At 70.9% G+C, this 57,671-nt stretch carries 44 protein-coding genes and 2 tRNA genes; 35 read left to right on the plus strand and 11 right to left on the minus strand.

Going from position 1 to position 57,671, the window contains the following annotated elements:
• The first annotated feature begins 205 nt into the window (after positions 1-205).
• Complete coding sequence (locus ACWGDB_RS09765; RefSeq protein ID WP_453821957.1) at positions 206-1,432, plus strand: glycosyltransferase family 2 protein; 1,227 nt, start codon at positions 206-208, stop codon at positions 1,430-1,432.
• On the opposite strand, the gene ACWGDB_RS09770 is transcribed toward ACWGDB_RS09765, so the two are convergent.
• Positions 1,401-3,446: a hypothetical protein gene (locus ACWGDB_RS09770; protein WP_453821958.1), complete on the minus strand. Its 2,046-nt coding sequence runs from the start codon at positions 3,444-3,446 to the stop codon at positions 1,401-1,403. The genes ACWGDB_RS09765 and ACWGDB_RS09770 overlap by 32 nt on opposite strands.
• A gap of 172 nt (positions 3,447-3,618) precedes the next feature.
• Positions 3,619-5,040: a polysaccharide pyruvyl transferase family protein gene (locus ACWGDB_RS09775; RefSeq protein ID WP_453821959.1), complete on the minus strand. Its 1,422-nt coding sequence runs from the start codon at positions 5,038-5,040 to the stop codon at positions 3,619-3,621.
• 200 nt (positions 5,041-5,240) lie between these two features.
• On the opposite strand from ACWGDB_RS09775, the gene proB reads away from it, so the two are divergent.
• From proB to ACWGDB_RS09800, 5 genes are all read left to right on the plus strand, one after another.
• On the plus strand, positions 5,241-6,347 hold the full coding sequence (proB, locus tag ACWGDB_RS09780) for a glutamate 5-kinase (protein WP_453822170.1): 1,107 nt from the start codon (positions 5,241-5,243) through the stop codon (positions 6,345-6,347).
• Positions 6,348-6,738: 391 nt separating this feature from the next.
• Entirely contained in the window at positions 6,739-7,194 is a 456-nt protein-coding gene (locus ACWGDB_RS09785) for a hypothetical protein (protein WP_453822171.1), read from the plus strand.
• A 113-nt stretch (positions 7,195-7,307) separates the two neighbouring features.
• The gene (locus ACWGDB_RS09790; protein ID WP_453821960.1) at positions 7,308-8,594 is read left to right on the plus strand and encodes a glutamate-5-semialdehyde dehydrogenase; all 1,287 of its coding nucleotides are present in this window, start codon (positions 7,308-7,310) and stop codon (positions 8,592-8,594) included.
• 148 nt (positions 8,595-8,742) lie between these two features.
• On the plus strand, positions 8,743-9,318 hold the full coding sequence (locus ACWGDB_RS09795) for an SCO2584 family spore wall biosynthesis protein (RefSeq protein ID WP_453821961.1): 576 nt from the start codon (positions 8,743-8,745) through the stop codon (positions 9,316-9,318).
• 134 nt (positions 9,319-9,452) lie between these two features.
• Positions 9,453-10,535: an SCO2583 family membrane protein gene (locus ACWGDB_RS09800; protein WP_453821962.1), complete on the plus strand. Its 1,083-nt coding sequence runs from the start codon at positions 9,453-9,455 to the stop codon at positions 10,533-10,535.
• A gap of 395 nt (positions 10,536-10,930) precedes the next feature.
• On the opposite strand, the gene ACWGDB_RS09805 is transcribed toward ACWGDB_RS09800, so the two are convergent.
• The gene (locus tag ACWGDB_RS09805) at positions 10,931-12,043 is read right to left on the minus strand and encodes a M48 family metallopeptidase (RefSeq protein WP_453821963.1); all 1,113 of its coding nucleotides are present in this window, start codon (positions 12,041-12,043) and stop codon (positions 10,931-10,933) included.
• A gap of 124 nt (positions 12,044-12,167) precedes the next feature.
• Here ACWGDB_RS09805 and ACWGDB_RS09810 point away from each other — a divergent pair, with 124 nt between their 5' ends.
• From ACWGDB_RS09810 to ACWGDB_RS09845, 8 genes are all read left to right on the plus strand, one after another.
• Positions 12,168-12,329 (plus strand): hypothetical protein, encoded by a 162-nt coding sequence (locus ACWGDB_RS09810; RefSeq protein ID WP_328427687.1) that lies wholly within the window; start codon positions 12,168-12,170, stop codon positions 12,327-12,329.
• A gap of 131 nt (positions 12,330-12,460) precedes the next feature.
• Positions 12,461-12,625, plus strand: a complete 165-nt coding sequence (locus ACWGDB_RS09815) for a hypothetical protein (protein ID WP_453821964.1) — start codon at positions 12,461-12,463, stop codon at positions 12,623-12,625.
• Between the two features lie 79 nt (positions 12,626-12,704).
• A complete protein-coding gene (gene nadD / locus ACWGDB_RS09820) occupies positions 12,705-13,343 on the plus strand; it encodes a nicotinate-nucleotide adenylyltransferase (protein WP_383611116.1) in 639 nt (212 codons plus the stop codon).
• Between the two features lie 25 nt (positions 13,344-13,368).
• Positions 13,369-15,084 carry an LCP family protein gene (locus tag ACWGDB_RS09825; RefSeq protein WP_453821965.1) on the plus strand — a complete coding sequence of 572 codons (1,716 nt, stop codon included), beginning with the start codon at positions 13,369-13,371 and terminating at the stop codon, positions 15,082-15,084.
• A 107-nt stretch (positions 15,085-15,191) separates the two neighbouring features.
• Entirely contained in the window at positions 15,192-15,638 is a 447-nt protein-coding gene (gene rsfS / locus ACWGDB_RS09830; protein ID WP_453821966.1) for a ribosome silencing factor, read from the plus strand.
• Positions 15,635-16,306 (plus strand): histidine phosphatase family protein, encoded by a 672-nt coding sequence (locus tag ACWGDB_RS09835; protein ID WP_383611107.1) that lies wholly within the window; start codon positions 15,635-15,637, stop codon positions 16,304-16,306. Before rsfS ends, ACWGDB_RS09835 begins: the two co-directional genes overlap by 4 nt.
• Positions 16,307-16,451: 145 nt before the next feature.
• A tRNA-Ala gene (locus ACWGDB_RS09840) sits at positions 16,452-16,524 on the plus strand.
• A gap of 439 nt (positions 16,525-16,963) precedes the next feature.
• Complete coding sequence (locus ACWGDB_RS09845) at positions 16,964-17,197, plus strand: hypothetical protein (RefSeq protein ID WP_003976229.1); 234 nt, start codon at positions 16,964-16,966, stop codon at positions 17,195-17,197.
• Here ACWGDB_RS09845 and ACWGDB_RS09850 read toward each other — a convergent pair.
• Complete coding sequence (locus ACWGDB_RS09850) at positions 17,176-18,417, minus strand: glycosyltransferase 87 family protein (RefSeq protein ID WP_453821967.1); 1,242 nt, start codon at positions 18,415-18,417, stop codon at positions 17,176-17,178. The two genes, ACWGDB_RS09845 and ACWGDB_RS09850, sit on opposite strands and share 22 nt — an antisense overlap.
• 124 nt (positions 18,418-18,541) lie before the next feature.
• Here ACWGDB_RS09850 and ACWGDB_RS09855 point away from each other — a divergent pair.
• Positions 18,542-18,614 (plus strand) — tRNA-Ala (locus tag ACWGDB_RS09855).
• Between the two features lie 113 nt (positions 18,615-18,727).
• Here ACWGDB_RS09855 and ACWGDB_RS09860 read toward each other — a convergent pair.
• Both ACWGDB_RS09860 and ACWGDB_RS09865 read right to left on the minus strand, forming a co-directional pair.
• Positions 18,728-20,338, minus strand: a complete 1,611-nt coding sequence (locus ACWGDB_RS09860) for an NADH-ubiquinone oxidoreductase-F iron-sulfur binding region domain-containing protein (protein WP_453821968.1) — start codon at positions 20,336-20,338, stop codon at positions 18,728-18,730.
• Positions 20,335-21,612, minus strand: coding sequence for a cytochrome b/b6 domain-containing protein (locus ACWGDB_RS09865; RefSeq protein WP_453821969.1), 1,278 nt, complete (start codon positions 21,610-21,612; stop codon positions 20,335-20,337). Before ACWGDB_RS09865 ends, ACWGDB_RS09860 begins: the two co-directional genes overlap by 4 nt.
• Before the next feature lie 587 nt (positions 21,613-22,199).
• Between ACWGDB_RS09865 and leuS the strand changes: the two genes are divergently transcribed.
• The 9 genes from leuS to ACWGDB_RS09910 all read left to right on the plus strand — a co-directional run bounded on the left by leuS (position 22,200) and on the right by ACWGDB_RS09910 (position 34,503).
• Positions 22,200-25,082, plus strand: a complete 2,883-nt coding sequence (gene leuS / locus ACWGDB_RS09870; RefSeq protein ID WP_453821970.1) for a leucine--tRNA ligase — start codon at positions 22,200-22,202, stop codon at positions 25,080-25,082.
• Between the two features lie 186 nt (positions 25,083-25,268).
• Positions 25,269-26,057 (plus strand): hypothetical protein, encoded by a 789-nt coding sequence (locus tag ACWGDB_RS09875; RefSeq protein WP_453821971.1) that lies wholly within the window; start codon positions 25,269-25,271, stop codon positions 26,055-26,057.
• A gap of 92 nt (positions 26,058-26,149) precedes the next feature.
• Positions 26,150-26,995 carry a DegV family protein gene (locus ACWGDB_RS09880; RefSeq protein ID WP_427841064.1) on the plus strand — a complete coding sequence of 282 codons (846 nt, stop codon included), beginning with the start codon at positions 26,150-26,152 and terminating at the stop codon, positions 26,993-26,995.
• Positions 26,996-27,639: 644 nt separating this feature from the next.
• On the plus strand, positions 27,640-28,527 hold the full coding sequence (locus ACWGDB_RS09885) for a helix-hairpin-helix domain-containing protein (RefSeq protein WP_453821972.1): 888 nt from the start codon (positions 27,640-27,642) through the stop codon (positions 28,525-28,527).
• Positions 28,528-28,682: 155 nt separating this feature from the next.
• Positions 28,683-31,370, plus strand: a complete 2,688-nt coding sequence (locus ACWGDB_RS09890) for a ComEC/Rec2 family competence protein (RefSeq protein WP_453822172.1) — start codon at positions 28,683-28,685, stop codon at positions 31,368-31,370.
• 4 nt (positions 31,371-31,374) lie between these two features.
• Positions 31,375-32,214, plus strand: coding sequence for an arylamine N-acetyltransferase family protein (locus ACWGDB_RS09895; RefSeq protein ID WP_453821973.1), 840 nt, complete (start codon positions 31,375-31,377; stop codon positions 32,212-32,214).
• A gap of 81 nt (positions 32,215-32,295) precedes the next feature.
• Complete coding sequence (locus tag ACWGDB_RS09900) at positions 32,296-32,541, plus strand: hypothetical protein (RefSeq protein WP_453821974.1); 246 nt, start codon at positions 32,296-32,298, stop codon at positions 32,539-32,541.
• Between the two features lie 508 nt (positions 32,542-33,049).
• On the plus strand, positions 33,050-34,039 hold the full coding sequence (holA, locus tag ACWGDB_RS09905; RefSeq protein ID WP_453821975.1) for a DNA polymerase III subunit delta: 990 nt from the start codon (positions 33,050-33,052) through the stop codon (positions 34,037-34,039).
• Between the two features lie 68 nt (positions 34,040-34,107).
• Positions 34,108-34,503: a nuclear transport factor 2 family protein gene (locus tag ACWGDB_RS09910; protein ID WP_453821976.1), complete on the plus strand. Its 396-nt coding sequence runs from the start codon at positions 34,108-34,110 to the stop codon at positions 34,501-34,503.
• A 195-nt stretch (positions 34,504-34,698) separates the two neighbouring features.
• On the opposite strand, the gene rpsT is transcribed toward ACWGDB_RS09910, so the two are convergent.
• Complete coding sequence (rpsT, locus tag ACWGDB_RS09915; RefSeq protein ID WP_383611074.1) at positions 34,699-34,965, minus strand: 30S ribosomal protein S20; 267 nt, start codon at positions 34,963-34,965, stop codon at positions 34,699-34,701.
• A gap of 220 nt (positions 34,966-35,185) precedes the next feature.
• Between rpsT and lepA the strand changes: the two genes are divergently transcribed.
• Both lepA and ACWGDB_RS09925 read left to right on the plus strand, forming a co-directional pair.
• Positions 35,186-37,054 (plus strand): translation elongation factor 4, encoded by a 1,869-nt coding sequence (gene lepA / locus ACWGDB_RS09920; RefSeq protein WP_453821977.1) that lies wholly within the window; start codon positions 35,186-35,188, stop codon positions 37,052-37,054.
• Positions 37,055-37,295: 241 nt separating this feature from the next.
• Positions 37,296-39,167 (plus strand): AMP-dependent synthetase/ligase, encoded by a 1,872-nt coding sequence (locus ACWGDB_RS09925; protein WP_453821978.1) that lies wholly within the window; start codon positions 37,296-37,298, stop codon positions 39,165-39,167.
• 83 nt (positions 39,168-39,250) lie between these two features.
• On the opposite strand, the gene ACWGDB_RS09930 is transcribed toward ACWGDB_RS09925, so the two are convergent.
• A complete protein-coding gene (locus tag ACWGDB_RS09930; protein WP_453821979.1) occupies positions 39,251-39,817 on the minus strand; it encodes a response regulator in 567 nt (188 codons plus the stop codon).
• 12 nt (positions 39,818-39,829) lie between these two features.
• Positions 39,830-43,972, minus strand: a complete 4,143-nt coding sequence (locus tag ACWGDB_RS09935) for a HAMP domain-containing protein (RefSeq protein WP_453821980.1) — start codon at positions 43,970-43,972, stop codon at positions 39,830-39,832.
• Between the two features lie 102 nt (positions 43,973-44,074).
• Here ACWGDB_RS09935 and ACWGDB_RS09940 point away from each other — a divergent pair, with 102 nt between their 5' ends.
• Positions 44,075-46,018 carry a SpoIIE family protein phosphatase gene (locus ACWGDB_RS09940; protein WP_453821981.1) on the plus strand — a complete coding sequence of 648 codons (1,944 nt, stop codon included), beginning with the start codon at positions 44,075-44,077 and terminating at the stop codon, positions 46,016-46,018.
• Positions 46,019-46,069: 51 nt separating this feature from the next.
• On the plus strand, positions 46,070-47,302 hold the full coding sequence (gene hemW / locus ACWGDB_RS09945) for a radical SAM family heme chaperone HemW (RefSeq protein ID WP_453821982.1): 1,233 nt from the start codon (positions 46,070-46,072) through the stop codon (positions 47,300-47,302).
• Positions 47,303-47,350: 48 nt separating this feature from the next.
• On the opposite strand, the gene ACWGDB_RS09950 is transcribed toward hemW, so the two are convergent.
• Both ACWGDB_RS09950 and ACWGDB_RS09955 read right to left on the minus strand, forming a co-directional pair.
• Positions 47,351-48,166: a DUF3097 domain-containing protein gene (locus ACWGDB_RS09950; protein WP_453821983.1), complete on the minus strand. Its 816-nt coding sequence runs from the start codon at positions 48,164-48,166 to the stop codon at positions 47,351-47,353.
• Positions 48,167-48,208: 42 nt separating this feature from the next.
• Positions 48,209-48,946, minus strand: coding sequence for an MBL fold metallo-hydrolase (locus tag ACWGDB_RS09955; protein ID WP_453821984.1), 738 nt, complete (start codon positions 48,944-48,946; stop codon positions 48,209-48,211).
• Positions 48,947-49,108: 162 nt separating this feature from the next.
• On the opposite strand from ACWGDB_RS09955, the gene hrcA reads away from it, so the two are divergent.
• The 7 genes from hrcA (at position 49,109) to ACWGDB_RS09990 (ending at position 57,634) form a co-directional block, all read left to right on the plus strand.
• On the plus strand, positions 49,109-50,125 hold the full coding sequence (hrcA, locus tag ACWGDB_RS09960) for a heat-inducible transcriptional repressor HrcA (protein WP_453821985.1): 1,017 nt from the start codon (positions 49,109-49,111) through the stop codon (positions 50,123-50,125).
• Positions 50,126-51,262, plus strand: coding sequence for a molecular chaperone DnaJ (gene dnaJ, locus ACWGDB_RS09965; RefSeq protein ID WP_383611045.1), 1,137 nt, complete (start codon positions 50,126-50,128; stop codon positions 51,260-51,262).
• Between the two features lie 168 nt (positions 51,263-51,430).
• A complete protein-coding gene (locus ACWGDB_RS09970; RefSeq protein WP_453821986.1) occupies positions 51,431-52,516 on the plus strand; it encodes a nitronate monooxygenase in 1,086 nt (361 codons plus the stop codon).
• Positions 52,513-53,268, plus strand: a complete 756-nt coding sequence (locus tag ACWGDB_RS09975; protein WP_453821987.1) for a 16S rRNA (uracil(1498)-N(3))-methyltransferase — start codon at positions 52,513-52,515, stop codon at positions 53,266-53,268. The genes ACWGDB_RS09970 and ACWGDB_RS09975 overlap by 4 nt, the downstream gene beginning before the upstream one ends.
• 18 nt (positions 53,269-53,286) lie before the next feature.
• Positions 53,287-53,679, plus strand: coding sequence for a VOC family protein (locus ACWGDB_RS09980; RefSeq protein ID WP_453821988.1), 393 nt, complete (start codon positions 53,287-53,289; stop codon positions 53,677-53,679).
• A 91-nt stretch (positions 53,680-53,770) separates the two neighbouring features.
• Positions 53,771-54,328, plus strand: a complete 558-nt coding sequence (locus ACWGDB_RS09985; protein WP_453821989.1) for a hypothetical protein — start codon at positions 53,771-53,773, stop codon at positions 54,326-54,328.
• Between the two features lie 75 nt (positions 54,329-54,403).
• A complete protein-coding gene (locus tag ACWGDB_RS09990) occupies positions 54,404-57,634 on the plus strand; it encodes a S41 family peptidase (protein WP_453821990.1) in 3,231 nt (1,076 codons plus the stop codon).
• Positions 57,635-57,671 lie beyond the last annotated feature (37 nt).

Raw genomic sequence — 57,671 nt, forward strand, 5'->3', positions numbered from 1 at the left:
GCCCCCGAGGAGCGATCCTCGGGGGCCGCTTCGTCGTTTCTGAAGGATCCCTTCCACTTCCCGAATCACGTGAGCCCATGTCAGTTCGCGATGTGATCTGGACCACCAAATCACCGGCCTGAGGCAACCGCTTGCAATAGCCAGCCGTCTACCAAGTAGCGAATGAGGCGATACGGGGGAAATATCCCGTTGACAAGGGGGAAACGTGACCGCCACGCAGCCTGATGTGACTGTGATCATCGGGGCGTACGAAGCGATGCCGTACCTGGTCGAGTGCCTGGCTTCGGTCGAGGCGCAGACCATCGGCCCGGGACGCATCGAGGTCATTGCCGTCGACGACGGTTCGACGGACGGCACGGGGGAGTGCCTGGAGGAGTTCGCCGCCCGCGCGGCGATGCCGGTCACCGTGATCCGGCAGGAGAACTCGGGCGGCCCCAGCGGCCCGCGCAATGTCGGTCTGGGGAAGGCCGCCGGGCGTTTCGTCTTCTTCCTGGACGCCGACGACCGGCTGGGCCCCGAGGCCCTGGAGCGCATGGTCGCGATGGCCGACAGGAACGGCACGGACGTGGTGCTCGGCCGCATCGAGGGGGTCAACCGCACCGCGCCCAAGTCGATGTGGGGCAAGGCGCTGGACCGTACCGACGTCTTCTCCTCGAACATCAAGTTCACGCTGAGCGCGCAGAAGCTGTTCCGCCGCGACCTGCTGACCCGGCACAACATGCGCTTCGACGAGTCCCTGTGGACCGGCGAGGACGCGCTGTTCACGATGGAGGCCTACCTGCGGGCGGACGGCGTCTCCGTGGTCGCCGACCACACCTGCTACTACCTGGTGGGCCGCGACGACGGCAAGCACGTGACCAAGAGCGGCGGCTACACCCTGCGCTTCGACTCCGCGCGCGCCCTGATGAACCTGATCGCCGAGCACGTCCCGGCGGGCCCGCGGCGCGACCAGCTCATGCTCCGCCCCTTCCTCATCACCTTGCTGCCGCAGTTCGGACCCCAGTACGCCAAGGACAGCGAGAAGGTCCGCAACCACAAGCTCGAACTCGCGGGGCCCCTCATGGACGCCTACTGGACCCCCGGCATCGCCGGCCGGCTCAAGGTCCACGAGCGGCTGCGGCTGCACCTGGTCGCCGAGCGGCGCCCCGAACTCCTGCTGGACGTCGTGGAGTTCGTCAAGGCCAAGAAGCAGGCGGCGGCCCTCCTGGAGAAGAAGGGCCGCCGGGTCTACCTCGCCTACCCGCACTTCCGGGACGCCGCGGCCGGGATACCGGAGTCCGTGTACCTCGCCGAACCGCGCGAGGCCCGTGCCTTCCCCGGGTACCGGGAGGGCGGCGTGGACTCGTTCCTGCGGCGGGCGGTGCGCAAGGCGCGCCGGACGCTGAGGTCCTCCGGCGGGGCTACGCCGGGTGGGCGGGCCGCTGCGGCGTGAAGGACCGTCGCTGATCGGGGATCTCGGGGGTCTCCGCCGCCAGCCGCTCCGCCATCCGGGCGCGGTGCTCCCCGGCCTGTGAACACAGCGACTGCACGGCCTCGTTGAAGCGCACCTGTGACGACGGCTCGTCCGGCCCCAGCAGGTGCCGCTTCAACTCCGCCCGCGCCTCGCCCAGTTGATCCTTCTCGGGGTGCCGTACCGCGTCCAGCAGCTCCGGCACCCCGGCCGCGTCCGGCGTCAGCACCGTCCCCGCGCGCACGGTCGGGAAGGCCTTGCGGAACACGTCCTCCGCGAGGCCGCTGGTGTTCGCGACGGCGTACGGCTTCCCGCTCGCCAGGAAGTCGCTGATCACGCTGGACACATCGCTGATGAGCAGGTCCGCCTCGTTGAAGCAGGCGTACAGCGTCGGCCGGGCGGCCGTGACGACCTGGTGCTCCCACTCCGGCAGGGAGGCCCAGTACGCCTCCTCCCAGGCCGCTGTCGCCCGCGTCACCGCCTCCGCCCGCCCCGGTTCCGGCGCCGACTGCAGCAGCATCCGCTCGAGCTGATCGGCGGACGCCCGCACGTCGGTCGTGGTGAGCCGGTCCAAATCCTCGGTACGAAGGGCGAGTTCACCGGTGTCAAGCGGGCGCTCGCCGGTCCGTTCCCGGTTCGCCGCCGTGATCAGCTCGCGGATGCGCAGATCGGCAGCCCCCGCCCGCGGATCCACCGACCCCGTCAGCGGATGCGGCTTGTACAGCAGCCGTACGCCCGCGTCCGAGAGCAGCGCCCGTACGAGGTTCTCGCCGGCCTCGATCACCGAGGTGTTGCCGGGGTTGCCGTCCCAGCCCTCCCAGGTCGGGGCGTACAGCACCGTCGTGAACGCCCCGCCGGGCGGGCCCGCGTACGGCCGGACGTCGTCCAGCTGCGGGCGGCCGGTCTCCACGACGTCCTTGTCCTCGACGCCGACCTCGGCGTACGCGTACCGCTCGCGCGCCGCCGGACCGGCCACCCACACCTCGTCGTAGGCCTTCGCGTACGGGTTGCAGGACGACAGCTTGTCGCTCTCCCCGTGGTTGACGAAGGTGTGCTTGAGGGTGGGGATGCGCAGGACCTGGGAGGTCTTGCCGGAGTTCGAGGGGTGGATGAGGACCTGGAGCGAGGACTCCTCCAGGCGCATCAACGTGGAGACCTTCGGCAGGCAGAGGACCGGCACGTCGGTCGGCGCGATCTTCGGCACCATGAACCGCTCGCGCAGCACGATCAGCGGCCGTCCGTCCAGCTTCGCGAGCGGCTCCAGCCACATGTTCGCCTGGTACGCCGAGGACGCGCCTCCGGAGAAGTAGAGCCCGACCGTCGGCCGGTACTCCGTCAGCCAGGCGTCGAGCCACTCCAGCGTCTCCCGCTCACCCGCCGGGCGACGGCTCGGCAGCAGCCGTACGAGAAGGTCGTACAGGCCCACCAGGGCCAGACCCAGGGAGAGTGCGATGCCCACGGCCGCGCAGCGGGGGTCGTCGGTGGCCGCCGTGGCCAGCAGGCCGGCCGTGGCCGGGAGGCCGAAGACCAGCAGGCGGGGCCCCGGGCGGCGCAGCAGGATGGGCGGGGCGGGGGACAGGCGCAGGGCGGCGGCGTCGATGTTGCGGGTGACCACCGGCAGTGTGCGGGTGCGGCGGACCAGCACCGACACCGCCTGGATCGCGCAGTGCAGGACGTAGAAGGCGAGCAGACCCGCGACCAGCGGGGTGTACACCGGCTCCTGGTGCTGTTCGCCCAGCCGCAGCAGGCCCACCACGAGCAGCAGGTCCCGCAGCACGTGCCGCACGGTGATGTCCGCGTGCGACTTGGCGAACACCGACAGCATGCCGCGCTGCCAGCGCAGCAGCACGCCCTCGACGGCCAGGGACAGGGCCGTCGCGGCGAGCAGCAGCGGGACGTCGGGGCGCAGCGCCCCCACGGCCTGCGCGCAGAAGGCGGCGGCCAGGAGAGCGGTGACGAGCGCTCTCACCGGGATGCGGGACAGGGGTGCGGGCAACTGCGGTCACTCCAAGATCGGCGCGGGACGCGGGCGTCGGGTTACGGGTCGTGGTACGCCCGGGTTAACGCGCGGCGGCCTGCGGACGACACGCATGTGTCCTGGGGGCCTGGAGTGACCGGGGCTGCCGGGTGCCCCGGCCCTCGCCGTGGCGGCCGGGGACCCCGGCGCCCTACCGTCCCGATTGCAGTGCCCTGCGGATCGGGCCGCCGACCACGCGGCGGGCCCGGCGGTAGACGGACGGCGTCGCCACCGCCGCGCCGCCCTTGGCGGAGCGGGCCAGGTCGCGCCGCAACCGGTCGTTGTCCGTGGCGAGTTCGGTGATACGGCTCTGCAGCCAGCCGAACCTGCTGGTGAGCGAGGTCAGGTCGGCGTCGTTCCAGGGGCGGATGCCCGCCGGGAAGGACAGCGCCTTCATCCGTTCGTCGAAGGCGGCGCCGCCGTCGCCGTGCGTGAACGTGTTCTCCAGGCCGTTTCTGTCCAGGAACGCCGTGAACCGCTCGAACCGCTCCTGGTGGCCGCTCATCAGGGCGCCGAAGTCCGCCTCCTCGTACAGCGCCGCGGGGTCCACGTCCTCGGTCAGCTTGTCGATCCGGCGGTGCGGGATGTCGAAGTAGCGGCACAGTTCGAGCGTGCGCGAGTCGCCGCACAGCACGGTCGCCGGCGTGCCCGCCAGCAGCGCGGCGATGTTGCCGTGGATGCGGGAGCCGAAGGAGAAGTCGAACGGGCGCAGGTCGTCGATCCAGGTGACCGGGTCGACGTAGACGCGGACCTTGTCCTCCCGGTACATCGGGTGGTCGGGGTGCGTCGGCATCGCGGTCACCGTGCCGTTCGGGTCGGACAGGTCCCGCCAGTGCAGCTGCCGAGCGTCACTGAGGTTCTGGCCGATGAAGCGCAGGTACGGGTAGCGGGCGTGGGCGCGGGTGATGACCCGGTCCAGGCCCTGCGACTTCACCGCGCTGTGCGAGCCGTTGACCGCGATCCGGGAGCCGGCGCCGAGGACGGGCTCCCGCTTGGTGACGGTGAGCTCCTTGCCGTACAGGAACAGCGACGGGCAGCCGATGACCTCGACGTCCCGGAACCCCAGGTCCTTGAGGTACTTCTCGGTGAACTCGCCGCGCACGCCGATCGAGGCGCTGCGGTCGAGCACGGCGGAGACGAACTCGCGCACCGCGGGCTCGATGCCCTTCAGGCGTGCGGCGTTGTAGCCGAGCCCGGCCTGCGCGCCGACCCCCACCACGACCACCGGAATCCGCAGCTTGGTGATCAGGCGCGTCAGCCGCTTCAGCTGCCCCTCGAACGAAGGCCGGAAGGCGTTCGCGAGCGGGACGACGAAGGCGTCGTACTCCTCGTTGATCCGGCCCGCCGCCGAGACATCGGTGCGGATGCCGTTGGAGACGACCTCGGTGTGCGGGGTCTCAAGGATCTTGTGGGTGGCGTCGCTGAAGATCAGGTTGCCGGCATTGGTGGCAATGACGTCCCGATGGAGCGCCTCCTCGACGGAGACGACGTCGTAGGGGCTCTTGCCCGAACGCAGGAGAAGCCGCTTCGCGCGGGGAACGTGGAGAGCATCGTGTGGCACAGCGTTCAACATAAGTTTGCGCCGCCTTTTACTTCTATAGGCAACCAGCGCAACCTTTTTGCCGTATGCAAAGTGTGAGCAGGCCGTTACCACCCGGCTGTCCGTGGGCTGGAATCGCCGCGCGCCGCACGATCCTCTTCGCGTAGATTGCCGGTCAGGGAACCGGACGTACGCGAGGGGAAAGAACACAGGTGGCAGGGGCAAGGCAGGGTGTGCGCGAGGCCCGCAGGGTCGTCGTCAAGGTGGGGTCCTCGTCGCTGACCACCGCGTCCGGCGGCCTGGACGCCGACCGCGTCGACGCGCTCGTCGACGTCCTCGCGAAGAGCCGCAGCGGCGGGGAGCGGGAGGTCGTCCTCGTCTCCTCCGGTGCCATCGCCGCCGGTCTCGCCCCGCTGGGCCTGCGTCGCCGCCCCAAGGACCTGGCCCGCCAGCAGGCCGCCGCCAGCGTCGGCCAGGGCCTTCTCGTCGCCCGCTACACCGCCTCCTTCGCCCGCCACGGCGTCCGCGTCGGCCAGGTCCTGCTGACCAGCGACGACATGAGCCGCCGCGCGCACCACCGCAACGCCTCCCGCACCCTCGACAAGCTCCTCGCGATGGGCGCGTTCCCGATCGTCAACGAGAACGACACCGTTGCCACGGACGAGATCCGCTTCGGCGACAACGACCGGCTCGCGGCGCTCGTGGCCCATCTGGTGCGGGCCGACCTGCTGGTGCTGCTGTCCGACGTGGACGGCGTGTACGACGGCGACCCCAGCAAGCCGGGCACCTCGCGGATAGCGGAGGTGCACGGTCCGGAGGATCTGGCGCAGGTGGAGATCGGCCACGCGGGCCGGGCCGGGGTCGGCACGGGTGGCATGGTCACCAAGGTCGAGGCCGCCCGGATCGCGGCCGCCGCGGGCATTCCGGTCGTCCTCACCAGCGCGGTCCACGCCGCCGAGGCGCTGCACGGCGGCGACACCGGCACCTACTTCCACGCCACCGGCAAGCGCTCCGCCGACCGCCTGCTGTGGCTCCAGCACGCCTCCACCCCGCAGGGCTCGCTGACCCTGGACGACGGCGCGGTACGGGCGGTCGTCGAACGCCGGATGTCCCTGCTGCCCGCCGGGATCGCCGCCGTCGAGGGCGAGTTCAGCGCGGGCGACCCGGTCGAGCTGCGTGACAGCGCGGGCCACGCGGTCGCACGCGGGCTCGTCAACTTCGACGCCAAGGAGATGCCGCAACTGCTCGGGCGCTCGACGCGGGAGCTGGCACGGGAGCTGGGGGCGGAGTACGAGCGGGAGGTCGTGCATCGGGACGACCTGGTGATCCTGGAGCCGTAAAGCGGGTGATCCCGGAGTTCTGAACGCCCTCCGTTGCTCAGGGGCGCCGAAAACAGGGGGGAACGTCCCGCTGTCGACGTCGCCCTGAGGTGGACGTTCCGCGCTGTGTCGCCCCGGGGACCAACCCCCGGACCCCCGGCCGAAAACAGGGGGAACGCCCCGTGGCGCACGTCGCCCTGAGGTGGACGTTCCGCGCTGTGTCGCCCCGGGGGCCAACCCCCGGACCCCCGGCCGAAAACAGGGGGAACGCCCCGTGGCCCACGTCGCCCTGAGGTGGACGTTCCGCAAAACCGCCCCGCGAGCCCTTGCGGCCTGCTCAACTTTGTCTACGGGACACATTCCGCACGACCACCGAGTCGGTCACTGCGTAAAGGAGGCCGTCGTGAGACGAGTGCGCCCTGGAACGGCGTCCCGCAGTGCCGGTGGGGCCTCGTCCCGTGCGGCCGGTGAGGAGCGCGCCTTGACGAGCGTCGCGGCCGGCGACCGCTATGAGGAGCCCAAGGACCTGCCCCGCCTGTGGCACGTCACCCTCAGCGTCTCCGGTCAGGAGGCCCCGCTGAAGGAGGTCCGCCGCGCCCTCGAACAGCTCGCCCACGACCACCCCTTTCTGCTGACCAGCCGGTACGCGGGCGACCACGCCGAGATCCGCTACTGGGAAGAGGCCCGCGACCTGCACGACGCCGCCGCGGTCGCCCTGCGCCTGTGGGGCGAGCACCGGCAGAGCGCGGGACTGCCGCCCTGGGAGATCGTCGGCCTGGAGGTGATCGACCGCGAGACCTACCACCTGCGGCTCGCGGAAGGCTTCGGACCACCGTCGGCGACTCCGGTGGGTGTCCACCCGTTCTAGGTCGTGGCAGCGGGGGAGGCCGGGCAAAAGAGGGCGAGGGCCCGCGTTTCGGTTCCGTCTCGCGGTTCGGAACATACGATGGACCGCCCTCGCGGGCGCACTACCCTTCTTTCATGACCACGCTTTCGCCGTACGACTCGATGTCCCCGGTCAACAGGGCCGCCTACCGCGCCAAGGCCGCCGCCGCCGACCTCGCTCCGCTGCCGCGGGCCGAGAAGGACGACGCGCTGCTCGCCATCGCGGACGCCCTGGAGGTCCGTACGAGCGAAATCGTCGAGGCCAACGCCAAGGACATCGCCAAGGCCCGCGAGGCCGGCACCAGCGAGGCGATCATCGACCGGCTGACGCTGACGCCGGAGCGCGTGCGGGCCATCGCCTCCGACGTGCGGGACGTCGTCGCGCTGCCCGACCCGGTCGGTGAGGTCGTGCGCGGCTCGACCCTCCCCAACGGCATCGACCTGCGCCAGGTCCGCGTCCCGCTGGGCGTCGTCGGGATCATCTACGAGGCCCGCCCGAACGTCACCGTCGACGCCGCCGCCCTCTGCCTGAAGTCGGGCAACGCCGTGCTGCTGCGCGGCTCGGCCTCGGCATACGAGTCGAACAGCGCGCTCGTCCGGGTGATCCGCGACGCCGTGGGCGGGGCCGGGCTGCCCGCCGACGCCGTGCAGCTGGTGCCCGGGGAGAGCCGCGAGAGCGTGCGCGAGCTGATGCGGGCCCGCGGGCTCGTCGACGTGCTGATCCCGCGTGGCGGCGCCTCGCTGATCCAGACAGTGGTCACCGAGTCCATCGTCCCGGTGATCGAGACCGGCACGGGTAACTGCCACGTCTACGTCGACGCCCACGCCGACCTCGACATGGCGATCGAGATCCTGATCAACTCCAAGGCCCAGCGGGTCAGCGTCTGCAACTCCGCCGAGACCCTCCTGGTGCACCAGGACATCGCCCCCGAGTTCCTGCCGCGTGCCCTGGACGCCCTCGCGGAGGCCGGGGTGACCGTGCACGCCGACGAGAGGGTCATGGCGTACGGCAAGGACTCCAAGGCGACCGTCGTCGAGGCGACCGCCGAGGACTGGGAGACCGAGTACCTGTCGTACGACATCGCCGCAGCGGTCGTCGACTCGCTGGACAAGGCCGTCGAGCACATCCGCCTGTGGACCTCCGGCCACACCGAGGCCATCGTCACCACCTCGCAGCAGGCCGCCCGTCGCTTCACCCAACTGGTCGATTCCACGACGGTCGCGGTGAACGCGTCCACCCGCTTCACGGACGGCGGCCAGTTCGGCTTCGGGGCCGAGATCGGCATCTCCACGCAGAAGCTGCACGCCCGCGGGCCGATGGGGCTGCCCGAGCTGACCAGCACGAAGTACATCGTCACGGGCGACGGGCACGTACGGCGCTGACCCGTACGGCGTAGGGGCGCGCGGCCAGGGCATATGCGTCAGACACGCGCCCCCGGACAGCCTCCGTGCCGCACGACAGGTGTCTCACCAGGCAGATGAATTTCCATACCGTCTGCCCAAATTGACCCCCCAGGTCTACTCTGGAGCCGTGCCGGAGGACGTGGGGGGCACGCCGTTCCCTGACGGCTGGGAGCCCGACGACGACCACGACCGCGGGGTGTCGGACGAAGAGTTCGCCTCCGTGGTCTTCGACGAGGCCTTCGTACGGGCGGCCGCGGTGCACGAGCCGACCGCCGTCGAGCGCCTCCTGGCCGCCGCCCAGGCGAGAGCGGAGGCCTCCGAGGCGGAGGCCCGCCGCGCACCCGGCCGGGGCGAGCGGTACGACGACGGGTACGGTCCCGACGACCGCCCCTCTTTCGGCCATGATCCCGAGCTGGACGATCTGGACGACACGGACATCCTGGAAGGCCGCTACGGCGCCCCCGGTACGTACGGCAAACAGGTCCGCTGGCACCGTCCCGTGGCCTGGATGCTCGCCCTCGTGATGGGCATCGGCATGGTCGCGCTGGCCTTCACGGCGGTTTACCGCGGCGCGTCCTCCAGCGGCCGGGAGCAGGTTCCGGCGCCCGCGTCGACCGGACTGGAGCAGGGCAGCGGAGCGGCTCCCTCCGCTTCCGCCGACCACTCCCAACCGGCCATCTCGGCGACCCCGCGCACACCCTGATCGGACCCGGTCGAGGGAACCGATCGATGGCCTGAACGCCACTGAGAGCTGTCTGACGATCCTGGTGAGAACCTGTCAGAACTTGTCGTGCGGCAGGGCGTTTACCTGAGCTCCCCGCGACCTACCCTGAAGATATGGGAGGGCCGGCAGACCCACCCGAGGGGGCACCCGAGGGCAGCCCCGGAGGTGGCGAGGACGAGTACCGATCCGTCGTCTTCGACGAGTCGTTTGTCCGTGCTGCCCGCCTCCAGGAGTTCTCCGCGCAGGAGCGCATCACCGACCACGCCCCCGCCGTGCGCCGCCGTGCACCACTGCGGCGCGGCCTGTCCCGGCAGGCGCTGGTCCTGGTCCTGTTGATCGCCGTGGCCTTCGGTACGGCGATCTACATGGGTGTACGGCACCCCTACCAGACCCCGGCGAACTCCGGGCCGCCCGCCGAGCCGCTGCGCATGACCGTCATCCCGCTCGCTCCGGAGGGCAAGGTGCCCGGGGCGAGCGACACGGAGAACCTGTACGCGCGCAGTCCCGCCGCCCAGTTCCGGCTCGGTGCGGAGGGCATACCGCTGCCGGCCGCCCGCCGCACCGCGCACTTCTCGGACAGCCAGGTGACGAATGCGCTGAGCATCGCCAAGGACTACATCGTGCGCTCCTCGCTGTACCCCGAGGTGCTCACCGGTGAGCAGGTCCGTCCGGTGCGGGTGCTGCTCGATCCCGACCAGCTGGACCAGTTCGACCAGAGCTTCCGCCGGCCTGCCGCGGACGGGCGGCATGCGCCGACCGGGTGGCTGGTGCGCTTCGACCCCTCCCAGGCCGAGCTGGCGGATCGCAAGATCCGGGTGCAGGGGACGCTGCAAGCGGCGGAGACTGACTCGTCCACGCTCGAGGTCACGGCCGATCACACGTTTGTGTACGCGCTGCGGGCGGTGCGGGCGGGGGCCGGGGAGAAGGCGGCCGAGTCCTCGCTGTTCACCGTGCGGCGGGAGCTGCACTTCCGGTTCGACCGGGAGGACCTGCGGCTGCATCAGGCCCAGCTGGTCGTGTCCTATGTGCAGGCGGGGCCGCTGTCGTGCGCCGAGGACTCCACGAACCGGCTGCATCCGCTGCTGGCCGGGCAGACGGCGAAGGAGGGGGGCCCTGCGGGGACCGACCCCTACGCCACGGGTGGGGCGACGGCGCTGTGCGGGTCGCTGGCTACGGGGTCCCAGCCGAAGGTTTGAACGCGGGGGGTTTTCTCGCCCCCGCCGCCCCTACCCTTCCCGTCCTCCAAGGGCTCCGCCCCTTCGACCCCGGTCCCTGGGGGCTGCCGCCCCCAGACCCCCGCCGTCGGCCTGAACGGCCTCGTCCTCAAACGCCGGACGGACTGAAATACCGGGACCGGCGCCGAAAGGGACCGCCGGGTGCGGGGGTAGTCGCCAGCGGGTGCGGGCTGGGACGGTCGCCCTTGTCCTCAGGCGCCGGACGGGCGGGAATGCCCGGGCCTGTGCCGAGAAGCACCAGCGTCGCTCGTGTACCGCCTCCAGCCGGTGGGTGGGGGCTGGGGACGGCGGCGCCTGCCTCTGACGCCGAACTGGATGGAATGCCAGGACCGGCGTCGAGAGGCGTACGCAGGCCGTCAGCTGGTGGGCGTGCCGTCCCCGCCGGTGTCGTCGCGCCTCGGCTCGTCGTTCGGGGGTGCGCTTGTGAAGCCGCCGAAGCCTCGGCGTACGCGGCCGCCAAGGTCGCCGGCGCCACCCGCTATGTCCGTGACCAGCTTCATCAGGGGGTCCTTGGAGGACTTCACGTGGGTGGCGTAGTGGGAGGCGGATTCGCGGAAGGAGTCGGTGACCGAGGCGTCCTTGTCCTCGTCGCGGCGCGGGTAGTGGCCGTCCATGATGCGCTGGTAGTCGCGGGACTCGGCCCACTTCTTCAGCTCGGCCGCGCGGACCGTGGTGAAGGGGTGGGAGCGGGGCAGGACGTTCAGGATCTTGAGGACCGAGTCGCGCAGGTCGCCGCCCGCCTCGTACTCCTCGGCCTGCTTCAGGAACGCGTCGACGTTCATCTCGTGCAGATGGTGGCCGCCCGCCAGCTTCATCAGGCCGCGCATGGAGGACTGGAGGTCCTGGCCGACCAGCAGGCCGGCGCGGTCGGCGGAGAGCTCCGACTTGCGGAACCACTCGCGCAGCGCCGTCACGATGGCCATGATCGCGATGTTGCCCAGTGGGATCCAGGCGACCCGGACCGCCAGGCTGGTGAGGAACAGGAGGATCGTGCGGTAGACCGAGTGGCCGGAGAGGGCATGGCCCACCTCGTGGCCGACGACCGCCCGCATCTCCTCTTCGTCGAGCAGCTCGATCAGCCCCGTCGTGACCACGATGATCGGCTCGTCCAGGCCGATGCACATCGCGTTCGGCACCGGGTCCTGGTTCACGTACATCGGCGGGACCTTCTCCAGGTCCAGGATGTAACAGGCGTCCCGCAGCATGTCGTTGAGGTGCGCGAACTGCTGGTCCGACACCCGCACCGAGTCGGACAGGAAGAGCAGCCGCAGACTGCGCTCGGGGAGCAGGCCGCTCAGGGCCTTGAAGACCGTGTCGAAGCCGCTGAGCTTGCGCAGGGCCACCAGGGCCGAGCGGTCCGCCGGGTGTTCGTACGCACGCGAGGAGATCCCCGGGAAACGCCTGCGCTGCCTGCTCGGTACGTTCTCGTGCCCGGTGTGCTCGTGGCCTTCGGACATGTCTTCCCCCATGTGCGTCTGGATGGCTCTGTGCGGCTCTTTGCGGAGCCTTGTTCCGCCCTTTGCGCCCCCGAAGCAGAGCCCAGCCTAGGCGGAGTTACCGTGGACGGGCACTACAGCGAAGGAGTTCCGCGTCATGGAGCACAATCCTCCGGCCACCTGGCTCACCGAGGCCGCGAGCGCGGCCGAGCAGCAGGGGGCGGGAAATCTGCTCCGGGTCGTACTGATCGTGATGGTCGTGGGCTGTGTGCTGACCGCGTGGTTCCTGTTGCGGGGCTACAGGCGGAATGACGACTGAGCCGCCGGGAAGGTTCCCCGCGGACCGTCGAAGGCGCCCCAACGGTGGAGTCGGCGTGATAGCCGTCATGGCGCCCGCTTACGATGGGCCGACATCTTTATCCCGCCCACACGCGATAGGTCACGCCGAAGATGAGCTTCCACAGCGCCGCTGCCCAGTTGGTCACCCTCGCCGCCGAGGGCGAGGAGCACAGTGGCAACCACAACAGCATCAGCCCGTGGCTCACCGGGGGTGGCGCCTTCGTCATCCTGATGCTCCTGCTGTGGATCACCACCCGCTTCAACCGCGACCGCTGAGTCCCGGCCAGGTCCTTCCCGGTCCGGCCGGCAGCTGCCCGGCCGGAGCCCTCAGGCGGGGCCGGTAGGGTCTGCACGCATGGGAGAGCAGGACATGCCTACCGGCCCCGGAAACGGCCCGTCGAACCGCGCCAAGCGCCGCCTCGGCGTCATGGGTGGAACGTTTGACCCGATCCACCACGGCCACCTCGTCGCGGCCAGTGAGGTCGCCGCGCAGTTCCATCTCGACGAGGTCGTGTTCGTGCCCACCGGCCAGCCGTGGCAGAAGAGTCACCGGCACGTCTCCCCGGCCGAGGACCGCTATCTGATGACGGTCATCGCCACGGCCGAGAACCCGCAGTTCTCCGTCAGCCGCATCGACATCGACCGCGGCGGCCCGACGTACACCGTGGACACCCTGCGCGACCTGCGTGCGCTCAACCCCGACACGGACCTGTTCTTCATCACCGGCGCCGACGCCCTCGACCGGATTCTGACGTGGCGGGACTCGGAGGAGCTGTTCTCCCTCTCGCACTTCATCGGGGTCACCCGGCCCGGCCATCACCTCAACGATCCGGGGCTCCCGGAAGGCGGTGTCTCGTTGGTCGAGGTTCCCGCGCTGGCCATCTCGTCCACCGATTGCCGCGCGAGAGTCGCAAAGGGAGACCCCATCTGGTATCTGGTGCCGGACGGAGTTGTGCGCTACATCGACAAGCGCGAGCTGTACCGCGGCGAGTGAGGCAGTGAGCCGAGAGGGGCTACCGGTGAACGACCGATACGACGCGGGGAGCGCGGGATACGAGGCCGACCAGTACGAACTGGTCGGCTACGACGAGTACGGGCAGCCGGTGTACCGACAGCTCCCGCCGCAGCAACAGCAGCCGCAGCAGTACGACCCTTACGCACAGCAGGGATACGGCTACGACCCGTACGCGACCGGCCGGCAGCAGCAGCCGGGGGCGCCGCCGTACGACCCCTACGGGTCCGGCGACACCGGTCAGCAGCCGCCCACGGCCGGGTACGACCCGTACGGCACCGGCACGCACCAGCAGCAGCACCACGGCGGCGCGCAGTCGGCGCCGTACGACCCGTACGGCCGTACCGCGACCAGCGGTCAGCAGCAGCGGGTCGCCGAGCAGACCGCCTACATCCCGCAGCAGGCCGGGCCGGTCGAGGAACCGGTGGCCCAGGGCCGCGGTGACGCGGACTACCGCACCGAACAGTTCGCTTTCGTCGAGGAGCCCGACCAGGACTCCGAGGACGTCATCGACTGGCTGAAGTTCACCGAGAACCGCACCGAGCGCCGCGAGGAGGCCCGGCGACGGGCACGCGCGCGTGTCATCGCCCTCGTGGTCGTGCTCGCCATCGCCGCGGCCGGCGGCGTCGGCTACCTCTGGTACGCCGGGAAGCTGCCCGGCCTCACGGCGTCGGACGACAAGGCGGACACCGCGACGCCCGTGGGCGCCCAGAAGCGTGACGTGATCGTCGTCCATCTGCACAACACCAAGAGCGGCGGCACCTCCACGGCGCTCCTCGTCGACAACGCCACCACCCAGCAGGGCACCACCGTCCTGATGCCCAACTCGCTCGCCCTGACCGGCGACGACGGCAGCACGACCACCCTGGCCAAGTCGGTCGACGACGACGGCTCCTCCGGGACGCGCGACGCCATCGACACCGTCCTCGGCACCGAGATCCAGGGCACCTGGCGGCTGGACACCCCGTATCTGCAGAACCTCGTCGACCTGGTCGGCAACATCGAGGTCGACACCAACGCAGACGTGCCCGACCCGGACGCCAAGTCCAAGGGCGCCGCACCCCTCGTCCGCAAGGGCAAGGGGCAGACCCTCAGCGGCAAGACGGCCGTCGCCTACGCCACCTACCAGGGCTCCGGCGAGGCACAGAACGCCCAGCTGGAGCGGTTCGGGCAGGTCATGCAGGCCGTGCTGCGCAAGCTGACCTCGGACACGCAGGGCGCGACCACCACCGTGCAGACGCTCGGGATGATCATCGAGCCGCCGCTGACCGACAAGGACCTGGGCGCCTTCCTCGCCAAGCTCGCCGACCTCGCCAAGGGCGGCGACTACAAGACGGCCATGCTGCCCGTCCAGACCAACGGCACGCTGAGCGCACAGGCGAGCGCGAGCGTCGTCAAGGACGTCCTCGGCGGCACCGCCAAGAGCCCCAGCAAGGACGCCGCGGCCCGCGTGTCCGTCCGCAACGCCAGCGGCGTCAAGGACAACACCGACGCGGCCCGCGTGGTGCTGCTGAACGGCGGCTTCACCTTCCTGGAGGGCGGCACCGAATCCACCGCGGCCACCTCCGAGGTCGTCTACGCCGACGCCGCCGACAAGGACGACGCCACCGAGGTCGCCAAGACCCTGGGGCTGTCCTCCGGAGCGGTCGGCAAGGGCGAGGTGTCCGGGAACGCGGACGTCTCCGTGGTCCTCGGTCAGGACTACAAGCCGTCGTCCTCGTAGCGGGCACGACACCCGGGGCACCCCACGTGAGCCGATAATCACGTGGGGTGCTGTCGGCGGTCCGTGAGACCCTTGATGTCAAGTGTCCGCCGATCGAAAGCCTTGTAGTGACCGCTACCGACCGTTCCCTCGAGCTCGTCAACACCGCCGCCCAGGCAGCCGCCGACAAGCTCGCGCACGACATCATCGCCTACGACGTCAGCGACGTCCTGTCGATCACGGACGCCTTCCTGCTGGCCTCCGCGCCCAACGACCGCCAGGTCAAGTCGATCGTCGACGAGATCGAGGAGCGGCTCCAGAAGGAGCTCGGCGTCAAGCCGGTGCGCCGTGAGGGCGACCGCGAGGCCCGCTGGGTGCTGCTCGACTACGTCGACATCGTCGTCCACGTCCAGCACAGCGAGGAGCGCGTCTTCTACGCCCTGGAGCGGCTGTGGAAGGACTGCCCCGAGCTGGAGCTGCCCGCGGACGCCAAGGCCACCCGCGGCAAGGCCGCGGAGCACGCGAAGCACCAGGCCGCCGAGGAGGCGGCCGAGCTGGGTGGTGAGTGGCGATGAGTGCCACCGGTGAGGTGGCCGCGGGCAGGCCCGGCAAGGGCCGCCGCGTCATCCTGTGGCGGCACGGCCAGACCTCCTGGAACGTGGAGCGCCGCTTCCAGGGCTCCACGGACGTCCCCCTCACCGAGGCCGGCATCTCCCAGGCCCGCCGCGCCGCCCGGCTGCTCGCGGGCCTCAAGCCCGACGCGATCATCGCCTCCGACCTCCAGCGCGCCGCGCACACGGCCGCCGAGCTGGCCACGCTCACCGGCCTGGAGGTGATGCACGACGAGGCCCTGCGGGAGACCTACGCGGGCGTCTGGCAGGGGCTGACGCACGACGAGATCATCGCCCGGTACGGCGAGGAGTACGCGGCGTGGAAGCGCGGTGAGCCGGTGCGACGCGGCGGCGGCGAGCTGGAGACCGAGGTCGCCGACCGCGCCGCGCCCGTGGTGCTCCGGCACGCCGAGAAGCTCCCGGAGGACGGCACGCTCGTCGTGGTCAGCCACGGCGGCACGATCCGTACGACCATCGGCCGCCTCCTCGGCCTGGAGCCCAGGCACTGGGAGAGCCTCGGCGGCCTCACCAACTGCTGCTGGTCCGTCCTGGGCGAGGGCGCCCGCGGCTGGCGTCTGCTGGAGCACAACGCCGGCACCCTGCCGGAGCCGGTGCTCGGCGACGACGACTGACGCCGAGGACGACTGACGCCGGTGGTCCCGGCCGCGACGGCCCGGGACCCGGATTTCACTTTCCGGCAGGTCGCAGGCTAAAGTTCTTCTTGTTCGCCCCGCCGAGCGGGGCGAAAGACCACTGCGGTTCGTCCGCGTGGCGCAAGGGGCTATAGCTCAGTTGGTAGAGCGCCTGCATGGCATGCAGGAGGTCAGGAGTTCAATTCTCCTTAGCTCCACAGTGAGACAACAAGATCCCGCCGATCGCTTCGATCGGCGGGATCTTCTGGTATCCGAACTGTTCGGGTCCGGCTTGAGTCACTTGGGCCTCGCAGGCGTATACCTCTCAAGAGGCGCTTTGGGGTGCGTGTTCGCACGCTTCGTCGGGCCACGGGGGCTGCCGTGTCCGGACTGGTACTGAGGCGTCGCTGACCGTATTGGTCCGGCCGTGGCAGAATCAAACGGCCGGAAGGGGGCGCGGCCCGACGGGAGGGAGTTGCGATGCCTGCGAGCATCTTCGGAGAGGCCGGTGGCTTCTCCGGAGCAGCGTTGGCACGGGATACGATCACCCGCCTCAGCTGCCCTTCCTGCGGCTCCGTCCACGTCGCCCAGCTCCTTGGGGACAACGGCGGAATTTCCTACGTGTGCACGGCCTGCGGCCACAGCTGGAGCTGATCGATGGGTGCACACAGGCGAAAGTGCGACTGGTGCGGCAGCGGAACGCCGATCGTCCGTGACATGGAACCGGTGAACCCCGACTACCAGTACTGGTGCGAGGAATGCGCGCGGGCGCTGATCATAAAAGGCGACCCGATCGAGACCTACCGTGAACTCGAGGGCGAACCGATCTACGGCCGACTCCTCGAAGAGCACTGCACACTCAAGCGCTTCTATTCCTTCGTCACGGCTTGACCGGCCGTCACGGCCTGACCGCGGCCGGGGCCCCTGAGCGTCCTGAGGGCGACCCCGGTGATCGCGAGGAAGAGGCACCCGAACGTCCCGTATAGGGCAGACATCATCAACTCGATGCCGTTTTGGCGCAGTTCGTGCCGCCCTGGGCCGTGTGGTACCCACCACAGCGCGTACGACGAAAAGACCAGCAGCGTGCCGAGGGCGGCGAGCCGGTACACGTGCGTGCCCAGGAGCAGCACCACCGGCACGCACCACACCCAGTGGTGCGACCAGGACACCGGGCTGACGAGCAGCGCCGTCACCCCGCAGACGGTCACCGCCCAGGCCCGCTCACCGCGCAACTCCGCCGCCACCGCCACGCCGAGCCCTGTCGTGCCCACCACGGCCGCCGTGAGCACCCAGGCGGCCCCGGGGTCCGGAGTGTGCAGCAGACGCGCGAGAACGCCGCGCAGGGCCTGATTCGCGGTGTCCTCGGCGTGCCCCACGCGGCCGGCCGCGAAGACGACGCGGGTCCAGAAGCGCCAGGAGTCGTACGGCAGTACAGCCGCGGCCGGCAGGGTCGCCCCGGCGAACGAGGCGGCCGCCGCACGCGCGTGCCGCAGCCATGGGCCGCCGCAGCCGTGCCGGCGCCGGGACGCGACACCGGTGGCGAGCAGGAACACCGCGAACAGAGCCGGTGTCAGCTTCACGGCCGCCGCGAGCCCGATCCCGACGCCGCTCCAGCGGTCCTCCGGACGGCGTGACAGATCCCACAGGACCAGGACGGCGAGCAGCAGGTTGATCTGCCCGTACCGCAGCGTCGTCCACACCGGCTCGCACCACACGGCCACCGCCGCGACCCACCAGACGCTCTCCACGCGCGCGTGCCCGGCCAGCCGCAGGGACAGCCGTACGAACACCACGAGCAGTGCGAGGTTGCCGGCCGTGGCCAGGGTGCGCAGCGTCGCCGTGTCGAGGAGCGTCAGCGGAGTGAACAGCAGGGCCGCGAACGGCGGGTAGGTGGCGGGCAGTCGGGCGGCCGTCGCCCGCAGCGCGTACAGGTCGCCTCCCGCGCGTACGGTCGCCCCCTGGGCCCGGTACACCATCAGGTCGACCATCGAGACGTGAGCGGCCCGCTGGGCCACCCAGAACGCGGCGAAGGAGACCAGGCAGGCGCCCACGGCGACCGGCGCTCGGCGGCGGAATGCCCAGGGCGCGATCGCGGTCACGAAGTGCGACATTAGTGGACGTACTGGGCTGGGTCGGAAACGATTTGGTGCTGCGCGAGGTCGACCGGTAATGTTGGCGTCGCCGCCGGGGAAACAGGCGCCGCAGTCAAGATGCGGCTCTGCCGGGTGGCCGCAAGGGGCTATAGCTCAGTTGGTAGAGCGCCTGCATGGCATGCAGGAGGTCAGGAGTTCAATTCTCCTTAGCTCCACAGCAGATCCCGCCGGATCGGTCCGATCCGGCGGGATCTTTTTGTGTGCTCCGGGCTGCGCGAACGAGGGGCCGTCCGGTGTGGACGGCCCCTCTACGCGTGCGTGCCCTGCGTCAGCGGCCCAGCGCCCGCCTGCCACGGCCCTGGGAGAGGACCGGCAGGTTGCGGGACGACTCCTGCGCGCGGGTGTCCTCCTCCAGGCGCAGGGCGAGGGCCGGGCAACGGCGCACCGCGCGCAGGGCCTTGGCCTCGGCGTAGCGAGGCACCTTCGCCTGGGCGACGGTGGGGAAGCCGTCGGCGCCTAGTTGGAAGACCTCAGGGAGGATGTCCGCGCACAGGCCGTGGCCGCGGCACAGCGTCCAGTCGACGTAGATGTTCTGGCGGCTGGGGCCGTTCTCCTCGGACGCGGCGCCGCCCGGGATGCCCGACGGAGCCAGCCCGCCCTCGAAGAGCGGCAGAACGCCCTCCACGGGCCGTCCGCAGCCGTTGCCGAGGACATGCGCCGCGAGGTCGTCGGTGAACGCCTTGATGGTCGACTCCAGGAACATCGCGGAGCCGTCGGGGTGCGAGCACGCGCCGCGCCGCTTCACGTTCTTGGCGACCTGCTTGAGCGCCTCCAGGGCGGCCGGACCACCGCCGTTGAGGATGTCCTCCAGGCCGCGCGCGGCGGCCGGCAGGCCGAGGTAGCAGGGGCCGCACTGGCCCGCGCTCTCCTCGGCGAGCCATTGCGCCACGCGCAGCGACTCGCCCAGCGGGCAGGTCTCCTGAGTGATCGGAAGGATAGCGCCGGCACCGAGCGAGCCGCCCACCGCGTCCAGGGAGTTGCGCGAGACGATCGTCTCGTTGACCGTCGCCGCGTCGATCCACTTGCCGTGGTAGCCGCCGGTCAGCACGCCCTGCGGGACCGGCGGGGCGCCGGCGAGCTGGAGGACGTAGCGCAGCGGCACGCCCGTGGGGACCTCGATGACCATCGGGCGGGCGACCGCGCCGGAGACCGTGAGCATGACGGTGCCCGGCTCGTCGTACAGACCGGTGTTGCCGTAGCGCTCCGGGCCGATGCGGGCGGCGATGGCCAGTTGCGCGAACGTCTCGGCGTTGGACAGCAGGGTGGGGGCGCCGCCCACACCGTTCTGCGAGGCGCTGACTTTGCGGCCGGCCGGGATCGCCGGGCCGCCGTCGATGGAGCGGATCACGGAGGCGGCTGCGCCGGTGACCATGCGCACGGGGTTGCGCTGGACGAACGCGCGTAGCGCGGACCGACGGCTGTTGCTGAGTCCGCGTTCGGCGAGGGCCGCCTCCATGGAGCGCTGGGTGGACTCCCGGGTGACCGCGATCACGAGCGTGCGGGCGCCCAGGGCCTCGGCGCACAGCAGCGCCCCGTCCAGGATGAGATGGGGGGCACGGTTGATCATCACCGTGTCCTTGCGGCAGGCCGGTTCGTCCTCACTGCCGTTGACCACGACAACCGGCCGTACCCCGCGCTTGATCGCGGACTCGGCGACCGCGCGCAGCTTCTTGTGGAAGGGGAAGCCCGCGCCGCCGCGGCCCTTCAGGTTGATGTTCTCGGCGAGCTTCGCGAGTTGCTCGCCGCCCATCGGTTCGAGCGGCCCGTGCACCTTCAGGTGCATGGGCAGATCAAGTCTTTCGACAAGGTCGAAGCCCGACGTGAGCTGCGGAAGACCGACTACGCGGACTTCTGGTACGTCGGGCAGGGCCTCGTTCACTTAAAGCCTCCGGAAGGCGTGTTCCAAGGTTCGCCCGAACCCGGTGCCTCGAAGTCGTAGGGGGTACCGGGGAAAGGTTCAGTGGCGGGACCGCTGTTGTTGTACGTGTCGTTCTGGTTGTACGTACCGAAGACGGCGTTTGTCTCAGCGGTGTCGTACACATCACTCGAACCGTAGCCCGAAGCCCCCGAGTCGTAGCCCGGGGTGCCCGAATTGCCGTAGACGGGGATGTTGTATCCGGTGTCGTTGAGCGGGTCGTAGGCCGACGGGGGCGCCTCGCCGACCGGCGGCGGGGACGGGATCGGCCAGCTGCCCGAGGTACTGCCGCCGCTGTCGACGCGCGGGATCGCTTCCGTCGGCTGCAAGTCCAGGGGCAGGTCCGTGCGTGCGGTCTGGTCGGGTGCATAGGGCTGCTGTTGCCCGCGGGAACGGGGTGAGACGGCGCGATAGGCGGCGGCGAAGCCCGTACCGGGCGCCTGCGCCGGGGGAGCCTGGTACAGGGGGTCGGAGGAGGGCGTCGCCCGGGGCTGGGATCCCGTCGTCGGGTCGGCCCGCCTCGACCGCCTCCCCCGCCCGTCGTAGCCGGGCAGTGCGGAATCCGACGACCGAGCCCTGCTCGCGTCCAGTTCCTCGCGGCCCGCGGGCTCGCCGTTGCCGATGAGCTGGGCGATCCGGTCGGCGACCTTGCGCTTGAACGGGCGTGGTGCCGCACGCAGGGCGAGGGCGGCCGCCACGGCGACGACGCAGAGCTCGTAGCAGACCATGAAGAACGGCGCCGCCGGGCGCCCGGCGAACAGGCCGTGGATCAGGGCGGCGCACCAGGCCGGGTAGGCCAGCATGTGCATCATGCGCCAGCGGGCGGCGACCGGCGCCGGCGACGCGAAGCGGTTGCGCAGCGCGCCGGTGACGCCGACGAAGATCATGAGCATGGCGGCCAGGGTGCCGAGGCCGATGAGGAAGGCGCTGCCCGGGATCTCGCTGCCGCCGGCGAACAGCAGGCCGAAGGGGATGAACACGGCGATCGGGCTGGCGTGCTCCAGCGCCAGTTTGACCCCGATGTGCACCAGGAGGAACGCGATCGACGCCACAGCGGTCACTCGGTGGATGGCCTGCGCGACGAGCCGCTGCCGGATGTTGAGGATCATCCGGTCCTGGGCGACGAGCCCCCAGATGACCGAGCAGGTGAGGCAGACGAGGGACAGCACGCCGGCGCCGAAGTTGAGGAACTCCAAGAAGGCGTCGTCCGCCACGCTGTCGTTCGGATCAGTCGTCACGGCATACCTCCCGAAATCGCGATGAGGGGTATGGGCGACCGAGTGTCAGCGACCGGCGCCCCCCGGGCCGGGATATCCGTCCTGGGGGGCGGGCTGCTGTGGGGACGAGGGTTCATGGGGGCAACTCCGAACGGTTCGGGAAGGCGGTCCCGTTGCCGCACTCTAAGTGGCTCCATACCGGGGGGTACGGCGTTTGAGTTATTGCGTTGTTATCTACGGGCTGTGCGGGGCGTGTGTTGTCCCTTAGCGACTGTTACGCCAGGTAACAGTTGAGCGTTGTTCAACTTTTCGAGGTCTTCACAACTCTCAGGTACGGAAATCGGGGCGCCAATGTTCATGCGCGCCCCCTATAAGAAGCCCCTCGCGCCCCCCCACCGGAAGTCCGTCGCGACCCGCTCGGGCGCTGCGGTACCCTGACGCCATGCGTGCCGTACGCCTTCTGCTTAGCGGGCCGCGCTGATCAGTCCCGACCACCGGGCGAATCGGATGGTCGGAATCGGCGCGGCGTCCCCTCCTGTGCGAGGGGATTTTTCGTTTCCGGAGAACCGCAGCCGCTTGCAGAGACGATCGATGGAGCTTTGAGGATCATGAGCGAGACGAACCCCGCTGCCACCGCCGAGGTGGCCGCGCCGCACCGCTACACGGCCGCCATGGCGGCCGAGATCGAGGCACGCTGGCAGGACTTCTGGGACGTCGAGGGCACGTACGCGGCGCCGAACCCCAAGGGTGACCTGGCGGGCGACCCCGAGCTGGTCGCCAAGCCCAAGAAGTTCATCATGGACATGTTCCCGTACCCCTCCGGAGCGGGCCTGCACGTCGGTCACCCGCTGGGCTACATCGCCACCGACGTCTTCGCGCGCTTCCAGCGCATGACCGGCCACAACGTCCTGCACACCCTGGGCTTCGACGCCTTCGGCCTGCCCGCCGAGCAGTACGCCGTGCAGACCGGCACGCACCCGCGTGTGTCCACCGAGGCCAACATCAAGAACATGCAGAGCCAGCTGCGCCGGCTGGGTCTGGGCCACGACAAGCGCCGGTCGTTCGCCACGATCGACCCGGACTACTACAAGTGGACCCAGTGGATCTTCCTGCAGATCTTCAACTCCTGGTACGACGACGAGGCGAAGAAGGCCCGTCCGATCTCCGAGCTGATCGCCCTGTTCGAGTCGGGCGAGCGTGCCGTACCGGACGCTGACGGCGGCACACGCGCGTGGAGCGAGCTGAGCGTCGCCGAGCGCGCGGACGTCCTGGGCGAGTACCGCCTGGCCTACGCCTCCGACGCGCCGGTCAACTGGTGCCCCGGTCTGGGCACCGTGCTGGCCAACGAGGAGGTCACCGCCGACGGTCGCTCCGAGCGCGGCAACTTCCCGGTCTTCAAGGCCAAGCTGCGCCAGTGGAACATGCGGATCACCGCCTACGCCGACCGGCTGCTGGACGACCTGGACGAGCTGGACTGGCCCGAGGCCATCAAGCTGCAGCAGCGCAACTGGATCGGCCGCTCCGAGGGCGCTCGCGTCGACTTCCCCGTGGACGGCGAGCGCATCACGGTCTTCACCACGCGCCCCGACACCCTGTTCGGCGCGAGCTACATGGTGCTGGCGCCCGAGCACCCGCTGGTCGAGAAGTTCACCCCGGACGCCTGGCCCGAGGGCACCCACGACGTCTGGACCGGCGGTCACGCGACCCCGGCCGAGGCCGTCGCCGCCTACCGCGCGCAGGCCGCCTCCAAGTCCGACGTCGAGCGCCAGGCCGAGGCCAAGGACAAGACCGGCGTCTTCATCGGCTCGTACGCGACCAACCCGGTCAACGGCGAGCAGGTCCCCGTCTTCATCGCCGACTACGTCCTGATGGGCTACGGCACGGGCGCGATCATGGCCGTTCCGGCGGGCGACCAGCGCGACTTCGAGTTCGCGCGCGCCTTCGAGCTGCCGATCGTCTGCATCGTCGAGCCGACCGACGGGCGAGGCACGGACACCTCGACCTGGGAGGACGCCTTCGGGTCGTACGACGCGAAGATCATCAACTCCTCCAACGACGACGTCTCCCTGGACGGCCTGGGCGTCGCCGAGGCCAAGGCGCGCATCACCGAGTGGCTGGAGCGGTCCGGCGTCGGCGAGGGCACCGTCAACTTCCGGCTGCGCGACTGGCTGTTCAGCCGCCAGCGCTACTGGGGCGAGCCCTTCCCGATCGTCTACGACGAGGACGGCATCGCCCACGCGCTGCCCGAGTCGATGCTGCCGCTGGAGCTGCCCGAGGTCGAGGACTACTCGCCGCGCACCTTCGACCCGGACGACGCCGACACCCAGCCCGAGACGCCGCTGTCGCGCAACGAGGACTGGGTCAACGTCACGCTGGACCTGGGCGACGGTCCGAAGCGCTACCGGCGTGAGACCAACACCATGCCCAACTGGGCCGGTTCCTGCTGGTACGAGCTGCGCTACCTGGACCCGCACAACAGCGAGAAGCTGGTCGACCCCGAGATCGAGCAGTACTGGATGGGCCCGCGCGAGGGCCAGCCGCACGGCGGTGTCGACCTGTACGTCGGCGGCGCCGAGCACGCCGTGCTGCACCTGCTGTACGCGCGATTCTGGTCCAAGGTCCTGTTCGACCTGGGACACGTCTCCTCCGTGGAGCCGTTCCACAAGCTGTTCAACCAGGGCATGATCCAGGCCTACGTGTACCGCGACAGCCGCGGCATCGCGGTTCCGGCCGCCGAGGTGGAGGAGCGCGACGGCGCCTACTACTACCAGGGCGAGAAGGTCTCCCGACTGCTGGGCAAGATGGGCAAGTCCCTGAAGAACGCGGTCACTCCGGACGAGATCTGTGCCGAGTACGGCGCCGACACGCTGCGTCTGTACGAGATGGCGATGGGCCCGCTGGACGTGTCCCGGCCGTGGGACACACGCGCGGTGGTCGGCCAGTTCCGGCTGCTGCAGCGGCTGTGGCGCAACGTCGTCGACGAGACGACCGGTGCCGTGGCGGTTGCGGACGCCGAGCCCGACGAGGACACGCTGCGTGCGCTGCACAAGGCGATCGACGGGGTGCGCGGGGATCTGGAGGGCATGCGGTTCAACACCGCCATTGCCAAGGTCACGGAGCTGAACAACCACCTGACGAAGGCGGGCGGCGCGGTACCGCGCTCGGTGGCCGAGTCGCTGGTGCTGATGGCCGCGCCGCTGGCCCCGCACATCGCCGAGGAGCTGTGGCGCAAGCTGGGTCACACCGACTCGGTGGTGCACCGGGACTTCCCGGTCGCCGACCCGGCGTACGTCATCGACGAGACCGTGACCTGCGTCGTGCAGATCAAGGGCAAGGTCAAGGCCCGCCTGGAGGTCTCGCCGGCGATCTCCGACGAGGAGCTGGAGAAGGTCGCGCTGTCCGACGAGAAGGTCGTGGCGGCGCTGGACGGGGCCGGGATCCGCAAGGTGATCGTCCGGGCGCCGAAGCTGGTGAATATCGTTCCGGCGTAGGTAAAGGCGTAGGCGCAGGCGCCCCGGCATTGGCGCGGCGATTCGGCGGTTCTGCCGGGTCCGATGTGGGCTCGGGGTGATCCCCTACGGGCAGGTTCGGGGTTCTTCTGGAACTCCGGGCCTGCCTGTTGCGTTTACCGTTGAAGAGTGACGCGGCGTGTGCCGCGACCGGTCGAGGAGGAGCTCGTGGAAGCAGTGATCGCAGTCGTCGCCCTGCTTTTCGTGCTCTTCGTCGTGCTCGGCGCGTACGCCACGGTGAAGGTGGTCGGGGCCGCCAAGCGCCGCGTGGACGAGACCATCACCCATGCCCGGCGTACGGTCGAGGACGGCACCCTGCGGGCCAAGTCCTTCGCCCAGCCGGGCGCCGCCGGCGAGCTCGCCCAGCTGCGGCTGAAGCTGCGCACCTCCATGCGGGCCACCCAGGACGCGCTGCACGCGGGCGTGACCGAGGACGAGTCTCTTCAGGAGTCCCTCGGCCTCTTCCAACGCCTCAGCGCACACGGACACGAACTGGACGCCGAGATGCGGCGCCTGGAGTCCGAGCCGGACCGCGCGACCCTCGCCGAGCGGCTGCCCGACCTGCGCGAGCGCACCGAGCGCGTCGTCAAGTCGGCGGACGCGCTGCGCTGGGCCGCTCGCGACCGGGCCCGCCGCTTCGCCGCCGACGACCTGGACACCCTCAGCGCGCAGATCGACCTGGAGGCCGGCGCCCTGCGCCACTGGCAGACGACGGAGTCCTCCGCCTCGTCCTCTTCTCCTTCCTCCTCGTCGACGCCGCCGGAACGTCCGTCGTCCACGCCGCCGCCGTGGCCGGAGGCCCCGGCCGCCGAGGCCGCCGCGACAGCCGAGCAGACCTGGCCGGACACACCTCAGTCGCAGCGTGCCGAGGAGCCGACCCGGCCCGCCATCAGCCCGGCAGCCCCGCGCCCGACGTACCCCTGGCAGAAGAAACCCCGTCCCGAGAGCACGACTTGAGCCCCGTTTCGCGCGCGCTGATCGGTCAAGGCATTCCCAGGTGAGCGGGGTCGGACTGCCGCCCGGGCGCTACGCCAGGTAACCTCCAGCTCATGTCCCGCCATGTCGCGATCGTCACCGATTCAACGGCCTACCTGCCGCAGCGGACGATGGAGCGCCACGGCATCACAGCGGTGCCCCTGACCGTGGTCGTCGGCGGCCAGGCGTTGGACGAGGGCACCGAGATCTCGACCCGATCCCTCGCCCAGGCGTTGCAGAAGCGACGCCCGGTCACCACCTCGCGCCCGAGCCCCGAGGTGTTCGCGGAGCACTACCGCAAGGTCGCCGAGTCCGGCGCCACCGGCATCGTCTCCCTGCACCTGTCCGCCGAGCTCTCCGGCACCTACGACGCGGCGGTCCTCGCAGCACGCGAGGCGCCGGTGCCGGTGCGGGTGGTGGACACCGGGATGGTCGCCATGGCGCTGGGCTTCTGCGCCCTTGCGGCGGCCGAGGCGGCGGAGACGGGCGGCACGGTGGACGAGGCCGTCACCGCCGCGGAAAAGCGGGCCGGGGCCACGGCCGCCTACTTCTACGTCGACACCCTCGACTATCTGCGCCGCGGTGGCCGCATCGGTGCCGCACAGGCGCTGTTGGGCTCCGCGCTCGCGGTGAAGCCGCTGCTGCAGTTGGAAGGCGGCAGGATCGGCCCGCTGGAGAAGGTACGGACGGCCTCCAAGGCGATCGCCCGCCTCGAGGAGATCGCGGCCGACCGGGCAGGCAGCGCGCAGGTCGACATCGCGGTCCACCATCTCGCCGCCCCCGACCGGGCGTCGGCGCTGGCGGACCGTTTGCGGGCGCGGGTGCCGGGGCTGGCCGATCTGCACGTGAGTGAGGTCGGGGCGGTAATCGGTGCGCACACCGGACCTGGGTTGTTGGGGGTTGTCGTTTCGCCGCGGTGACGGCCCTTCCGGTGAGTGAGCCACTCGTGTGGGTGGCGGAGTTATCCACAACTTGCCGGTAATCCCCGGGAATTGAGCAAGATCATCGCGAGTGTGCCGAGGTGTCCGATCCTCGACGCATGGCACTTCGATCACGTACACGCACCACGACAGCAACCAGCGGCCCGGGTCGCGGCCCTGACTCAGACGTCCGTGCCCGCCGGCGGCGACACATGCATGCCCCGGGCCGGTCACGGCCGCGTCATGCGTCCGCGCGAGCGGCGGAGGAACTGCGGCGCAGGGCGGAGGTGATTTTCGCCGAACGGGCCGGGGAGTGGGGGGAGTCGGGGGCGGGGCCGCCGGTGAGTGGGGAGGCGCGCGAGGGGGCTGCTCGGCGTGCGGGGCGTGGGCCTGGGCCCGGGGAGTCGGGGGCGGATCTGGGAGGTGCGCTGCGGGTTGGAGAGGTGACGGGCGCGGATGTCCCGGGGGCTGATGGGGTGCTGGGATCCGATGGCCGACGCGCTGTTGGGCTGCGGGGCACTGTCGTGCCGGGCCCTGAAGGGTCGCGGCGTTTTGATGTCCCGGGTGCCGAGGGGCTGCCGGGCCGTGTTGTCCTGGGCGCTGATGGGCCGCACGGCTCCGATTTCGCGCATGCCGAGGGGCTGGTGGGCTCCGATGCTCCGCGCGGCGATGGGGCGCTGAGCGCGGACGTGCCGGACGCCGGTGCCGATGAGGCGGCGGGCGGCGCGGGTGCCGTCGTTGGTGACGGGGCTGGTGGCGCGGGCGGTGCCGGTGCCGGGGAGTGGCGGGGGCGGGCCGGGCTGGCTTTGCGGGAGCGGATGCCGATGTGGTTGCAGGCGAGGTGTGGGCTGGAGCGGCGGAATGTCGTCGCGCTCACGGTGGTGCTCGTCCTCGCTGCCGGGTTCGCGGTGCAGCACTTCTGGGCCGGGCGGGCGCAGTCCGTGCGGGCGCCGGAGGTGGTGCGGGCGGCGGCCTCGTACGGCGGGGAACCGCAGGGAGGACAGCAGCAGGGAGGGGCGAGCGGGTCGAGTACGTCGGAGGCCGTCGGTGCGTCCGGTGCTGGGGCCACGGTGGCGGCCGAGATCGTCGTGGACGTCAGCGGCAAGGTGCGCGAACCGGGCATCCACCGGCTGCCCGCGGGCTCACGGGTGGCCGACGCCCTGCGCGCTGCAGGTGGGGTGCGTCCGGGCACGAAGACCGACAGCCTCAACCGGGCTCGCTTCCTCGTCGACGGTGAGCAGGTGATCGTCGGGGGTCCGGCCACCGTGTCCGGGGCCGCTCCGGGCACGGGTGCGGGTACCGGCACGGGCGGTGCGGCGGTCGCGGGGGCGGCACCCAGCGCGCCGGTCGCCCTCAACACAGCCACCGTGGAGCAGCTCGACACCCTCCCGGGCGTCGGCCCGGTCCTGGCCCAGCACATCATCGACTACCGCACCCAGCACGGCGGCTTCCGCTCGGTGGACGAGCTGCGCGAGGTCAACGGCATCGGCGACCGCCGGTTCGCCGATCTGCGGAATCTCGTGCGGCCATGACTCACGACGTCCGAACAGCCGACCTCGCGCCCTCCCGCGCTGCCGTCCACGCCGGGTCCGGCAGCCGGCTCGGTGCCTCCCACCCCCGTCAGGAAGGACCGACGGACCTTCGACTCGTCCCGCCCGCGCTCGCCGCCTGGGCGACGGCGGCCCTGATGCTGGGCGCTCCTGAGGGTTGGGCGGTCGGGGCGACGGTTGTCTGTCTGCTTGCGGCAGGCGTACTGCTGGTGGTGCGGCGAGGCGGGGGCGTGGAAGGCGGGCTCACCAGTGGCAGGGTCGTGGAAAGCGAGCCTTCCGATGGCGGGGGTGGCGATGGCCATGCGGCCAGGTCAGGGCGTCTGGCCGAGCCGGACCATCGAACCGAGCCGGACCATCGAACCGAGCCGGACCATCGAACCGAGCCCGAGCATCGAACCGAGCCCGAACATCCGCCCAGGCGTCCGGGGCGCCCTGCAGGCCCCCAGCGCCTGACCGGACCTGGTCCGGATTCCCACCCCGGGCATCCCACCCGACCGGACAGGCCGAGCACCGCGCTCAAGCGCATCAGCTGGCCGCGAACCTCGGTCGCCGCCGTGCTGCTCTGTGTCGCCGCGGCCGCCGTCTCCGCCGGGCTGCACGGGGCCGACCTGCGGCGCGGGCCGGTGCCCGAGCTGGCGAGGGAGTACGCCACCGTGACCGCCGAGGTCGAGGTCACCTCCGATCCCCGGCTCACCCGGCCCCGGGTCAGAGGGAATCACATGGCGCCGACCTCCGTGCTGATCAACGCTGATGCACGACGCGTCGAGGACGCGGACGGCACGGCGGTGGTGACGCGGGCGCCGGTGCTGATGATCGTCGACGCGGGGTGGGGGTCGTCCGGTGAGGACGAAGGGGCGTCGCAGTCCTCCGGCGCCCGGCGTTCTGCCTGGCTGGAGCTGCTTCCCTCCACCCGGCTGCGGGTGACCGCACGGTTTACGCCCGCCCTCGCGGACGGGGACCGGGTCGCGGCCGTGCTGCGGGTGCGGGACCCGGCGGTGCCGGAGGTCGTGGGGGAGCCGTCGGGGGCGCAGCGGCTGGCGGGGCGGTTGAGGGCGGGGCTGCGGGAGGCGACCGACGGGTTGCCGGCGGATGCGCGGGCGCTGCTGCCGGGGCTGGTCGTGGGGGACACCTCGCGGATCACGCCGGAGCTGGACGAGGCGTTCAAGGAGACCGACCTCGCGCACACGCTCGCCGTCTCCGGCAGCAATCTCACGATCATCCTCGCCCTGCTCATCGGCCCGCCCGGCCTGGCCCAGCTCGCCGAGCGCCGTGGGCTCGCGCCCCGCCTCGGCATCTCCCTGCGGACGACCGCGCTGCTCGGTGGGGCGCTCACCCTGGCGTTCGTCGTCGTGTGCCGGCCGGACCCGAGCGTGCTGCGGGCCGCGGCCTGCGGAGCCGTCGCGCTGCTCGCCCTGGCGACCGGACGCCGTAGGACTCTGATCCCGGCGCTGGCGACGGCCGTACTGCTGCTGGTCCTGTACGACCCGTGGCTGGCCCGCAGCTACGGCTTCCTGCTCTCCGTGCTGGCCACGGGTGCCCTGCTCACGCTCGCGCCCCGCTGGAGCGCGGCGTTGCGACGGCGCGGGGTGCCGCCGCGGTTGGCCGAGGCACTGGCGGCCGCGGCTGCCGCGCAGGCCCTGTGCGCTCCGGTCGTGGCGGTGCTGTCGGCTCGGGTGAGCCTGGTGGCGGTGCCGTGCAATCTGCTCGCGGAGTTCGCGATCGCACCGGCCACGGTGCTGGGTTTCGCTGCACTGGCGACGGCGCCGTTGGTGATGCCGGTGGCCAAGGTGCTGGCCTGGTGCGCGGGTTGGCCGGCCGGCTGGATCGCGGACGTCGCCCGGACGGGCGCCGCACTGCCCGGCGCGGGAGTGGACTGGCCCGGCAGCTGGACCGGGGCGGCGCTGCTCGCCCTCGCGACGATGGTCGCCCTGCTCGCCGGTCGGCGGCTGCTGCGGCACCCCTGGTGGTGCGGTGTCTGCGGGGCCCTGCTCCTGCTGGTGGTGGTGCAGCCGCCGCCGCTGACCAGGGTGGTCACGGGGTGGCCGCCGCCCGGGTGGCGGTTCGCGATGTGCGATGTGGGGCAGGGCGACGCGATGGTGCTCGCGGCGGGCGAGGGGACCGGCGTGGTCGTGGACGCCGGCCCCGATCCGACGCTGATCGATCGGTGCCTGCGCACGCTCGGGATCACCAGGATTCCGCTCGTCGTGCTCACCCATTTCCACGCCGACCATGTGGCGGGCCTGCCCGGCGTCCTGCGCGGTCGCTCGGTGGGCGCGATCGAGACGACGGGGCACGAAGAGCCGGTGGACCAGGTGGAGTTCGTGCGCAGGGAGGCGGCGGCCCGGCGCGTTCCCGTGACGCGGGCCGCCGCGGGGGAGGAGCGGCGTACCGGAGACTTGAGTTGGCAGGTGGTCTGGCCGCCGCCCTCCCACCCGCCACTTCCGGCCATGGCCCCGGAGGGCCCGAACGACGCCAGTGTCACGCTGCTCGTCCGGTCGGCCGGGCTGCGGCTCCTGCTGCTCGGGGATCTCGAACCCCCGGCCCAGCGGGCGCTGTTGAGATCACCGGCGGGGGCGCTGCTGGGCGGCGTGGACGTGCTCAAGGTGGCTCATCACGGCTCGGCGTACCAGGACCAGGAGCTCATACGCCGGACGGCGCCCAGGCTGGCGTTGATCAGCTGTGGTGAGGACAACCCGTATGGGCATCCGGCTCCCAGCACCCTCGCGGCACTGCGGGCACAGGGAGCCGTGGTGCTGCGGACGGACGAGGACGGGGCGCTGGCGGTCACGGGTACGGGCGTGGAGCTGCGGGTGGCGGGAGACTGAGGGCATGGATTCCGTTGAGGTTGATGCCTATCTCCGCCGCCTGGGGGTCGAGCACCCCGCCTGGCCCACCGTGGACGTGCTGCGCGAACTGCATCTGCGCCATCTGCAGACCGTGCCCTTCGAGAACCTCTCGATCCACCTCGGCGAGGAGATCGTCCTGGAGGAGAAGCGACTGCTGGACAAGGTGGTGGGAGCGCGACGGGGTGGGTTCTGCTACGAACTGAACGGGGCGTTCGGGGCGTTGCTCGCCGCGCTGGGGTTCGATGTGACGCTGCTCGCGGGCCGGGTCCATGTGAAGGAGGAGGAGGTCGGGGTTCCCTACGACCACATGGCGCTGAAGGTGCGGACCGTGGACGGGGGCGCATGGCTGGCGGACGTCGGCTTCGGGGCGCACAGCCACTATCCGCTCGCGTTCGAGGCGCGGGGTGAGCAGGTGGATCCGGCGGGCGTGTTCCGGATCGTCGAGGCAGGGCCGGACGCGGCGGGGGTGCGCGGCGGGGCCGACGCGGAGGAGGCGGCGGACCTGGAGGTCGCCATGGACGGCAGGGCGGAGTACCGGCTGGAGCAGCGGCCGCGGGCGCTCGGCGACTTCGTGGTCGGGGCGTGGTGGCACAGCACTTCGCCGGGCTCGCACTTCACGAAGTCGCTGGTGTGTTCGCGGGTGACGAAGGAAGGCGGGCGGATCACCCTGAGCGGCCGCACGTTCAAGACGACGGCGGCCGACGGAACACGTGAGGAGCAGAAGTTGGGGACGGACGAGGAGGTGCTGGAGGTGTACCGGGAGCGGTTCGGGATCGAGCTGGACCGGGTGCCCACGGTACGGAAGCCCAACCGGGACGGCTGATCCCCCAGGTGGCGCGTGGGTCTGGGCGAGCGCGCGGACCCGGCGCACGGTCGTCTCACGGCGGTGCCCGAGAATTGCTCCGTGAGCGATGTGAGACATGTGCTGGTGCTGCCCGATCGTGACGCGGCGGAGGAGGTCGCGGGGGCGCTCGGGGAGCGGTTCGGGACCGACGAGGAGCCGCGGCTGGTGCGGGATGCGCTGGCCGGGGAGGACGACGCCGAGGACGCGCAGTGGCTGGTGGTGCTGCGGGACGAGGCGGGGCGGCTCGATCCGGGTGAGCTGGATGAGTTTGCGGGGGAGTGGGACGGGTGGCGGGAGGAGCCGTAGCCGGACCGGAGCGACCGCCCTGACCGGCTCCCTGTCTCCGGCCTGGTCGGCTTCCAGTCGCCGGCTCGACTGGCCCCCTTTCCTCGACCGGATCCGCTTCTTGCCCTCGGCCTGACGGGGTGGCGGGCACCCTGTCTCCGGCCTGGCCGGCTTCCAGTCGCCGGCTCGACTGGCCCCCTTTCCTCGACCGGATCCGCTTCTTGCCCTCGGCCTGACGGGGTGGCCGGCTCCCTGTCTCCGGCCTGGCCGGCTTCCAGTCGCCGGCTCGACTGGCCCCCTTTCCTCGACCGGATCCGCTTCTTGCCCTCGGCCTGACGGCCTGGCCTGCACCCTGCCCCCGGCCTGACCGGCACCCTGTCCCCGGCATCAACGACACCGTGCCCCCCCCCGCCTGGCCTGCACCCTGCCCCCGGCCTCACCGGCACCCTGCCCCCGGCTCGACCGGCACCCCGTCCCCGACAGCCCCGGTCGGCGCCCACTGTCAGTGGCGCGTGCCATCCTTGTCGCGATGGCCAGGAAATCTGCGAACGACGACCTCCTCTCCCCCGTGACCCTCGCCGTGGGGCAGGAGGAGCTGCTGCTCGACCGTGCCGTGCGGGAGGTGGTGGTTGCCGCCCGGGCCGCTGATGCCGATACCGATGTGCGGGATCTGACGCCGGAGCAGTTGCAGCCGGGGACGTTGGCGGAGCTGACCAGTCCGTCGCTGTTCGCGGAGCGCAAGGTCGTGGTCGTGCGCAATGCGCAGGACCTGTCGGCCGACACGATCAAGGACGTGACGGCGTATCTGGGCGCGCCGGCCGACGAGATCACCCTGGTGCTGCTGCACGCCGGGCAGGCGAAGGGCAAGAAGCTGCTCGACGCCGCGCGCAAGGCGGGGGCGCGGGAGGTGGCGTGCCCGAAGATGACCAAGCCGGCGGACCGGCTGGCGTTCGTCAGGCAGGAGTTCCGGGCGACCGGGCGGTCCGCGACGCCCGAGGCCTGCCAGGCGCTCGTCGATGCCATCGGCAGTGATCTGCGGGAGCTGGCGTCCGCGGTTAGTCAGCTGGTCGCCGATGTCGAGGGGACCATCGACGAGGCGGTGGTCGGGCGGTACTACACGGGCCGCGCCGAGGCGTCGAGCTTCACCGTCGCCGACCGGGCGGTCGAGGGGCGGGCCGCGGAGGCACTGGAGGCGCTGCGCTGGTCGCTGGCGACAGGCGTGGCGCCCGTCCTGATCACCAGCGCGCTCGCCCAGGGCGTCAGGGCCATCGGAAAGCTGTCCTCGGCCCGGGGGGGCCGTCCCGCCGACCTGGCGCGGGAGCTCGGCATGCCGCCCTGGAAGATCGACCGCGTGCGCCAGCAGATGCGGGGGTGGACGCCCGACGGAGTCGCGCTGGCGTTGCGCGCGGTGGCCGAGGCGGACGCCGGTGTGAAGGGCGGCGGGGAGGACCCCGGGTACGCCCTGGAGAAAGCGGTCGTGACTATCGCGCGGGCCGCTCGGTCCAGAGGGCGGGGCTAGGGGCAGGGGAGGAGAATCGGGCGTGTCAGCCGTACATCGCCGGACAGCAAGGAAGGTGGCGATCAGGCATGGCTGAACATCCGCACGCAACTCTCGTCCGCAAGGGCTACGAAGCCTTCGCGAGCGGCGACATGGACGCCCTGCGCGGGCTGATGACATCGGACTGCACGCACCACGTGCCGGGCAGCCATCCGATGTCGGGTGACTTCAAGGGCCAGGACGCGGTCATCGACATGTACGGCCGGCTCTATGAGGAGACCGCAGGGTCGATGCGGGTCGAACTGCGCACCGTACTCGTCGACGGCCGGGGGCATGCGGTCGCCGTACACCACTTCACGGCGGAGCGGCAGGGCAAGCGCCTCGACGAGGACGGGGCCATCGTCTTTCGCATCGTCGGCGACAAGGTCAGCGATCTCGACGAGTGCGTCTCGGACATGGACCGGGTGAACGACTTCTGGTCGTGACAGCCGCCCCGAGGGGGCAGGACATACCGAAGGCCCCGGCCGCCGTCCTGGGGAAGGGCGGTGGCCGGGGCCTTCGGTTCAAGCTGCTGAGCCCGTACCCGCGTGGCGAACGCAGGCCGCGTACAGGCTCGGGGTGCCGGACGGGAGCGGATGAGAGAGGGCCCGCTCGATTCCCTCCGGCGATCAAATCAAGTGTCAGCCCTTGAGAGCGCCGACCTTCGAAGCAAGCGCCGACTTCTTGTTGGCGGCCTGGTTCTTGTGGATGACGCCCTTGGAGACGGCCTTGTCGAGCTGACGCGCGGCAGCGCGCTGGTACTCGGTGGCCTTCTCGGTGTCACCCGCGGCAGCGGCCTCACGGGCCTTGCGGATCGCGGTCTTCAGGGAGGACTTGACGGCCTTGTTGCGCAGCCGAGCCTTCTCGTTGGTCTTGATCCGCTTGATCTGGGACTTGATGTTCGCCACTGATGAGCCTTTTCAGGTTCTGGCACGGGGCCGCGCGGGACCCGTACCGGTGATTTTCTGGAGTGTGCCTCGTGCTGAGAGGGCATGAGACACAGCCACCCAGGCTACCAGTGGCCCGGCCGACGGCCCAAAACGGTCGTCGGTCGCCGCCCATGGGACCATGGAACCTACGTATAGATCCGACCCGAGGCATAAGGCGCCTCAAGAGACAGGACCCTGCGTGCCCGCGACCCCTAACAATGTGCCCGAGCCGAGCCGTACCGACCCGGCACTGATCCGCAACTTCTGCATCATCGCGCACATCGACCACGGCAAGTCCACGCTCGCCGACCGGATGCTCCAGCTGACCGGAGTGGTCGAGCAGCGGCAGATGCGTGCTCAGTACCTCGACCGGATGGACATCGAGCGTGAGCGCGGCATCACGATCAAGTCCCAGGCGGTGCGGCTGCCGTGGGCTCCCACCCACGATTCCGGCAAGACGCACATCCTCAACATGATCGACACCCCGGGGCACGTCGACTTCACGTACGAGGTCTCGCGGTCGCTGGCCGCCTGTGAGGGCACCGTCCTCCTCGTCGACGCCGCCCAGGGCATCGAGGCCCAGACTCTCGCCAACCTCTACCTGGCGATGGAGAACGACCTCACGATCATCCCCGTGCTGAACAAGATCGACCTGCCCGCCGCGCAGCCCGAGAAGTTCGCCGAGGAGCTCGCCAACCTGGTCGGCTGCGATCCGAGCGACGTGCTCAGGGTGTCCGCCAAGACGGGCCTGGGCGTCGATGCCCTGCTCGACAAGGTCGTCGCCGAGGTCCCCGCCCCGGTCGGCGTCAAGGACGCTCCGGCCCGCGCGATGATCTTCGACTCCGTCTACGACTCCTACCGCGGTGTCGTGACGTACGTCCGTGTCATCGACGGTCAGCTCAACAAGCGCGAGCGGATCCGGATGATGTCCACCGGTGCCACGCACGAGCTGCTGGAGATCGGGACGAACTCGCCGGAGATGCTGGCGGCCGACGGCCTCGGCGTCGGCGAGGTGGGCTATCTCATCACCGGTGTGAAGGACGTCCGCCAGTCCAAGGTCGGTGACACCGTCACCAGCCAGCACAAGGGCGCCGAGGAGGCGCTCGGCGGCTACAAGGACCCGAAGCCGATGGTCTTCTCCGGTCTGTATCCGCTCGACGGCTCCGACTACCCGGAGCTGCGCGAGGCCCTCGACAAGCTCCAGCTCAACGACGCCGCGCTGGTCTACGAGCCGGAGACCTCCGCGGCCCTCGGCTTCGGCTTCCGCGTCGGCTTCCTGGGGCTTCTGCACCTCGATGTGATCCGGGAGCGGCTGGAGCGCGAGTTCGGGCTGGATCTCATCGCCACCGCGCCCAACGTGGTCTACCGGGTGGTCATGGAGGATGGCACCGAGCACACCGTCACCAACCCGAGCGAGTTCCCCGAGGGCAAGATCAACGAGGTGTACGAGCCGGTCGTGCGCGCCACGATCCTCGCGCCGACCGAGTTCATCGGCTCGATCATGGAGCTGTGCCAGACCCGGCGCGGCACCCTCCTCGGCATGGACTACCTGTCCGAGGACCGGGTCGAGATCCGCTACACGCTTCCCCTCGCCGAGATCGTCTTCGACTTCTTCGACCAGCTGAAGTCGAAGACGCGTGGGTACGCCTCGCTGGACTACGAGCCCACCGGCGAGCAGACCTCCAGCCTGGTCAAGGTCGACATCCTGCTGCACGGCGACAAGGTCGACGCCTTCTCCGCGATCACGCACAAGGACGCCGCGTACGCGTACGGGGTGCGGCTTGTCGCCAAGCTGCGCGAGCTCATTCCGCGGCAGGCCTTCGAGGTGCCCATCCAGGCCGCCATCGGCTCCCGGGTGATCGCCCGTGAGACCATCCGCGCCATCCGCAAGGACGTCCTCGCCAAGTGCTACGGCGGCGACATCTCCCGTAAGCGCAAGCTGCTGGAGAAGCAGAAGGAAGGCAAGAAGCGGATGAAGATGGTGGGTTCCGTGGAGGTTCCGCAGGAGGCCTTCATTGCCGTACTGAGCAGTGATGACAGCGCGGGTTCGGGCAAGGCCAAGAAGTAACCGCAGGTAGCACCAGGTGACCCGGCAAATCGCCGCATCAGGGGTCCGTCGTACGAAAGCGCGACGGACCCCTTGGTGTGCGCCGTGTGACCGTCTGGAGGAAGTGACAGGGCGTAGGCCCTTACGCAGTGGGCCGTCGGCCTTTACCCTGATGCCTGCTCGATAGTTACTCGCGAGTTAAACAACGCGAGTGGAACCAGCCGCACGTCAGCCGCACAGTCGCGGGCCCCCGGAGGATGTCGTGAGCACACAGACACTGATCGAGAACCGTCCGCCGAGCGTGGCGGCCCTCTTTCTGGAGCGCGTGACAGCAACGCCGGACGCTGAGGCGTACCGCTATCCCGTGCCGTCGGCCGCGGGACAGGGCGCGGACGACTGGAAGTCGCTGAGCTGGGCGCAGGCCGCCGAGCGGGTCTACGCGATCGCGGCCGGGCTCATCGAGCTGGGCGTCCAGCCCGAGCAGCGCGTGGCCCTCGCTTCCTCGACCCGGATCGAGTGGATCCTCGCCGACCTGGGCATCATGTGCGCCGGCGCCGCCACCACCACGGTCTATCCGCAGACCAACGCCGAGGAGTCGGCCTTCATCCTCGCCGACTCCGAGAGCCGGGTCCTCATCGCCGAGGACGCGGCCCAGGTGGCCAAGGCGCTGGAGAAGCGCGCCGAGCTGCCGAACCTCACGCATGTCATCGTCGTGGACGCGGACGGCGTCGAGACCGGTGACTGGGTGCTCAGCCTCGCCGAGCTGGAGGCCCGTGGCGCGGCCCGGCTGGAGAAGGACCCCGAGCTGATCAAGCAGCGGGTCGGCGCGATCACCAAGGACCAGCTGGCCACCCTGATCTATACCTCCGGCACCACCGGCCGCCCCAAGGGCGTGCGGCTGCCGCACGACAACTGGTCGTACATGGCGAAGGCGATCGCCGCGACCGGCCTGGTCGGCGCGGAGGACGTGCAGTACCTGTGGCTGCCGCTCGCGCACGTCTTCGGCAAGGTGCTCACCTCCGGTCAGATCGAGGTCGGCCACGTCACCGCCGTCGACGGCCGCGTCGACAAGATCATCGAGAACCTGCCGGTCGTGCAGCCGACGTACATGGCGGCCGTGCCGCGCATCTTCGAGAAGGTCTACAACGGGGTCGCCGCCAAGGCCCGCGCGGCCGGCGGCGCCAAGTACAAGATCTTCCAGTGGGCCGCCGAGGTCGCCCGCGAGTACGCCAAGGTCACCCAGGACAACTTCCGGCGCACCGGCACCCACTCCGCGCCCTTCGGGCTCGCCGCCAAGCACAAGGTCGCCGACAAGCTCGTCTACGCCAAGATCCGCGAGGCCTTCGGCGGCAACCTGCGCGCGTGCGTGTCCGGCAGCGCCGCCCTCGCCCCGGAGATCGGCTTCTTCTTCGCCGGCGCCGGCATCCACATCCTGGAGGGCTACGGCCTCACGGAGTCCTCGGCCGCGTCCTTCGTGAACCCCGGCGAGGCCTACCGCACCGGCACGGTCGGCAAGCCGCTGCCCGGCACGGAGGTCCGTATCGCCGACGACGGCGAGATCCTGCTGCGGGGCCCCGGCATCATGGAGGGCTACCACGGGCTGCCGGAGAAGACCGCCGAGGTGCTGGAGTCCGACGGCTGGTTCCACACCGGTGACATCGGGGAGCTGTCCCCGGACGGATACCTGCGCATCACCGACCGCAAGAAGGACCTGATCAAGACCTCGGGCGGCAAGTACATCGCGCCCGCCGAGGTCGAGGGGCAGTTCAAGGCGGTGTGCCCGTACGTCTCCAACATCCTGGTGCACGGCGCCGACCGGAACTTCTGCACGGCGCTGATCGCGCTGGACGAGGTCGCCATCGTGGCGTGGGCCGAGGAGAACGGGCTCGGCGGCAAGTCGTACGCGGAGATCGTCGCCTCGTCGGCCGCCATCGAGATGGTCGACGGGTATGTGCAGCAGCTCAACGCCGGGCTGCAGAAGTGGCAGACGATCAAGAAGTTCCGGCTGCTGCCGCGGGATCTCGATGTGGAGCACGGGGAGATCACGCCGAGCCTGAAGCTGAAGCGGCCGGTTGTCGAGCGGGAGTACAAGGCTCTGATCGAGGAGATGTACGCGGGGACGCGCGAAGCTTAGAGGGTGCCGGGGGACTGTGTGGCGGCTGACGGTCCGCCGTGGCTGGTCGCGCAGTTCCCCGCGCCCCTTTGAGGCTGGCCGGCTCACCTTTTGCCGATAAGTCGACGTATCTCGTGGACCTGCGCGCGCAGCGCCCTCAGGTTCGGGGGTGTGTCGTCGGCGAGCTGGTCCTCCAAGGCCGCCAACTGGGTACTCAGTTCCCGGCTCTGGACATGCTCGCGGCTCAGCAGGCGCTCCAACTGCCTGTTCTTGCGGTGCAGCTCCAGGAACACCGTCACCTTCGCGCGTAGCACCCAAGGGTCGAACGGCTTGGTCAGGTAGTCCGCCGCGCCTGTCGCGTAGCCGCGGAAGGCGTAGCCCGGGTCGTCCTCCGCGCCGGTCAGGAAGATGATCGGGACGTCCTTGGTCTGGTCGAGTCGTTTGATGTTGGTGGCGGTCTCGAAACCGTCCATGCCCGGCATGCGGACATCGAGCAGCACCAGGGCGAAGCGTTGCCGCAGCAGCGCCTTCATCGCCTCCTCGCCCGAACGCGCGCGGACGAGCGGCTCGTTGAGGGACCCCAGTACGGCCTCCAGCGCGATCAGGTTGTCCTCCATGTCATCGACGAGGAGGATGCCGGCACGCTCGTCGGTCGTTGCCTCAGCGCTCATGATGAAGTGGCCTCACTCGGTGATGGTCGGCCGAACCTCTTCCTCCTCGGAAGCGCTCGGTTCCGGTACTACGGTCTTGTCCGCGACCTCGGGGTCCAGGAGGTCGCAGACGACGGTCAGCAGCTGATCCACGTCCACCGGCTTCGGTACGTAGTCGTTGGCGCCCCGCGCGATGGACTTCTCCCGGTCCCCGGGCATGGCCTTCGCGGTGAGGGCGACGATGGGCAGGTCCGTCCAGCGCGGGGTGCGACGGATGGCGGAGATCGTCTCGTAGCCGTCCATCTCGGGCATCATGATGTCCATCAGGACGAGTTCGACGTCCGGGGTGCGCTCCAGTGTCTCGATGCCCTCGCGGCCGTTCTCCGCGTACAGGACCGGCATGCCGACCCGGCCCAGGACATGGGTGAGCGCGAAGACGTTGCGGATGTCGTCGTCCACTATGAGCACCCGTCGGCCCGGCAGGATCTGCCCCGCCCGGCCCGTCTGCCAGGCCTCCAGCTTGGTCGGCGTCGGCCAGGACTCGTCCGCGTCGTGGGCGGTCGAGAAGGTCTCGGTGGACAGCTGCTCCGGCACCGGCAGCGGACGGTCCTCGGGCACCGGCCCCGTGGCGGAGTGACCGGGGCTGACGACCGGGACGTACAGCGTGAACGTGGAGCCCATGCCGGGCTCGCTCGCGGCGACGATACGGCCGCCCAGCAGGCCGGCGATCTCGCGGCTGATGGACAGGCCCAGGCCCGTGCCGCCGTACTTGCGGTTGGTCGTGCCGTCGGCCTGCTGGAACGCCTCGAAGATCACCGGGAGTTTCTCCGCCGCGATGCCGATGCCGGTGTCGGACACCGAGAACGCGATCACGTCGTCGCCCTCGAGGACGTAGTGGTGGTCGGGGTCCTTCACCCGGTTCACGCGCAGCTCGACCTTGCCCGACGCGGTGAACTTGATGGCGTTGGAGAGGAGGTTGCGCAGGATCTGCTGGAGGCGCTGCTCGTCCGAGTACATCTCGCGCGGTACGTCCTCGCCGACCGTCACCTCGAAGGCGAGCCCGCGATCCAGGGTGAGCGGGCGGAAGGTGGCGTGGACATAGTCCAGCAGCTTGATGAGCGGCAGTTTCTTCGGGCGTACGTCCATCCGGCCGGCCTCGATCTTCGACAGGTCCAGGATGTCGTTGATCAGCTGGAGCAGGTCCGAGCCGGAGCGGTGGATCGTCGTCGCGAACTGGACCTCCTGGTCGGAGAGATGGCCGTCCGGGTTGTCGGAGAGCAGCCTCGCCAGGATCAGCAGTGAGTTCAAAGGCGTCCGCAGCTCGTGCGACATGTTGGCCAGGAACTCCGACTTGTACTGCGACGAGGTCGCCAGGAGCGCCGCCTTCTCCTCCAGTTCGGCGTTCGAGCGCTGCAGCTCCGCCTGCTGCATCTGGAGTTCGTCCGAACGTTCCTGGAGCTGCATGGCCAGCCGCTGGGACTCGCCGAGCAGGGACTCCGTACGGGAGTTGGCGATGATCGTGTTGATCGCGACGGCGATGGTGTTCACGAACTGGTCGAAGAACGCCAGGTGCACGTCGGAGAAGCGGGAGAAGGACGCCAGCTCGATCACGCCGAGGAGCTTGTCCTCGAAGAGGATCGGGATGATGACGACGCTGCTGGGAGCCGCCTCGCCGAGCCCACTGTTGATCTTGATGTAGTCCGGTGGGGCCTCCTCGACCAGGATCCGCTTCTTCTCCCGGGCCGCCTGCCGGACCAGGCCGTGCACCGGGAGGCCGCCGGTCTCGATGGTCGTGCCCTGGGCCGAGCCGTATCCGGCGATGAAGGCCAGTCCCTTCGTGGGAACCGTGGTGCGCAGTGCGGCGCTCTCCTCGTCCGGGTCGGCCAGGAAGAACGCGCCGTACTGGGCGTTGACCAGCGGCGTCAGCTCGCGCAGCAGCAGGTCGGCGACCTCCATCAGGTCGCGGTGGCCCTGCATCAGGGCGGCCAGGCGGGCCAGGTTGGACTCCAGCCAGTCCTTGGCGCGGGTCGTCTCGCGCAGGTTGGCCACCATCAGGTTGATGTTGTCCTTCAGCTCGGCGACCTCGCCGCGCGTCTCGACCGTGATCGAGCGGGACATGTCGCCCTGGGCCACCGCGGAGGCGACTTCGGCGATCGCGCGAACCTGGGTGGTCAGGTTCGACGCCAGCTCGTTCACATTCGTCGTCAGGCGCTTCCAGGTGCCGTACACGCCCTCTACCCGGGCCTGGCCGCCGAGCTGGCCCTCGGAGCCCACCTCGCGGGCCACGCGGGTGACCTCGGAGGAGAAGGAGGAGAGCGTGTCGACCATCGTGTTGATGGCGGTCTTCAGCTCCAGGATCTCGCCGCGGGCGTCCACGTCGATCTTCTTGGAGAGGTCGCCGTTGGCGACGGCGGTGGTGACCTGGGCGATGTTGCGCACCTGTGAGGTGAGGTTGTCGGCCATGTAGTTGACGTTGTCGGTCAGGTCCCGCCAGACCCCGGAGACGCCCAGCACCTGCGCACGGCCGCCGAGCCGGCCGTCGGTGCCGACCTCGCGGGCCACGCGGGTGACCTCGTCGGCGAAGGCGCGCAGCTGCTGCACCATTGTGTTGACGGTGTCCTTGAGTTCGAGGATCTCGCCCCGGGCGTCGACGGTGATCTTCTTGGACAGGTCGCCGTTGGCCACGGCGGTCGTCACCTGCGCGATGTTGCGGACCTGCGAGGTCAGGTTCAACGCCATGAAGTTGACGTTGTCGGTGAGGTCTTTCCATACGCCGCTGACGCCGCGTACCTGGGCCTGACCGCCGAGGTTTCCTTCGGTGCCGACCTCGCGGGCCACGCGGGTGACCTCGTCGGCGAAGGCGGAGAGCTGGTCCACCATCGTGTTGATGGTCGACTTCAGCTCCAGGATCTCGCCCTTCGCCTCCACCGTGATCTTCTTGCCCAGGTCGCCCTGGGCGACGGCGGTGGAGACCAGGGCGATGTTGCGGACCTGGGAAGTCAGGTTGTCCGCCATGAAGTTGACGTTGTCGGTGAGGTCCTTCCACACGCCGCTGACGCCGCGTACCTGGGCCCGGCCGCCGAGGTTTCCTTCGGTGCCGACCTCGCGGGCCACGCGGGTGACCTCATCGGCGAAGGCGGAGAGCTGGTCCACCATCGTGTTGATGGTCGACTTGAGTTCGAGGATCTCGCCCTGGGCGTCGACGGTGATCTTCTGGCTCAGGTCTCCGTTGGCGACGGCGGTGGTGACCTGGGCGATGTTGCGGACCTGGGAAGTCAGGTTCGACGCCATGAAGTTGACGTTGTCGGTGAGGTCCTTCCACACGCCGCTGACGCCGCGTACCTGGGCCCGGCCGCCCAGCTGACCTTCCGTGCCGACCTCGCGGGCGACCCTCGTCACCTCGTCGGCGAAGGCGGAGAGCTGGTCCACCATCGTGTTGACGGTCAGCTTGAGTTCGAGCAGCTCGCCGGTCGCCTCGACGGTGACCGTGCGGGTCAGGTCGCCGCGGGCCACCGCCGTGGTCACCAGGGCGATGTCGCGCACCTGCGCCGTCAGCCGGGACGCCATCGTGTTGACGGCCTCGGTCACGTCCCGCCAACTGCCGGACAACCCCGTCACCTTGGCCCGTCCGCCGAGCCGGCCCTCGGTCCCGACCTCGCGGGCCACGCGGGTCACCTCGCCGGTGAACAGGGAGAGCTGGTCGACCATCTTGTTCACGGCACGGCCCAGGCGCCGCAGGTCGCCGCGTAACTGGCGGCTGCCGTCGTGCAGATCGACGCGCTGGGTCAGATCACCGCCGGCCACAGCGTCGAGTACGCGCGTCGCGTTCGCCGCCGGGGCGACGAGCGCGTCGAGCACCTGGTTGACGTCGTTGACGCGGGTCGTCCAGTCGCCGGGGCCCGGGCTCGCCGAGAGCCGCTCGTCGAGCCTGCCGTGCCGGACCAACTCCCGCTTGACCCGTTGCACTTCGCGGTTGAAGTGCGTGCTCCGGTCCATGATCTGGTTGAAGACGGCCGTCAGCTCGGCCACCACTCCCTCACCGGTCTCCGGCAGCCTCCGGAAGTCGCCGTCCCTCGCCGCGGTCATCGCGGCGAGCAGCGGGCGCAGTTCCGATGCTCGAATTTGACCGTCTTTCTGTCCGTCTTCGAGCACACGCGTAGCACGGTTCTCACTCATGGCGGCCCACTTCGGTAACTCGGTGCTTATGGGCGTGGCCAGTCTGTCACTCTGTCGGCGTCGACTGAGGCGAATTCGTCCGAACCGTTCGGGGAGCTGTCCATGGGGGCCATTCCGGCGCAACGGGAGACCGTTTCCCGTGCCTCTGATGCGCCTGCACCCGGGGGCGTGGGCGCGCAAACCCGCGCCACCCTCCCCGGCAGTCCGATCTCCCCGGGTTCCGCCCGCACCCTCGTGCGCAACGCCCTCACCGAATGGGCCGCCTCCGGACTTCCCGGCACCGAGCACCTCAGCGCCCGTCTCGTCGACGACGCCGTGGTGGCCGTCAGCGAGCTGGTCACCAACGCCGTCGTGCACGCCGGCACCGATCTGGAGCTCACCTGCCGTCTGGAGGACACCGGCGCCCTCCTCGTCGAGGTCCTGGACCACCACCCCTCGCGCGCCCCGCGCGACGGTGAGGCGGAGGCGCCGTACGAGACACCGGAGTACGGCCGCGGCCTGCGCCTGGTGTCCCGGCTCGCCGAGTCCTGGGGCGTCACCTATCGCACCGGCGCCAAGACCGTGTGGGCGCGGCTGCCCGCCGAGGACCCCGTGGCGGCCAAGGACGACATCGAGGCGTACGCCGAGGAGCGCGCGCTGGAGCGCGGGCTGCGCGTCGCCGAGATCCTCGCCCCCGAGCCCCAGCGCGCCGAGCGGGAGCGGGACTGGCTCAACCGCGGTGCCCTGTCCTTCCTGGCCGAGGCCTCCGACCTGCTCGCCGGACAGCTCGACGAGAACCTGGTCGCCGCGCTCGCCGGCCAGCTGATCGTGCCGCGGCTGGCGGACTGGTGCGCGGTGTGGCTGGAGGACGAGATCGCCGGGCGCTGGGGATACCCACGATCGGGTGAGACCGGGGGCGGGGCGGGCTGGCCGGCGGACGCCGCCGCCGGGGCCGGGCCGCGGCTGGCCCGCGTCTGGCACGGCTCCGAGAATCTCATCGAGGAGCTGCGCCAGGCCCTGGAGAAGGAGCCGCCGCTTCCGGCCGACGACCACCGCACCGGCCCGGTCGACTACCCCTGGCCCGGTGCGGCGCTCGGCGCGCGCGGGGTGCGCGGCACGGCGCTCGCGTACCGCCTGATCGCCGGGGGCCGCCCGCTGGGCACGCTCGTCATCGGGCGGGCCGACCTCATGCGCTTCCCCGACGAGGTCACCGGGCTCGTCGAGGACCTCAGCCGCCGGGTGGCCCTCGCCATCGGCGCGGCCCGCCAGTACGCCCGGCAGGCCACCATCAGCCGGGTCCTGCAGCGCGGACTGCTGCCCGGCGCCGTCGCGGAGATCCCCGGTGTGGTCAGCGCGCTGGTGTACGAGCCGTGCGACAAGGGCGGCCCGAGCGGTGACTTCTACGACCTGTTCCCGGCCGGCGACGGCCGCTGGTGCTTCGCCATCGGGGACGTCCAGGGCAAGGGCCCCGAGGCGGCGGTGGTGATCGGCATCGCGCGCCCCTGGCTGCGGCTCCTCGCCCGGGAGGGCTACCGGGTCGCCGACGTCCTCGACCGCCTCAACCAGCTCCTCCTCGACGACGCCACGGAGGCCGCTGACGCGGCCGCGCGCGCCCTCGTCGGGCCGGTCCCGATGGCGCCCGGCGACGGCCCGCAGACCCGCTTCCTGTCCCTCCTCTACGGCGAACTCACCCCCTTCGACGGCGGCATCCGCTGCACCCTCGCCTCCGCCGGACACCCGCTGCCGCTGCTGCTGGGCGCCGGCGGCGAGGTCCACACCGCCGCGCATCCGCAGACCATCCTCGGGGTCGTCGAGGACGCCACGTACACCAGCGAGACCTTCGAGCTGCGCTCCGGGGACACCCTGTTGTGCGTCACCGACGGGGTGACGGAGCGGCGCAGCGGCACCCGCCAGTTCGACGACGGCGACGGCCTCGCGACCGCGCTCGCCGGGTGCGCGGGGCTGAACGCCGAACTGATCGCGGAACGGATCCGCAGGCTCGTGCACGAGTTCAGCGGCCGTCCGCCGGAGGACGACCTGGCGTTGCTGGTGCTTCAGGCCGAGTAGCGGTTCGGTCGGGTTCCGGCGGGCACGCGCGCGTGCTGGACAATAGAACCCATGCCTTCCGCACTCCCCGACGGCGAGCCCGTCCCCGACGACGGCACGCTCCCCGCGTCCGCCCTCGCCGGGTCCGCCGACCGACCCCTCGGCTTCTACCTGCACGTCCCGTACTGCGCGACCCGCTGCGGCTACTGCGACTTCAACACCTACACGGCGACCGAGCTGCGCGGCACGGGCGGAGTGCTGGCGTCCCGCGACAACTACGCCGAGACCCTCGTCGACGAGATCCGTCTCGCCCGCAAGGTCCTCGGCGACGACCCGCGCGAGGTCCGCACGGTCTTCGTCGGCGGCGGTACGCCCACGCTGCTGGCCGCCGACGATCTCGTACGGATGCTGGGGGCGATCCGCGACGAGTTCGGGCTGGCACCGGACGCGGAGATCACGACGGAGGCGAACCCGGAGTCGGTGGACCCGGCGTATCTGGCCACCCTGCGCGAGGGTGGCTTCAACCGGCTCTCCTTCGGCATGCAGAGCGCGAAGCAGCACGTGCTGAAGGTCCTGGACCGCACCCACACCCCGGGCCGCCCCGAGGCGTGCGTCGCGGAGGCCCGCGCGGCGGGCTTCGAGCACGTCAACCTGGACCTGATCTACGGCACACCGGGCGAGTCGGACGACGACTGGCGGGCCTCGCTGGAGGCGGCGATCGGCGCCGGCCCGGACCACGTGTCCGCCTATGCCCTGATCGTCGAGGAGGGCACCCAGCTGGCCCGCCGCATCCGCCGGGGCGAGGTCCCGATGACGGACGACGACGTCCACGCCGACCGGTACCTGATCGCGGAGTCGGTGCTGTCGCAGGCGGGCTTCGACTGGTACGAGGTCTCCAACTGGGCGACCTCCCAGGCGGGCCGCTGCCTGCACAACGAGCTGTACTGGCGGGGCGCCGACTGGTGGGGCGCGGGGCCGGGGGCCCACTCGCACGTGGGCGGCGTCCGCTGGTGGAACGTGAAGCATCCGGGCGCGTACGCGGCGGCACTGGCGGCGGGCCGCTCGCCGGGGGCCGGGCGCGAGCTGCTGTCCGAGGAGGACAGGAGGGTCGAGCGGATCCTGCTGGAGCTGCGGCTGCTGGAGGGGGCGCCGCTGGAGCTGCTGCGGGAGGAGGGGCGCGCGGCGTCGCGGCGAGCGCTGGCGGAAGGGCTGCTTCAGGAGGGGCCGTACGAGGACGGGCGTGCGGTGCTGACCCTGCGGGGGCGGTTGCTGGCGGACGCGGTGGTCAGGGATTTGGTGGACTGATCACTCCGGTGGGTGAATCGGCACCGGAGGCACGCTTGGGCGGCGACGTCAGGCCTCGCCGCCACCCGTGACGAAGTCGATCAGCTCCTCCACCCGCCCCAGCAACTCCGGCTCCAGGTCCTTGTAGGACCCCACCCGCTTCAGGATCGCCTGCCACACCGCCCCGGTGTTCTCCGACGGCCACCCCAGCGCCCGGCACACCCCCGTCTTCCAGTCCTGCCCGTGCGGGACGCGTGGCCAGGAATCGATGCCCAGGGCCGACGGCTTCACCGCTTCCCAGATGTCGATGTACGGGTGGCCCACGACCAGGGCGTGTTCGCTGGTCACCGACTCGGCGATGCGCCACTCCTTCGTGCCGGGGACGAGGTGGTCCACCAGGACGCCCAGGCGTGCATCCGGGCCAGGAGCGAAGTCGGCCACGATCGAGGGCAGGTCGTCGACGCCCTCCAGGTACTCCACGACCACGCCCTCGATGCGCAGGTCGTCGCCCCAGACCTTCTCGACCAGTTCGGCGTCGTGGCGGCCCTCCACGTAGATACGGCCGGCGCGGGCCACACGCGCGCGTGCGCCGGGGACGGCGACCGAACCGGACGCCGTACGGCTGGGACGCGCGGGAGCCGAGGACGACGGGCGTACGAGCGTCACCACCTTGCCCTCCAGCAGGAACCCCCGCGGCTCCAGCGGGAACACGCGGTGCTTGCCGAAGCGGTCCTCCAGCGTCACCGTGCCCGCCTCGCAGCGGATCACCGCGCCGCAGAAACCCGTGCCCGGCTCCTCCACCACCAGGCCCGGGTCCGCCGGCACCTCGGGGGCGGGTTTGGGCTTCTTCCAGGGTGGGGTCAGGTCCGGGGAGTACTGGCGCATTCGGATGACGATAGGAGAAGCCCCACGGGTACGTCTCGCGGATCAGGGCGACACGCCGAAGCGGGCCGCCAAGGCGTCCCGCTGGCGTCGTACGAACTCCGCGTCCACCACCGCTCCGTGACCGGGCACGTACAGCGCGTCCTCGCCGCCCAGGTCCAACAGGCGGTCCAGGGCGGCCGGCCAGTGCGTCGGTACGGCGTCGGGGCCCGCCTGGGGTTCGCCGGACTCCTCCACCAGGTCGCCGCAGAAGACGACCTCCCGGTCGCCGGAGGCCGCGCCCGGCACCAGCACGACCAGATCGTGGGCCGTGTGGGCCGGGCCCACGTTCGCCAGCAGGACCTGGCGGCCGCCCTCCAGGTCGAGGGTCCACTCGCCGCTCACCTGGTGCCGGGGGTGGACCAGGGCGTCGAGGGCCTCGTCCGCCGCGTCCGGGTCCAGACCGTTGCCCACGGCGTCCGAGCGCAGTTCCGCACGCTCGTGCGCGAACACCGTGTCCATGCCCACCGCGCCGTACACCTCCGCCCCGGCGAACGCCGCAGCCCCGAAGACGTGATCGAAGTGGGGATGGGTCAGCGCGAGATGAGTCACACGGTGACCCGCGAGCCACTGCGCCTGCGTACGCAACCGCGCGCCCTCTCCGAGGCTTGACCCGGCGTCGATCACGAGCGCCGTGTCCCGGCCCACGACCAGCCCCGCGGTGCAGTCCCAGCCCGGAAGCCGGCACCTGCCCACCCCGGCCGCAAGCCGTTCCCACCCGAGCTCTTCCCAAGTCACCGTCATACGGCGACGCTAACCAAGACACCACCGTCGGGCACGGTGGTGCCGGACCGGCCTTGCCCGGGGCGTACCCCACCGCCGTACACTGGCCGGGGACGGTTGGCACTCACCAGCGCAGAGTGCCAGGCGAAATGTCAAGGGGACGACTTCTGGAGGTGTGCGCGGTTGCTGAGTGAACGCAGGCTTCAGGTGTTGCGCGCCATCGTCCAGGACTATGTCGGGACCGAGGAGCCGGTCGGGTCGAAGGCGCTGACCGAGCGGCACAACCTCGGGGTCTCCCCGGCGACCGTCCGTAACGACATGGCTGCCCTGGAGGACGAGGGTTTCATCGCCCAGCCGCACACCAGCGCGGGGCGCATCCCGACCGACAAGGGTTACCGGCTGTTCGTCGACAAGCTCGCCGGCGTCAAGCCGATGACCCCGCCGGAGCGGCGCGCCATCCAGAACTTCCTCGACGGCGCCGTCGACCTCGACGACGTCGTGGCGCGCACCGTGCGGCTGCTCGCGCAGCTCACGCGGCAGGTCGCCGTCGTGCAGTACCCGTCGCTGACCCGGTCCACCGTCCGGCATGTGGAGCTGCTCTCGCTCGCGCCCGCGCGTGTGATGCTCGTGCTGATCACGGACACCGGGCGGGTCGAGCAGCGGATGATCGACTGTCCCGCGCCCTTCGGCGAGGCCTCGCTCGCGGACCTGCGCGCGCGGCTCAACAGCCGGGTCGCGGGGCGGCGCTTCGCCGATGTGCCGAGGCTCGTCGAGGACCTCCCCGAGGGCTTCGACATCGAGGACCGCGGCACCGTCTCGGCCGTGCTCTCCACCCTTCTGGAGACACTCGTCGAGGAGAACGAGGAGCGGCTGATGATCGGCGGCACCGCCAATCTCACCCGCTTCGGACATGACTTCCCCCTCACCATCCGGCCCGTCCTGGAGGCCCTCGAGGAGCATGTCGTGCTCCTCAAACTCCTTGGCGAGGCAGGGGATTCGGGCATGACCGTACGCATCGGTCACGAGAACGCCTACGAGGGACTCAACTCAACGTCCGTCGTGTCGGTCGGCTACGGTTCGGGCGGCGAGGCAGTAGCCAAGCTCGGCGTGGTCGGACCGACCCGCATGGATTACCCGGGAACGATGGGAGCGGTACGCGCAGTGGCACGGTACGTCGGACAGATCCTGGCGGAGTCGTAAGTGGCCACGGACTACTACGCCGTTCTCGGCGTGCGTCGCGACGCGTCGCAGGAAGAGATCAAGAAGGCCTTCCGGCGGCTCGCGCGCGAGCTGCACCCGGACGTCAACCCGGATCCGAAGACCCAGGAGCGGTTCAAGGAGATCAACGCCGCTTACGAGGTGTTGTCGGACCCGCAGAAGAAGCAGGTCTACGACCTCGGCGGCGACCCGCTGTCCCAGGCGGGCGGCGCGGGAGCCGGCGGCTTCGGCGCGGGCGGCTTCGGGAACTTCTCGGACATCATGGACGCCTTCTTCGGTACGGCGTCCCAGCGCGGCCCGCGCTCGCGCACCCGCCGCGGCCAGGACGCGATGATCCGGCTGGAGATCGAGCTCGACGAGGCGGCCTTCGGCACGACGAAGGACATCCAGGTCGACACGGCCGTCGTCTGCAACACCTGCAACGGTGAGGGGGCTGCCCCCGGCACCTCCGCTCAGACGTGTGACATGTGCCGCGGTCGCGGTGAGGTGTCGCAGGTGACGCGGTCCTTCCTGGGCCAGGTCATGACGTCGCGGCCCTGCCCGCAGTGCCAGGGATTCGGGACGGTGGTTCCCACGCCGTGCCCCGAGTGCGCGGGCGACGGACGCGTTCGGTCCCGTCGGACGCTCACGGTCAAGATCCCGGCCGGTGTAGACAACGGCACCCGGATCCAGCTCGCCGGCGAGGGCGAGGTCGGGCCCGGTGGCGGTCCCGCCGGTGACCTGTACGTCGAGATCCACGAGCTGCCGCACTCGACCTTCCAGCGGCGCGGCGACGACCTGCACTGCACGGTGACGATCCCGATGACCGCGGCGTCCCTCGGCACGAAGGTGCCGCTGGAGACGCTGGACGGCCTCGAGGAGGTCGACATCCGGCCCGGCACCCAGTCCGGTCAGTCGATTCCGCTGCACGGACGCGGTGTGACGCATCTGCGGGGTGGCGGGCGCGGCGATCTCATCGTCCACGTCGAGGTCACCACGCCGACCAAGCTGGACCCCGAGCAGGAGCGGTTGCTGCGCGAGCTGGCCAAGCTGCGGGGCGAGGAGCGGCCGCAGGGGCAGTTCCAGCCGGGTCAGCAGGGGCTGTTCTCGCGGTTGAAGGACGCGTTCAACGGGCGCTGATGGGTGTGTGGGGGTTGCTGCCGTGGCTGGGGGCTGCCGCCCCCGGACCCCCGCTTCGGCCCTGAACGGGCCTTGTCCTCAAACGCCGGACGGGCTGATTTTCCCCCGCCCAATGCCGGGGCCCAGTGCCGATTCGGACTTGTTCGGAGGACGTGACAACATGCCGTCATGTCCTCCGCGCTGACCGATCTTTTCCCCCATCCGATCGTGCAGGCCCCCATGGCGGGCGGCGTCTCCGTGCCGCAGCTCGCCGCTGCCGTGTCCGAGGCCGGTGGGCTGGGGTTTCTCGCCGCCGGGTACAAGACCGCCGACGGGATGTACCAGGAGATCAAGCAGCTGCGGGGGCTGACGGGCCGGCCCTTCGGGGTCAACCTGTTCATGCCGCAGCCCGAGTACGCCGACGCCGCGGCCGTGGACGTATACGCGCATCAGCTCGCCGGTGAGGCCGCCTGGTACGAGACCGAGCTGGGGGACCGGGACAGCGGACGGGACGACGGGTACGACGCCAAGCTGGCCGTGCTGCTCGACAACCCGGTGCCGGTCGTCTCGTTCCACTTCGGGGTGCCGAAGCCCGAAGTGCTGGAGTCCCTGCGCCGCGCCGGAACGGTCACCCTCGTCACCGTCACCACCACGGACGAGGCCCTCGCCGTGCAGCAGGCCGGTGCCGATGCCGTGATCGTGCAGGGAGTGGAGGCCGGCGGCCACCAGGGAACGCATCGCGACAACCCGGAGACGGACCGGTCGGGCATCGGGCTGCTCTCCCTCCTCGCGCAGGTCCGGGAGACCGTGAGCCTGCCCATCGTCGCCGCCGGCGGCATCATGCGGGGCAGCCAGATCGCCGCCGTCCTCGCGGCCGGGGCCAGTGCCGCCCAGCTCGGCACCGCCTTCCTCGCCACCCAGGAATCCGGCGCCAACGCCCTGCACAAGCAGGCGCTGACCAACCCCCTGTTCGTACGGACCGAGTTGACGCGCGCGTTCTCCGGTCGGCCCGCCCGCGGCCTGGTCAACCGCTTCATGCGCGAGCACGGGCCGTACGCCCCCGCCGCCTACCCCGAGATCCACCACCTGACCTCCCCCCTGCGCAAGAAGGCCGCCGCGTCCGGTGACGCGCAGGGCATGGCCCTGTGGGCGGGGCAGGGGCACCGGATGGCACGCGAACTGCCCGCCGGGCAGCTGGTGGAGGTGCTGGCCGCCGAGCTGGACGCCGCGGCGACAGCGTTGTCGGCGGCGCCCAAGGGGGGTGCGGTCGGATGACGGCGCCGGTGTTCGTCGTCGAGTCGCTGGAGCGGGGCAGCCTCTCCGGCGGCGAGTACGTTCTCGACGGTCCCGAGGGGCGGCACGCCGTCTCGGTGAAGCGGCTGCGGGCCGGTGAGGAGGTCGTCCTCACCGACGGGCTCGGGCGCTGGGCCGAGGGTGTCGTCAAGGCGGCCGAGGGCAAGGACCGGCTGGTCGTCAGCGTGGGTGCGGTGGCCGAGGAGCCGGTGGTGCAGCCTAGTATCACCGTCGTCCAGGCCCTCCCCAAGGGCGACCGCGGTGAGCTGGCCGTCGAGACCATGACCGAGACCGGCGTCGACGCGATCGTGCCGTGGGCGGCCGCCCGGTGCATCACGCAGTGGAAGGGCGAGCGCGGCGCGAAGGCCCTCGGGAAGTGGCGGGCCACCGCCCGCGAGGCCGGCAAGCAGTCGCGCCGGGTGCGCTTCCCGGAAATCGCGGAGGCGGCCACGACCAAGCAGGTCGCGGCGCTGCTCGCCGACGCCGACTTCGCCGCCGTACTGCACGAGGAGCGCGACTACGGCAGTGAGCCGCTCGCGACGGCCGAACTGCCCGCCGAGGGCGAGATCGTGCTCGTCGTCGGCCCCGAGGGCGGCGTGGCCCCCGAGGAACTCGCCCTCTTCGAGGAGGCGGGCGCGAAGGCGTACCGTCTGGGCCGTACCGTCCTGCGCACCTCCACCGCCGGAACCGCGGCGACGGCACTGCTCCTCGGCCGAACCGGCCGCTGGGCCTGACCAGGAGGGACGTCCGCCGTGGAACTCGCCCAAGTACGGCTCCTGGTCGGCGACTTCGCCGCCTGCTACCGCTTCTACGCCGATGTCCTCGGCCTCAAGCCGCAGTCGGGCGCGGCGAACGGGCCCTACGAGAAGTTCAGCCCCGCCACCGGTTCGGCGGGCATCGCCCTCCAGGACCGGGCGATGATGGCCGAGGTCCTGGGCGAAATCGGCGACGAGGCCAGGGGCCATCGGTCACTGGTGGTCCTGCGCGTCGACGATCTGGACACCTACTGCGCACAGATCGCCGAACGCGGCGCCACCCTCCTCCACGACCCCACCCCGCTGACCGACCGCATGCGCGTCGCCCACCTCAAGGACCCGGAGGGGAACCTGGTGGAACTTCAGGAATGGCTGCTGCTGCGCACCTGAGGCCGGGCGCCTCCCGCCGTGAACTGCGCGAGCAGGGAGTGGCCGTATGCGCTCTACCGCGGCGGCCGGGACAGTGGCAGGCTGCGGTCCCATGGGGGCATTCAGGAGGGTTCGGTCCCGCCTCGACCGGCGTGCCGGGCGTCATGCGCGGGTCGCTGCCGTGGCAGGGCTCGCGGTCGTCGCCGTCGGCTCGGTGGTCGGCTGTGATCCGGGTGGGCTGAGCTCGGCGACCGTGGCGTTCACGACCGATCAGACCGTGACCGAGGAGCTGGAGCGGCAGAAGGCCGACGTGCAATGGCTCAACTGCACGGGCTCGTACGACGACAGCGGCAAGGGCAGCTCGCCGAGTGCCGGTGAGAACACCGTCGTCAAGGTCGACTGCGAGGGCGAGACCAAGGACGGCAAGGACATCGTCGTCACCGGCCGGATCACCCGGGCCGTCAGCGGTTCCTGTGTGCGCGGGGACCTCGTCGCCAAGATCGACGGCAAGGAGTGGTTCCACGTGAACGGGCTGGGCGACTGCGACGCCACGCCCTCGCCCGTCAACCCGTCCGGGGGCGGACAGCAGCCCGGCCCCACGGTCACGGTGACGGTCACCAAGACGGTCTACTGCAAGCAGCACCCGAACTGCTGGCCGGAGGGCAAGTGACCGCCTCCCGGCGGGAGTTGGGGCAAGTGATCCAAAGCCCTGTTCGCGGGCGCCGCGCTTGCCTAGGGTGATCGGGTGACACAGTCCGCGACGCCTGCTCCGACTTCGGCCACCGCCCCCTCGCCGTCGTATCTGCGGTATCCGCATCTGCACGGCGACCTCGTCGCCTTCACCGCCGAGGACGACGTATGGCTCGCCCCCCTCGACGGCGGCCGGGCCTGGCGGGTCAGCGCCGACAACGTGCCGGTCTCCCTGCCGCGCATCTCGCCAGACGGTACGACCGTCGCCTGGACCTCCACCCGCGACGGCGCGCCCGAGGTGCACATCGCGCCGGTCGACGGCGGCCCCTCCAGGCGCCTCACCCACTGGGGCAGCGGGCAGACCAGGGTGCGCGGCTGGACGCCCGACGGTCAGGTCCTCGCGATCAGCACCCAGGGCCAGGCGGGCAGCCGCCGCACCTGGGCCCACACGGTCCCGCTCGACGGCGGACCGGCCACCACCCTGCCGTACGGGCCCGTCGCCGATGTCGTCCACGGGCCTCGGCTGCTGCTCGCGTCCGCGCCCATGGGGCTGGAGGCGGCCCGATGGAAGCGCTACCGGGGCGGTACGGCGGGGAAGTTGTGGATCGAGCACGAGGGTGACGGGGACTTCGTACGGCTGCATGAGGAGCTGGACGGGAACATCGAGTACCCGATGTGGGTGGGTGAGAGGGTCGCCTTTCTCTCCGACCACGAGGGCGTCGGGGCCGTGTACTCGTCCCTCGCCGACGGGTCCGACCTACGACGTCACACCCCCCTCGACGGCTTCTACGCCCGGCACGCCGCGAGCGACGGCACCCGTGTCGTCCACGCCTCGGCCGGCCAACTGTGGCTCCTGGACGACCTCGACGGCGCCGAGCCGCGCCGGCTCGACATCCGGCTCGGCGGGCAGCGCACCGACCGGCAGCCGTACCGGTTGAACGCCGCCCGCGCGTTCGGGGAGGCGGCGCCCGACCACACCGCGCGCGGCAGCGCGGTCTCCGTGCGGGGTGCCGTGCACTGGGTCACCCACCGCTCCGGCCCCGCCCGTGCGCTCGCCGCCGAGCCGGGGGTACGCGCCCGGCTGCCGCGCACCTTCCGCGCGGAGGGCGAGGAGTGGGTGGTATGGGTGACGGACGCGGAGGGCGACGACGCGCTGGAGTTCGCGCCCGCGACCGGGCTCGCGCCGGGAGCCACCCCGCGCAGGCTCGGCGCCGGGCAGCTGGGCCGCGTCCTGGAACTCGCCATGGCGCCCGACGGGAGCCGCGCCGCGGTCGCCGCGCACGACGGCCGCCTGCTGTTCGTCGAGCGGGAGACCGGCGAGGTGCGCGAGGTGGACCGCAGCGCGGACGGGGACGTCTCCGGGCTGGTCTTCTCGCCCGACTCGGCCTGGCTCGCCTGGTCGCACCCCGGCCCGCGCCCGCTGTCCCAGCTCAAGCTCGCCAACACCACCGACCTGTCGGTGTCCGAGGCGACCCCGCTGCGCTTCCAGGACTACGCGCCGGCGTTCACGCAGGACGGCAAGCACCTGGCGTTCCTGTCGACGCGGGCCTTCGATCCGGTCTACGACGAGCATGTCTTCGACCTCGCGTTCGTGGTCGGCTCCCGCCCGCACCTGATCACCCTCGCCGCGACCACCCCGTCCCCCTTCGGCCCGCAGCGGCACGGCCGCCCCTTCGACGCGCCCGACAAGGACGAGACCCCCGACAGCGAGGGCACCCCGACCACGCGGATCGACCTCGAGGGCCTGGCCGACCGGATCGTGCCGTTCCCGGTCGAGGCCGCCCGCTACAGCACGTTGCGGACCGCCAAGGACGGTGTGCTGTGGCTGCGGCACCCCGTGTGCGGCGCCCTCGGTGCCTCCCGGGCCACGCCCGACGACCCGGAGCCCAAGACCGAGCTGGAGCGCTACGACCTCGTCCAGCGGCGCGTCGAGCATCTCGCCGATGACGCCGACGACTTCGAGGTCAGCGGCGACGGCAAGCGGGTGCTGCTGTGGACGAGCGATCGCTTGAAGGTCGTACCGAGCGACCGGCGGGCCTCCGGCGACGACGACAGCGACACGAACATCACCGTCGACCTGAGCCGCGTACGGCAGCAGGTCGACCCGTCGGCCGAGTGGCGGCAGATGTTCGAGGAGACCGGCCGCATCATGCGGGACCACTTCTGGCGGCCGGACATGAGCGGGGTGGACTGGTCCGGGGTGCTGGACCGCTACCGCCCGCTGCTCGACCGGGTGGCCACCCACGACGACCTCATGGACCTGCTGTGGGAGGTGCAGGGCGAGCTCGGCACCTCGCACGCCTACGTCGCCCCGCGCGGCGGGTACGGCAGCGGGGCCCGGCAGGGCCTGCTCGGTGCCGACATCTCCCGCCACGCCGACGGGAGTTGGCGGATTGACCGGATCCTGCCCTCGGAGACCTCCGACCCCGACGCGCGGGCCCCGCTGGCCGCGCCCGGGGTCGCCGTGCGTGCCGGGGACGCGATCGCGGCGGTGGCCGGCGCGCCGGTGGACCCGGTGACCGGGCCCGGCCCGCTGCTCGTCGGCACGGCGGGCAAGGCGGTGGAGCTGACGATCTCGCCGGCCGGGGGCGGAGACGTACGGCATGCGGTCGTGGTCCCGATCGCGGACGAGCAGCCCCTGCGGTACCACGCGTGGGTGGCGGACCGGCGGGCGTACGTCCACGAGAAGTCCGGCGGCAGACTGGGCTACCTCCATGTGCCGGACATGCAGGCGCCCGGGTGGGCCCAGATCCACCGTGACCTGCGCGTCGAGGTGGCACGCGAAGGGCTCGTCGTGGACGTGCGGGAGAACGGCGGCGGGCACACCTCGCAGCTCGTCGTCGAGAAGCTGGCCCGGCGGATCGTGGGCTGGGAACTGCCGCGCGGGATGCGGCCGTACAGCTATCCGGCGGACGCCCCGCGCGGCCCTGTCGTGGCGGTGGCGAACGAGTTCTCCGGCTCCGACGGCGACATCGTGAACGCGGCCATCAAGGCACTGGGGCTCGGCCCGGTGGTGGGCACGCGGACGTGGGGCGGCGTCATCGGGATCGACAGCCGCTACCGCCTGGTCGACGGCACGCTGATCACCCAGCCGAAGTACGCCATCTGGCTGGAGGGCTACGGCTGGGACGTGGAGAACCACGGCGTCGACCCGGACGTGGAGGTGCTCCAGCGCCCGCAGGACTGGGCGGCGGGGCGGGACGCCCAGCTGGACGAGGCGATCCGGATCGCGCTGGCGGGGCTGGAGGAACGGCCCGCGAAGACACCGCCGGCGCTGCCGACCTGAGAAGCTGTGTCAGATTCGCCGATCAGTGACGTTCTGT

This window comes from Streptomyces sp. NPDC055013 (assembly GCF_053608645.1).

Excerpts from the sequence above, each read along its gene's own strand:
- ACWGDB_RS09775 (WP_453821959.1), bottom strand. The coding sequence starts at position 5,040 with ATGTTGAACGCTGTGCCACACGATGCTCTCCACGTTCCCCGCGCGAAG.
- ACWGDB_RS09790 (WP_453821960.1), top strand. The coding sequence starts at position 7,308 with ATGACCACGCTTTCGCCGTACGACTCGATGTCCCCGGTCAACAGGGCC.
- ACWGDB_RS09800 (WP_453821962.1), top strand. The coding sequence starts at position 9,453 with ATGGGAGGGCCGGCAGACCCACCCGAGGGGGCACCCGAGGGCAGCCCC.
- ACWGDB_RS09805 (WP_453821963.1), bottom strand. The coding sequence starts at position 12,043 with ATGGGGGAAGACATGTCCGAAGGCCACGAGCACACCGGGCACGAGAAC.
- ACWGDB_RS09810 (WP_328427687.1), top strand. The coding sequence starts at position 12,168 with ATGGAGCACAATCCTCCGGCCACCTGGCTCACCGAGGCCGCGAGCGCG.
- ACWGDB_RS09815 (WP_453821964.1), top strand. The coding sequence starts at position 12,461 with ATGAGCTTCCACAGCGCCGCTGCCCAGTTGGTCACCCTCGCCGCCGAG.
- nadD (WP_383611116.1), top strand. The coding sequence starts at position 12,705 with ATGGGAGAGCAGGACATGCCTACCGGCCCCGGAAACGGCCCGTCGAAC.
- ACWGDB_RS09835 (WP_383611107.1), top strand. The coding sequence starts at position 15,635 with ATGAGTGCCACCGGTGAGGTGGCCGCGGGCAGGCCCGGCAAGGGCCGC.
- ACWGDB_RS09845 (WP_003976229.1), top strand. The coding sequence starts at position 16,964 with ATGGGTGCACACAGGCGAAAGTGCGACTGGTGCGGCAGCGGAACGCCG.
- ACWGDB_RS09850 (WP_453821967.1), bottom strand. The coding sequence starts at position 18,417 with ATGTCGCACTTCGTGACCGCGATCGCGCCCTGGGCATTCCGCCGCCGA.
- leuS (WP_453821970.1), top strand. The coding sequence starts at position 22,200 with ATGAGCGAGACGAACCCCGCTGCCACCGCCGAGGTGGCCGCGCCGCAC.
- ACWGDB_RS09880 (WP_427841064.1), top strand. The coding sequence starts at position 26,150 with ATGTCCCGCCATGTCGCGATCGTCACCGATTCAACGGCCTACCTGCCG.
- ACWGDB_RS09890 (WP_453822172.1), top strand. The coding sequence starts at position 28,683 with ATGCTGGGCGCTCCTGAGGGTTGGGCGGTCGGGGCGACGGTTGTCTGT.
- ACWGDB_RS09895 (WP_453821973.1), top strand. The coding sequence starts at position 31,375 with ATGGATTCCGTTGAGGTTGATGCCTATCTCCGCCGCCTGGGGGTCGAG.
- holA (WP_453821975.1), top strand. The coding sequence starts at position 33,050 with ATGGCCAGGAAATCTGCGAACGACGACCTCCTCTCCCCCGTGACCCTC.
- ACWGDB_RS09910 (WP_453821976.1), top strand. The coding sequence starts at position 34,108 with ATGGCTGAACATCCGCACGCAACTCTCGTCCGCAAGGGCTACGAAGCC.
- ACWGDB_RS09930 (WP_453821979.1), bottom strand. The coding sequence starts at position 39,817 with ATGAGCGCTGAGGCAACGACCGACGAGCGTGCCGGCATCCTCCTCGTC.
- ACWGDB_RS09935 (WP_453821980.1), bottom strand. The coding sequence starts at position 43,972 with ATGAGTGAGAACCGTGCTACGCGTGTGCTCGAAGACGGACAGAAAGAC.
- ACWGDB_RS09940 (WP_453821981.1), top strand. The coding sequence starts at position 44,075 with ATGGGGGCCATTCCGGCGCAACGGGAGACCGTTTCCCGTGCCTCTGAT.
- hemW (WP_453821982.1), top strand. The coding sequence starts at position 46,070 with ATGCCTTCCGCACTCCCCGACGGCGAGCCCGTCCCCGACGACGGCACG.
- ACWGDB_RS09950 (WP_453821983.1), bottom strand. The coding sequence starts at position 48,166 with ATGCGCCAGTACTCCCCGGACCTGACCCCACCCTGGAAGAAGCCCAAA.
- ACWGDB_RS09955 (WP_453821984.1), bottom strand. The coding sequence starts at position 48,946 with ATGACGGTGACTTGGGAAGAGCTCGGGTGGGAACGGCTTGCGGCCGGG.
- ACWGDB_RS09970 (WP_453821986.1), top strand. The coding sequence starts at position 51,431 with ATGTCCTCCGCGCTGACCGATCTTTTCCCCCATCCGATCGTGCAGGCC.
- ACWGDB_RS09975 (WP_453821987.1), top strand. The coding sequence starts at position 52,513 with ATGACGGCGCCGGTGTTCGTCGTCGAGTCGCTGGAGCGGGGCAGCCTC.
- ACWGDB_RS09985 (WP_453821989.1), top strand. The coding sequence starts at position 53,771 with ATGGGGGCATTCAGGAGGGTTCGGTCCCGCCTCGACCGGCGTGCCGGG.